This window comes from Nocardia sp. NPDC005746, assembly GCF_040630785.1.
In the GTDB taxonomy this organism is placed as follows: domain Bacteria; phylum Actinomycetota; class Actinomycetes; order Mycobacteriales; family Mycobacteriaceae; genus Nocardia.
Window position 1 is genome coordinate 112978 of the sequence record NZ_JBEXYE010000003.1, and the last position, 57671, is coordinate 170648.

A 57671-nucleotide genomic window follows, 5' to 3' on the forward strand; every position below is an offset into this window, starting at 1 on the left:
GCGGTCCCCAGTCTGCCGCTGCCCCAAGGCCTCCCGACGCCACACAGCCTGATCAGCGCGGCGGCTCGGGGCGCACATCTGACAGCGTCCACCCCGGTCGAGTTCCTGGCCGCCGCGATCATGCTGTCGACGGGCTGCCCGGCCGCCGCGACCATCGACCAGCTCGCCCCCACGCCGGGACCGAGCCGGACCGCGCAACTGCTGAGCCTGTCGATCCTCGCCATGGCCGAGGACGACACCACACTGGCCGTCGATCTCGCGGCCACGGCCATCGCCGTCTCCGGCGGGCGGATCGCGCAGCGGCGTGAGGACTGGATTCCACTCGACGACCAGCTGCCCGTCGAGCACACCGGGGCCCACGGCTCGGTGGCCGGTCCGGCACCCGCCGCCTGATATCGCACGACCCCCGCGCGCCGCGTCAGAGCCCGAAGACGCGGCGCGCGTTGCCGTCCAGGTACAGCTCGCGGGTCTCCTCGTCCAGGCCCAGAGCGTCCAGACCGTCGAGGGCGTGCTGGGGCAGGATCATCGGATAGTTGGTGCCGAACAGCACCTTGCGTCGCCCGCTCGCGGACTTCAGATACGAGACGAGTTCGGGCGGCAGCCTTTTCGTGGTGTAGGCCGAGGTGTCGATCACCACGTTCTCATGTTTGCGAGCCACCGCGATCATCTCCTCGGTCCACGGATAGCCGATGTGACCGCACACAATGGTCAGCTCCGGGAAGTCCAGGGCGACGCGGTCGATATACGGAATCGGGCGGCCCGGCTCCGAGGGCCGCAGCGGACCGGTGTGCCCGACCTGCGTGCAGAACGGGATCCCGAGGTCCACGCAGGCGGCGTAGAGCGGATAGAAGCGGGCATCGGTCGGCGGCACCTCCCACAACCACGGCAGCACGCGGACCGCCACGAAGCCCTCGTCGCGGACCCGATGCCGCAGCTCGCGCACCGATTCCATGGGCCTCCGCAGGTCCACCGAAGCCACGGCGGTCAAGCGGTCCGGGGCCTCGGCCACCCACGCGGCGACCTCGTCATTGGAGATGAGCGTGCCCTCCGGCGCGCACCACGCCGAGATGAGCGCCCGGTCGACGCCCGCCGCGTCCATCGCCGCCAGCGTCGCCTGCAACGGGATCTCCCCGGTGGGGATCGCTCCCCCGGTCCACCGCCGCAGCGAATCGAAGATGTCGCGCGCGAGAAAACGCTCCGTCGGATGCTGAGCCCAAGCGTCGATCGTCACGTTTCCAGTGTGGGGAACAAACGGCCGTCGCGGATCGTTCTCCATGCACCGGGGGCGAAAATAATCAGCCGACAACGCAGCGTCGTTGTGCCACCATGTGATTCATCGAAGATCAGCCGACCGACACGGTCGTGACCAGCAGGAAGGGGGAGACGGCTTTGAATCCGAGTATCGACGAACAGTACCGGGGCTTCGGCCGTCTCCGGGCCCATTCGTAACCGGCCGACTCCCTTTTCCGCTCGATCCCTTTCACGAAACATGGTGACCCCCATGCTGTTCCGTCATGCCGAAGACCCGGAGATAACCACCGACAATTGGATACACGCCGGAGTGCTGCTGCTCAACGCCTCCTACGAGGCGCTGACCACGATCCGCGCCGAGCGCGCGGTGGTGCTACTGCTCGGCGGGGCCGCCGAGACCGTCGCCGAACGGCAGCCGCACTTCCCGATCCGCTCGCGGCACGTGGAGGTGGCGCTGCCGGAGACCATCCGGCTCACCCGCTACGTCTACCTCGAGCACCGGATCCTGACGCACGACGACCACAGCCGCGCCACCCTCCCCGCGGTGCTGCGCCGCGACCGGTACCGCTGCGGGTACTGCTCCGGCTGGGCCCGCACCGTGGACCACATCCGCCCGCGGTCGAGGGGCGGGCCCAATACCTGGGCCAACCTGATCGCCGCGTGCGGTCCCTGCAATACGTACAAGGCGGACCGGACTCCCGCGGAGGCCGGCATGCGCCTGCTGTGGGAGCCCAAGGCCCCCCAAGACAGAGAACGGGCCCAGCGCCAGATCTGGAAGGAACTGGCCGCGTCCTGACTCGACGCACGAAACACACCCATCACGCGTGATCGGACATGAAAGGAGCGAGATCCGATGACGAACACCGCACTGCAGGAGCAGACCCTGGCGGATCTGCTCCCCATCTCCGACTCGAAGGACTACTGGGCGCGCGCGGCCTGCAAGGGTGACCCGAACCACGAGGCGTGGTTCCCGTACCCGTCGCAGGACTTCGACTACGCCCGCGGCATCTGCGCGGGCTGCCCGATCCGCCGCGAATGCGGTGACTTCGCGGCCCGCACCGGCCAGTCCGGTGTCTGGGGCGGGCACGAGTACGACCGCGGCAAGATGATCCGCGACTGACCCGACGCTCGGGACTCGGGCCTCCGCCTCCCCGCGGCCGGGCTTCGCCCCGCACTCTCGGGGACGGCGGGGCGCTGCCCCCGAACCCCCGATGTGGGGGTCGGCAGCTCGGGCGGCCATCTCGGTGATCCGAGGTGGCCGCCCGTTTTCGTGCCGGTCGCGGGATGGGCGTTACCGGCTGGAACAGGTGGGGTGGTGGGCGTCAACATAGGATGGGCGCTCGTGGGTACTCATCGCGCCGCGGGCGGGTCACGAGGTGTCAGCAAAGGACCGGTTATCGCAGTCGTCGCGGTGATTGTGCTAGGGCTGGCCGTCGTCGGCTGGGCATGGTTGTCGGATCGGTCGAAGCAGAACGACAGCCGGGCCGCGTCGTCGTGTGTGGAGGGGACCGCCACGCTGGCGGTGACCGTCGACCCGGACATTCTGACGCCGGTGAAGGCCGCCGCGGATCGGTTCAATGCCACCGCGCCGCATGTGCGCGATCACTGCGCTCAGGTGGCGGTGACCGCGCAGCCGTCGGCGGCGATGGTGGCGGCGTTCGTCGCGAACAAGTGGGACCCGGCGTTGGGGCCGCAGCCCGCGCTCTGGATTCCGCAGTCCTCGCGATCGGTCGAGCAGATGCGGGTGCCGGGCTTGATCGCGGGCACTCCGGCCCCGGTCGCGGTGAGCCCGGTGGTGCTGGCCGTGCCCGAGGAGCTGCGCCACGCCCTCGATACCTCGAAGGCGCACTGGGCGGATCTGGCCAGGTTGCAGACCGGTTCGCTGGCCGATGCCGGGCTGCCCGCGTGGGGCAAGCTGCGCCTGGCCATGCCCGGCGGTGACGCGACGGTCGCTGTCGCGGCCGCGGTCGGTTCGGGTGTCTCCGGCACCGATCCGCTCGACGAGAAGGCGGTCGCCACCGGACAGGTCGTCTCCGCGATCTCCGGTCTGGCCGCGAGCGCGCCCGCCGTGCAGGACGCCGCGAGCGCGCTCGCGGATCTCGCCGGTGCGCCCGATGCCGCCGGGCCGGTGCACGCCGTGCCCGCCACCGAGCAGCAGATTCGCGCGCACGCGGGACTCGTCGCCTTCCGGCCCGACGACGCGGGCCCGGTCGCCGATTTCCCGGCCGCACAGCTCACCGGCCGCTGGGTCGACCAGACCCAGAACCTCATCGCCGGCCTGTTCGCCGACTTCCTGCGCGCCCCCGACCAGTCGAAACTGTTCACCGACAACGGTTTCGGCGCGGCCGCCCCCGCGACCACGAAGGCGCCGTCGAAACCCGTCCTGGACAAGGTGAATCAGATCCTCGCGCACCCGGTGCTCGGCGTGCAGGCGACCGTCCTGCTCGACGTCTCCTCGTCCATGTCCACCGCCGAGGGCTTCGGCACCCGGCTCGGCAATGCCGTGGCCGCGCTGTCGTCCACCATGACCGTGATGCCGCCGGAGTTCGGGCTCGGCGTGTGGGAGTACTCCAAGAACCTCGACGGCGCGAACGCGCACAAGGTGGTGACCCCGACCGCGCCGCTGACCGACGCCCAGCGCAACGCCCTCGCCCAGGGCCTGACCACGGTGACCGCGAGCCAGTCCAAGCAGGACCGCACCTATCCCACCCTGGAGGCGGCCTACAAGAGCGTGCTCGCCAACTACGCCGCCGCCCGCACCAATTCGATCCTGCTCATCACCGACGGCCCCGAGGACGACTCTCCCGTCACCGGTGACCAGCTGCTCGCCGATATCGCGGCCGCGACCGATCCGGCGCATCCGGTGCGCATCGACGTGATCGTGGTCGGCGGAGCGGGCACCCAGACCCTGCAAACGCTCACCCAGCGCACCGGCGGCACCTACACGAAAGTCGGCACCACCGCGGATCTGCCGTTCGGCACGGCGGTCTCGCAGGCGCTGACGACGCCCTGACCCAGCGGGCGGATCCGTGCCGGGCAACAGCACGGCAACACATGGCCGTAATGTCCGGATCCGCCAGCTAACTCGTGGCATATTCGGCGGATGACACACAGTACGGGTCCCGAACCCACATTGAAGCAGGGCCTGGCCGCCGGAACGACCATCGGTGCCGGCATTCTGCTGCTCGTCATCGGCGTGCTCTCGGTCCTGCAGGGCATTTCCGCGGTGGCGTCGGACGACCTGCTGGTCGTCGGCTACGACTACATCTACAAGATGAACACCACCGGCTGGGGCTGGATCCACATCGGCGTCGGCATCATTCAGATCATCGTGTCGATCGGCCTGCTGAAGGGCTCCACCTGGGGCCGCACCGCCGCCCTCGTGCTGGCGGCTCTGTCCATCGTGGAGAACTTCCTCTGGATCCCCTACTACCCGGCCTGGTCGCTGCTCATCATCGCCCTCGACGTCGTGGTGATCTGGGCGATCTCCACCTACAAGCCGGTCCACGCCTGACCCGTTTCACCCCTGCGCCACCACGACGAGCGCCCCATCGGTTCCGTGAACCGATGGGGCGCTTGCCTGTTCAGCTACGGCGAATCACTCGGCGTCGGTGTAGGAGTCCATCGGCGGGCAGGAGCAGACCAGGTTGCGGTCGCCGTAGGCGCCGTCGATGCGGCGGACGGACGGCCAGACCTTGGCGCGGGTGTGCTTGACGCCCATCGGGTAGACGGCGGTTTCGCGGGTGTAGGGGTGGTCCCAGTCGCCGACCAGGCATTCGGCGGTGTGGGGGGCGCCGCGGAGGGGGTTGTCCTCGACGGGCCAGACACCGGCTTCGACCTGGTCGATCTCGCCCTTGATGGCGATCATGGCCGCGATGAAAGCATCGAGTTCTTCGAGGTTCTCGCTCTCGGTGGGCTCCACCATGAGGGTGCCCGCGACCGGGAAGCTCATGGTGGGGGCGTGGAAGCCGTAGTCCGCCAGGCGCTTGGCGACGTCGTCGACGGTGACGCCGGTGCGCTTGGTGATCTCGCGCAGGTCCAGGATGCACTCGTGGGCGACCATGCCGTTGTCGCCGGTGTAGAGGACCGGGAAGTGCGGGTCCAGCTTGCGCGCAATGTAATTGGCGGAGGCGATGGCGGTGAGGGTGGCGCGGCGAAGGCCGTCGGCGCCCATCATGCGGATGTAGGCCCAGGTGATCGGGAGGATCGACGCCGACCCGTACATGGCCGCCGACACCGCGTGCGAGCCCTTCACCAGCGGGTCGCCGGGCAGGTACTGGGCCAGGTGCTCGCGCACCGCGACCGGGCCGACGCCGGGACCGCCGCCGCCGTGCGGGATGCAGAAGGTCTTGTGCAGGTTCAGGTGGCTGACGTCGCCGCCGAACTTGCCCGGACGGGCCAGGCCGACCAGGGCATTGAGGTTCGCGCCGTCGACGTACACCTGGCCGCCCGCCTCGTGCACCAGGCCGCACAGTTCGGCCACCTCGTGCTCGTACACGCCGTGCGTGGACGGGTAGGTGATCATGATGCAGGCCAGCCGCTCGGCGTGATCGGCGATCTTGGCACGCAGGTCGTCGAGGTCGATATCGCCGTTGGGGCTGGTCTTCACGATCTCCACCCGCATGCCGACCATGGCCGCGGACGCGGCGTTGGTGCCGTGCGCGCTGGACGGGATCAGGCACGTATCCCGGTGGGAGTCACCACGATCCAGGTGGTAGCGGCGGATCGCGAGCAGGCCCGCGTACTCACCCTGGCTACCGGCATTGGGCTGCAAGGAAACCCGGTCGTAGCCGGTGACCGCGCACAGCCACCCCTCGAGGTCCTCGATCAGCTTGATCAGGCCGGGCGCGTCCTCGACCGGCGCGTACGGGTGCACCCGGTTGAAGCCGGGCCAGGTGATGGCCTCCATCTCGGCGGCGGCGTTGAGCTTCATGGTGCAGGAGCCGAGCGGAATCATGCTGCGGTCCAACGCGATGTCCTTGTCCGAGAGCGTGCGCAGGTAGCGCAGCATGGCGGTCTCGGTGCGGTACTTGGTGAACGCGGGCGCGGTCAGGTACTCGGAGGTGCGGACCTCGATGTGCGGACGCTGCCTGCCGTGGAAGAGCGCGCCCTCGGGACCGACCGGGACCTCCGCGCCGAAGCAGTCGAGCACGGCGACCACGTGGGTGTCGGTGGTGACCTCGTCGCAGGCGATGGCCACGTGGTCGGCGTCGACGAGACGCAGGTTGATGCCCTCGCCCTTCGCCTTGGCCACGATGGATTCGGCGCCGCCGGGCACGTTCACCAGGACGGTGTCGAAGTAGGTCTGGTGCACGACCGCGTCGCCGAGACCGGCGGCCAGCCACTGCGCGTGTCCGTGCACACGGCGCGCGATCGACCGCAGCCCGTCGGCGCCGTGGTAGGAGGCGTACATGCCGGCCAGGATGGCCAGCAGCACCTGCGCGGTGCAGATGTTGGAGGTCGCCTTCTCGCGACGGATGTGCTGCTCACGGGTCTGCAGCGCGAGCCGGTAGGCCAGATTGCCGTCGGCGTCGACGGACACGCCGACCAGGCGGCCGGGCAGCTGCCGCGCGTGCGCGGTGTGCACGGCGAGGTAGCCCGCGTGCGGCCCGCCGAAGCCCAGCGGCACGCCGAAGCGCTGCGTGGTGCCGAAGCAGGCGTCCGCGCCCTGCTCGCCGGGCGGGGTGATCAGGGTCAGCGCGAGCAGGTCCGCGCCCACCGCGACCAGCGCGCCGCGCTCGTGGGCGGCCTCGATGACCGGGGCCCAGTCCACGACCCGGCCGGACGCGCCCGGCTGCTGCACGATCACGCCGAAGAAGTCGCCCTCGGGCAGCCCGCCGTCGGCCAGGTCGGCCTCCACGATCTCGATGCCCAGCGGCTCGGCGCGGGTGTAGAGCAGGGTGCGGGTCTGCGGGAACAGGTCGGTGTCGATGAGCAGCCGCTCCGACTTGGACTTGCGGTTGGCCCGCTGCAGCAGGGTCATGGCCTCGGCGGCGGCGGTGGCCTCGTCGAGCATGGACGCGTTGGCGACCTCCATGCCGGTGAGATCGCCGACCATGGTCTGGAAGTTGAGCAGCGCTTCGAGGCGGCCCTGGCTGATCTCGGGCTGGTAGGGCGTGTAGGCGGTGTACCAGGCCGGGTTCTCGACGAGGTTGCGCAGCAGCACCGGCGGGGTGAGGGTGTCGTAGTACCCGAGCCCGATCATGGAGGTGGCGACGGTGTTCGAATTGGCCAGTGCCGCAAGCTCGGCCAGCGCCTCGTGTTCGGAGACGGCGTCGGGCAGCACGGTGAGGCCATTGCCCTCGGGGGCGTCCAGGATGCTGGCGGGTACGGCCCTGGTGGCGAGTTCGTCCAGCGACTCGACGCCCACGGTCTCGAGGATGCGGCCGGTTTCGCCGCTGTCGGGGCCGATGTGGCGGTCGGCGAAGGATCGAGTCCAGATCACGGCTGCTCCAAGGGGTGGGCGGGGGTCGACCAGGGGGTCGACGTGTCGTCTGCCCTCCCCCTCTGTCCTCGATGCCTGAGAGATTCGGACCCCGGTCTGGCGACCGGTGACCTTTCACCATGGGCGGACGGCACGCGGCCATCACTTTCCAGAGGCGTCGAAACTCCGCACGGTCCCTTGTGCCTGAGAGATTGACGGGGAGGTGCTGCTCCTTCGGCGTCCGAGACTATCCCCGGAACTCTCCCGCACGGCTGCGACGCACTGTCAGTCTAAGCGGCCGCAGGTTACAAGAATGTTGCCGACCGGACTAACCGGTCTTGCTCATCCGCGCCTTGCGCCGGTACGAGAGCTCGTCCTCGGGGCGATCCGTGGTGGACGCGGTCTCCGCGCGCTCGGCCGGGAAGTTGGCGATGGCGCCGGTGAGCTCGCGCATGGCGCCGCTCACTGCGATGCCGAACACGCCCTGGCCACCCTGCAGTAAATCGACCACCTCTTCGGCGGAGGAGCATTCGTAGACCGTGGTCCCGTCGCTGAACAGGGTGATTCCGGCGAGATCCTCGACACCGCGACTGCGCAGGTGGTCCACGGCGATGCGGATGTTCTGTAGTGAGATGCCCGCGTCGAGCAGCCGCTTGACGATCTTGAGGACCAGGATGTCCTTGAACGAGTACAGCCGCTGGCTGCCGGATCCGGTGGCGCTGCGGATGGAGGGGACGACCAGTCCGGTGCGGGCCCAGTAGTCGAGCTGCCGGTAAGTGATTCCGGCCACCTGGCACGCGCTGGGCACGCGGTAACCGACGAGTTCGTCGGGCACCGTGTCATCGGGGAACAGCCCTGGCTGCACCACATCCCGAGGTTGCGGTTGATCTCCCACTGACTTACTCCCTTACTGCGCGCCTATCAGGGCTGGGCTCTTGATCGACTCTGGAGCGTTGGACTGACAATCGAGGCTACTCCCCTGATTGTGGCCGCAAAATCGGCACCGTAAAAGCATGGCCGAGTGCGTGTTTCTCACCCTAAAGCTGAGGTAGAGACTAGGAAATGTCTCATTTCGGATGCTTTGCCCGGTCAGCAGTTGGTCAGCTGTCCGTGGCCTTGAAATCATCCGGAGATACCGATTCGAGAAACTCCTTGAACTTCTCGACTTCGTCCTCGCGCTCGTCGGGCATGACCAGCCCGGCCTCCTCGAGCACCGGCTCCTCGGCATAGATCGGGCAGCCCACCCGCAACGCGATGGCGACCGAGTCCGAGGGCCGCGCCGAGATGCGCAGATCGTTCTCGAAGACCAGGTCGGCGTAGAAGGTGCCCTCCTGCAGATCCACGATCCGCACCTCTTTGAGGGTGTGACCCAGCTCCTTGATCAGGATCTTGATCAGGTCGTGGGTGAGCGGGCGGATGGGCGTGACGCCCTCCTGTTCCAGCACGATCGCGGTGGCCTCGGCCTGCCCGATCCAGATCGGTAGGTACCGGTCCCCGGACACCTCACGCAGTAGCAGCACGGGCTGATTCTGTGGCTGTTCGACACGGATGCCGATCACACGCATTTCGCTCATCGCACTGCCTCCCAGATCCTCACCAGGCCGCCCAACCCGGCTGTATTACCGAGTCTAGGCGAAGATTTCAGCCTCCGAGGGAAGCGCGCACCGAGGTCTTCACGAGGCAGGTGTGCAGCGTCAGCGACAGTGCGGCCAATTCCCGGACCGTCTCCTCGGCGCGAGCGCGGGCATCGGCGTCGCGGCTCTTGGCGATCGGCGCGGCGATCTGGGCCACCATGGCGGCCTCACGATCCGCGGCCAGCTTGAAGGCACGCAGATGCCTTGCCTCCAAACCGAATTCGCTCAGCGCCTTGGCGGTGCGAGCGAGAGTGACGGCATCGCCGTCGAAGTACCCGGCCCCGCCGGGGGTGATCAGATTGGCCCGGATCAGTTCGGTGAGGAACTTCTCGTCGATGCCGGCCTGATCGAGCAGATCCGCCCGAGTGATCCGGATTTCGTGGTCGAACCGGAGTTCCTCGGCCGACACCTCACCGGGCACGGCGTTCAACCGGCGTAGCCGGCCGCCCCCGTTGGCGGACAAGGCATCCGGGGTTTCCGGAATACCTCGGGATTCGGGCACGATGCCTCCCACGGCGTTCGCCCGGGCCCGTGCTTCCCGGACTCCGAGCGTCGCCGCCCCACTGTCGATCGCTTCGAGCTGTTCCTTGATCACCTTCAACGGCAGGTACTGGTCCCGCTGCGCGGTCAGCACGAAGCGCAGGCGCTCGACATCCGCCACATGGAAGCGGCGGTATCCCGAGGGCGTGCGCTCCGGGCTGATCAGGCCCTCCGATTCCAGGAATCGGATCTTGGAGATGGTGATGTCCGGAAAATCCGGACGCAGGAGATCCAGCACGGAGCCGATCGACATGCCTCCGCGCATCCACTGCGCTGCGCCAGTCATTCCGCTCGGCCCTATAGCGCCGAGTCGCTCGTCGCCGGTCGCGGACCAGTCAGGAAGACCAGACGGAACTTGCCGATCTGGACCTCGTCGCCGTTCTGCAGCTCCGAGGAGTCCACCGGCTCACGGTTGACATAGGTGCCGTTGAGGCTGCCCACGTCGACGACCTGGAAGGTGTCGTCGTCCTGGCGGAATTCCGCGTGGCGACGGCTGACCGTGACATCGTCCAGGAAGATGTCACTGTCGGGATGGCGTCCCGCCGAGGTGGTCGGCTGGTCGAGCAGGAAGCGCGAACCGGCGTTCGGACCACGCTTGACCACCAGCAGGGCCGCGCCCGCGGGCAGACCCTCCACCCCCTGCACCGGCTGCTCGCCGGTCTGCTCGGTGCGCGACGTGTCGACCTCGTTCAGGAAGTCGGCACGGAACACCGAAGTGGTCTCTGCTGCCGTTTCCTGGTAACCCGGGTCCTTGTTCTCGCTCACCCTTGCTCTCCTCCTCGAACCGAATAATCCATGCAAGCAATTGATGCCCTCAGCGATGCGGCGCTCCGGCCGCTCCCCGCTTCGGGTGGGTTCCGGAAATTCCGGGCACCGGCTGCGCGCACTTCTGTTGGCATTGACCGTACCCTGCCAGGGCGTACCCGTGCAGGTAGAACTGTGAAGGCTGCTTCAGCCTCCGATAACTCCTTGATAACCTGCGGCATCGAGCAGCTTGCCCAGGCCGGCTTCGAGCGCCTCGGCGGAGTCGACCTCGAGCTCGAACAGCCACCCGTCGCCGTAGGCGTCGGAGTTGACGGTCTCGGGCTCGGCATCCAGAAGATCGTTCACCGCAACGACTTTCCCGGCCAGCGGGGCGTAGATGTCGGACACGCTCTTGGTGGATTCGATCTCGGCGATGCTCTCACCGGCCGGTGCCTCGGAGTCCACCGCGGGCAGCTGCACGAACACGACGTCACCCAACTGCGACTGCGCGTAGTCGGTGATGCCCACCCGCACCCGGGTCGGACCCACCTTGCTCACCCACTCGTGCTCCTCGGAGTAGCGCAAATCCTCGGGTACTGCGGTCACTGGCAGTGTCCTTTCAACGGGCGGTTCCTCTCGGGATCGTCGTCGATCCGTCCGTCGCACACCCTATCGGGAGTGATCATGGTGTGGCACGGGCGGTATCGCTCGGGCCACGGCGAGGGCTTTGCCGAGGTACAGGATTCCGGTCCAGACGTAGACCGCCGTGCCCCAGATCAAGAATGCCCCACCGAAGGCGCGGCCGAAACCCGCGGCGGCCCAGTCCATCTGCCCGGCCAGCAGCCAGGGCAGCGCCGACATGAGCGCGAAGGTGGCGGCCTTGCCCAGGTAGATGACCTCGGGCGGGGGCAGGTCGCGGCGCTTGTAGATGCCCAGGGTGAGGGTCAGGATGCCGTCGCGGGCGACCAGGATCAGCACCACCCACCAGGGCAGGATGCCGCGAATCAGGAAGCCGCCCAGCGTCGCCAGCAGGTACAGCCGGTCGACCAGCGGATCCAGGATCGCGCCCAATCTGGACGACTGATCCAACAGCCGGGCCAGCTTGCCGTCGAGGAAGTCGGTGAAACCGCTGGCGACCAGCAGCGCGAAGGCCCAGCCGTCGGCCTTCTCGACCAGCAGCAGCCACAGGAACACCGGCACGCCGATCAGCCGCACCAAGCTGAGCACATTGGGCACGGTCAGGATGCGGTCGCTGTACACCGGTTCGGTGTTCCGCTCGGTTGTCACAGTCCCCGTCCTACCCCAATCGGCGCGCCATCACCATCCGGGCACGCCGCCGCGCCGGGCGCGGACCTACTCCGTGAGAGAGTTGTGTGCAATCCTTCTCACATCTGGTTGGGACCGCGAGAGGAATGACCATGCCCGACTTCGACTATGACGTCGTCGTGATCGGCTCCGGGTTCGGGGGGAGCGTGAGCGCGCTGCGCCTGAGCGAGAAGGGCTACCGGGTGGCGGTGCTGGAGTCCGGCCGCCGCTGGAACGCCGAAGACATCCCCAAGACGAACTGGAATGTGCGCAAGGCGATCTGGGCCCCGCGCCTGGGCCTGACCGGCACCCAGCGGATCAGCGTGCTGGGCAAGTGCGCGGTGTTCTCGGCGGCGGGCGTGGGCGGCGGGTCGCTGATCTACGGCAATACCCTCTACGAGCCGCTCCCGGCCTTCTACACCGACCGCCAGTGGGCCCACATCACCGACTGGCGCTCCGAGCTCGCGCCCTACTACGACCAGGCCGAGCGCATGCTCGGCGTGACCGAGAACCCGCGCATGACCCCGGCGGACGACGTGATCCGTTCGGTGGCAGCCGATCTGGGCGTGAGCGAGACCTTCCACCCCACCCGGGTCGGCGTGTTCTTCAACGAGTCCGCCCCCGGCGAGGAGGTCGAGGACCCCTACTTCGGCGGCGCGGGCCCGCGGCGCAACGGCTGCATCCACTGCGCGCGCTGCTTCACCGGCTGCCCGCACAACGCCAAGAACACCACCCCCAAGAACTACCTCTACCTGGCCGAGCAGGCCGGTGCGCACGTGTTCGAACTCACCACGGCCACCAAGGTGCGGCCCATGACCGGCGGCGGCTACGCCATCGAGACGCAGCGGTCGGACCGCTGGGTCCGCAAGGGCCGCAAGGTGTTCACCGCCGAGCAGGTGGTGTTCGCGGCGGCCGCGCTGGGCACCCAGAAGCTGCTGCACAAGATGCGTGACGAGGGCGTGCTGCCGAACCTCTCGCCGCGGCTGGGTGAGCTGACCCGTTCCAACTCCGAGGCGATTCTCAATGTGGTGAGCAAGTCCCGCGACGATTTCGCCGAGGGCATCGCGATCACCTCCTCCATCCACCCCGAGCCCGACACCCACGTCGAGGTCTGTCACTACGGCAAGGGACAGAACGGCCTGTTCCCGCTGTCGGTGCCGATCGTCGACGGCGGCGCGTTCCGGTTCCTGCGCTTCCTGCTGGCCATGGTGCTGCATCCGGTGGTGTTCGCGCGCAGCCTCAACGCACGGCGGGCCTCGGAGCGCTCGGTCATCCTGCTGGTGATGCAGTCGCTGGACAATTCGCTGACCTCGTTCCGCCGCTGGGGGCAGCTGAAGACGAAACAGGGTATGGGCAAGCCGAATCCGACCTGGATCCCACTGGCCCATGAGGTCGGCCGCCGCTTCGGCGAGCGCGTCGACGGCGATGTGCAGATGCTGGCGATGGACGTGTTCAACATCCCCGCCACCGCGCACTACATCGGCGGCTGTGTCATCGGCGAGGGGCCGGAAAGCGGTGTGGTGGACCCGTATCAGCGCGTGTACGGCCATCCGGGTCTGCACGTGGCCGACGGTTCGGCGGTGACGGCGAACCTGGGCGTGAACCCGTCGCTGACCATCACCGCGCAGGCCGAGCGCGCAATGGCGTTCTGGCCCAACCGAAACGAGGTCGATCCGCGGCCGCCGCTGGGCGCCGCGTACCGTCGGATCAGCCCGGTCGCACCGAAGTCGGCGGCGGTGCCGGAGTTCGCTCCGGGCGCACTGCGGCTGCCGATTTTCCCGGCGGACCACCGGAACTGAGCGCGGCGGCGCGCCCGGCGGTAGTTTGGGCTGTTGTGCCCGTACCATTCGCGGTACCGATCCGACGAGGAAGGTGAGAGCCGATGCTCGTCCGAGTGCAGAACGCCGCCGGCACGCACGCCGAGAGAGTGCTGATCGACTGGCTGCGAACCTGGAAGGGCAGCACCGACCCCCAGGGTGTCGCGACCGTCAATTGCACTCTGTTCCACGGCGACAAGCTGCATCCCTTCGACGCGGTGGTGTGGACGCCGACCAGCTGCGTGGTGATCGAGGCCGAGGCGCTGGCCGAGCGTCTCGACGGCGAGCTGCAGGTGCCGGTCAACGGCCCGTGGCGGGTCGGGGACCGGATCGTGACCTTCGAGGGCAGCGACAAGCGCAGCCCCCTGGACAAGTCCCGCGATCACACCTTCGCGTTGCAGACCTGGCTGGCCGAGCGGGGACTCGGGCAGCGGGTCATCCACGGCATCGTGCTGGTGGTGCCGCCGCCGGGGTCGAATCTGAAGGTCACCCAGCTGTGGAACGATCCGAGTTTCCAGGTGCTGCTGGGCGACGAGCGGCGGCTGCGCGACCATTTCACCGGTCTGCTGTCGCGGGGGCGCCCGCAGTGGTCGGCCAATGACGTGGCGTGGGCTTTCCGCGGCCTGGGGATCCTGCCGTACCTGCCCGCACCGCAGGATCTGCTGAACGAGGGCTTCCTGGGCCCGGTGGATCCGACCCTGTGGCACGGTGGCCCCCAGCAGGCGCAGGCCGAGGCGTACGCCTTGGAGCAGGCCCGCTTGGAGCAGGAGCACGCCTCGGCGGGCCGGGGTTTCGTCATGCCCTCGCCGTGGTTCAGCCCGTGGAAGCTCTATCCGCGCCGCAGCGACCGGATCGAGGTGGGGCGCGGGGTCATGCGGGTGATGCTCACCCTGGGCTTCATCATCGCGGCCCTGTGGGTGGTGTGGTTCATTCTGGCGGGGGCGGCGTCGCTGTATTAGCCACCCGCCCCGCCGTGGTTGCCGCGAGGTAGCGGCACGGCAGGTAGAGGGCGGCCACGAGCGCCACGGCGGCCGCGGTGCCGCCGACCACATCGGTCGGATGGTGGTATCCGAGACCGACCATGCCGATCATGACGGCGGGCAGCACCACCACCATGACGATCACCGTGCCCCGGCGCACCCGCGCGGATTCGGTCACGAGCGCGAACGCGGTCACCACGGCGACCAACTGCACGGTGTGCCCACTCGGGTAGGCCAGATAGTGCTCGAGCTTGCGTTCCCAGAACGGTTTGAGCGCATAGGTATTGACCGCCACCACCAGTTCCGGGGCGATCAGCGCGAAACCCGCCTGCCACCACAACCGCCGGTAGGCCAGCAACGCGGCGGACAGGGCCAGCAGGGTCAGCACGACGGGACTGTTGCTGGGGAACACCAGCACTCGGTACACCCAGGTGTGGGCGTCGAGCGCCGAGTGGATGCCGTTCTCCAGGGCCAGGTCCGCGCTCGTCGAGCCGCCACCGGACGGAAAGGTCAACGGCACCAGCACGGTGACGATCACCCCCGCCAGGATCACGGCGGGCAGAGTGGCCGGGTGGGGCCGGGCCGCCGGGAGCTCGGGGACGGGGGTGATCGGTCTGCTCACGTCTGCACGATAGCGGCCGCGCTCAGTCGCGCAGCGCGGCCCGTTCCAGCAGCGGCCGCGACCGGGGCGGGGCCCACCAGTTCGCGGTGCCCATGACCCGCATGAACGCCGGGACCAGCACCATGCGCACCAGGGTGGCGTCCAGCAGTACCGCCAGCGCCAGTCCCACGCCCAGCATCCGGTTCATGGTGACCTGGCTGGCGGCGATCCCCGCGAAGACCACGGCCATGAGCAGGGCCGCCGCGGTCACGATGCGGCCGGAGCGGGCGATGCCCAGCGCGACCGCGGTGTCGTTGTCCGCGCGGGTCTTCGCCGAACGGCGCCACTCCTCGGTGAAGCGGGCCAGCAGGAAGACCTCGTAGTCCATGGACAGTCCGAAGGCCACGCAGAACAACAGCACCGGCATGGTGGCGATGGTGGATCCGACGGCCTCGGTGCCGAGCCCGCCCAGATGGCCGTCCTGGAAGATCCAGACCAGCGCGCCGAAGGTCGCCGAGAGCGAGAGCACATTGAGGACGAGGGCTTTCAGCGGCAGCACCACGCTGCCGGTGAGCAACAGCAGCAGCACGAAGGTGACGATGCCGATCCAGGCCAGCGCCTTCGGGACGCCTTGCGCGACACCGTGGGCCGCGTCCGCGGTCTGCTGGGCCGCGCCGCCGAACAGCGCTGGCCCGGGGGCGTCGATCGCGCGCAAGGCGTCGAGCTGGCGCTGGGCGCGGTCGGAGTACGGGTCCAGGCGGGTGGCGACGGTGAGGTGGACGGAGTCCGGTCCGGTCGCGGCGGCGTCGCCGGGGGCGATCATCCGCTCGTGGGCGTAGGTGCCGGACGGGGCGATGACGGCTTCCACGCCGGGCACCCGCGACAACGCCGACGCGTAGGCGCTCACAGCGTTGCCCGGCGCGCGCACGATGATGTGCACCGCGCCGGTCGCGTTGTCGTCGAACCGATTTCGCAGCAGATCACCGACCCGGTGCGATGACAGCGTCGCGGGCAGCACGCGGTCGTCGGGCAACCCGAGTTTCAGATCCGCGATCGGCGCGCCCAGGATCAGCAGCAGCGCGAGCACCGGCAGCGCGCACAGGGCGGGGCAGCGCTGCACGCCCCGCGCCACCCGGTACAGCACGCTGTCCTCGACGGGTGCGGCCTCGCGCAACGGTTTCCGGTTGATGCGGTCGCCGAGCACCATCAGCAGGGCGGGTACCAGGGTCAGCGCGAGCACGATGGACAGCGCCACCACCGCCAGCCCGGCCGCGGCCATCGACCGCAGGAAGCCCATGGGGAAGAACACCATTCCGACCAGGGCGATGCCCACGGTGAGCCCGGAGAAGGCGACCGCGCGGCCGCCGCGGCGCATGGCGACGGTGAGCGCCGTGGTGCGGTCGCGGCCGGCGGCGATCTCCTCCCGATAGCGTCCGATGATCAGCAGCGAGTAGTCCACGGCCAGCGCCAGTCCGAGGGCGGTGATGATGTTGAGCGCGAACACCGACAGCTCGATCACGAAGGTCAGCAGGTACAGCACCGCGCTGGCCCCGGCGATGGCGACCACGCCGGTGGCGAACGGAATGGCCGCGGCCACCAGGCTTCTGAGGTACCACACCAGCAGCAGGAAGGTCAGCGGCAGCGCGATGGCCTCGGCCAGGCCCAGGTCCTTCTGGGTCTGCTCGCTCGTCTCGTTCCAGATCATGGCCTGTCCCCCGGCCTGGACGGTGATGTCGCCGTGGGCGCCGGTGAATTCGTCGGCCAGGTCGCGGGCCGTGCCGGGCGCGGTGTTCTCGTCGCCGCGCACAGTGGCCACGATCAGCCCGATCGTGCCGTCTCTGCTGAGCAGCGTCTTGGTCAGCGTCGGATCGGTCCAGGGCGAGACGGCCGCGGAGACGCGCGAGTCGCCCCGGAGCCGTTGCGCGATGTTCTCGCCGAGGGCCGCGGCCGCAGGATCCTGTGCGCCGCGGGGTGATTCGACGGTGAGCACCAGCTGCATACCGGACCTGCCGTAGTCGCGTTCCAGTACCCCGGCCACCTGCTCGGACTCGGAGTGGGTGGAGACGAAGCCGCCGTTGGACAGTCGTGCGCCGGCCTGTGTGCCGAGCGCCCCGCACAGCACGAACGCGATGGCGACCAGGGCCAGCACCAATTTCGGCGTGCGCAGTGCCGGTGCGATCAATGTGTCGATCATCGTGTGGCCCGCTCGGCGTGCGGCCGTGGATATCCCAGGATCACGATTTCCCCTCGCAGCGTTGCGATTCGGGTGGACGGTTCCGATCAAATCCTGAAAATGACGACAGTGTGAGGGTCGGTGCGGTGAGAGGATTCAGCCGAGCATGGCGGCGCGCAGCAGGCCTTCCGGGACGCCCAGGCCCTCGATCAGGGTGAGCGCCTGCGGCCGGAGCCGGTCCACGAGTTCGTTCACCCCGCGCCGCACCGACTTGGCCCGCTCCACCGACATGAACCGGTGCATGATGTACCAGGCCTGATGCTGTTCGATGGTCGAATACACGAACAGATCGCAGACCGTGTCGGCCAGCGCCCGCGCCTCCGGATCCTCGATACCGGCGATACCGTCGATGAAGGCCTCCAGCACCAAGCGCTCGATGTGCGCCGACCCCGCGGCCAGGATGTGGTCCTGCGCGTTGTTGAAGGCCTCGAACGGCCCGGTCTCCTTCGCGCGGGCGCGCAGCCGGTGTCCGGCCGTGCGGACCAGGTAGTCCTCGCGATCGGCGAACAGCTGCAACTGGATCGAGCGCCGCGACAGGTCGCCCTCGTCGACGGTGTCGTCGCCGCGGTCGCGCAGGCGCTGAATCATCTGCCGCACACCGGATCGCTCACGCACCACGTCGCGGGCCATGGTGGCGGCGAACTTCACCCAGCCGAGCGCGTCGAGGTCGCGGACCTCGTCGGCGTACGCGGTCAGCAGGTCCTTGGCGACCAGTTGGGTCAAGACCGTGTTGTCGCCTTCGAAGGTGACGAACACATCGGTGTCGGCCTTGAGGGTGACCAGGCGATTCTCGGTGAGATAGCCCGCGCCGCCGCAGGCTTCGCGGCATTCCTGGATGGCGGCGGTGGCGAAACGGGTCTGCGCCACCTTGAGGCCGGCGGCCCGGTTCTCCAGCGCGCGCCGCGCGCGCGGGTCGGTCTCCTGCCCGGTCTGCACCAGGTGCATGCGGTACACGAGGTCGTTCTGCGCGAAAGCCAGTGCGTAGGAGCGGGCTACCAGCGGCAGCAGGCGGCGCTGATGGCTGCGGTAGTCCATCAGCACCGTCTCCTCCCCGGTGTCGGGGTCGGCGAACTGCCGCCGCTGCTCGCCGTAGCGGACCGCGATGCTCAGCGCGACCCGGGCCGCGGCGGCCGCCGCGCCGCCGACGCTGACCCGCCCGCGCACCAGGGTGCCCAGGGTGGTGAAGAAGCGGCGGCTGGGATTCTCGATCTCGGAGCTGTAGGTGCCGTCCTCGGCCACGTCGGCATACCGGTTGAGCAGGTTCTCGCGCGGAATCCGGACCTGGTCGAACAGGATTCGGCCATTGTCGACACCCGGCAGGCCGCCCTTGTAGCCGCAGTCGGAGGTGGTCACGCCGGGCAGGTCACCGCCCGCCTCGTCGCGGATGGGGACCAGGAAGCAGTGCACGCCCTGGCTCTGCCCGCCCGTGATCAGCTGGGCGAAAACCGCTGCCATGCGGGCGTGTTCGGCCGCGCCGCCGATGTAGTCCTTGCGGGCCGAGGGAGTCGGGCTGTGCACCACGAACTCCCGGGTGGCCGGGTCATAGGTGGCGGTGGTCTCCAGGTTGGCGACATCGCTGCCGTGGCCGGTCTCGGTCATGGCGAAGCAGCCGAGCAGGCGCAGCGGGATCAGCTCGTCGAGGTACTCGCGGTGCCGCTCGGTGCCCAGGTTCTCGACCGCGCCGCCGAAAAGTCCCCACTGCACACCGCTTTTCACCCACAGCGACAGGTCGGTGTAGGCGAGCATCTCGAGCGCGGTGACGACCGCGCCCGCGTCACCGGGGGTGCCGTCGGGGTGGCGGAAGCCGGGTTCGACCCAGCCGAAGGAGGAGACCAGCCCCATCTGGTCCAGCACGCGAGCCCGCGCTGCTTTCAGATCGAGGCTCGGATCGCCGAAGAGGCGGTCGTCGTGGAGGACTGCGCGGGCCCGTTGACGAACCTCCCGCCAGGGGCCGTCGAGTGCCGTGCGTAGCTCTTCGGAGATCGAAACGCCGCTCGTCGCCATAGCCAAAACACTACTGCCACGGCTGTGCTCATCCTGGTGATCTCGATCGCCCGTGTACGTTTCTTACTGTGAGCAACGAGGTGGCCGTCGAGTCGCCGGGTCTGCCCGCGGGGCCGCGCACCCGGTGGTGGCGCCGCCTGCTCACCACCGTCTCCGATCACGTCGTCGCTGATCAGCGCGCCACCGTGGACACCGTCGTGGAGGCGCCCGCCCCGGTCCAGCCGATCGATCTCACCGACGACGCGACCGTGACCGAGGTGCTGGATCTGGCCGAGCGGGTCGGGGAAGTCGTGCTGGCATCGGGCACGGCGGTGATGGACACCACCACCCAGATCGAGTTCATCGCCGCCACCTACGGTCTGTCCCACTGTGATATCGACGTCACCTACAACTCGATCCGTATCTCCGCCGACCGCGGCACCCGGCTGCCGCCCGCCACCACCATGCGGGTCGTGCACTACCGGTCGCTGGACTTCACCCGGCTCGCCGCGGTGGACCGGCTGACCCGGCGCATCCGCAGCGAACTGGTGCCGCCGCAGGACGCGCTCTCCGCCCTCGACGAGATCACCTCCGCGCCGCATCCGTACCCGCGCTGGTCGGCGACGCTGGGCTGGGCGCTGATGGCCGCGGCCGTGGCGCTGTTGCTCAACGGCGGCTGGCTGATCGGGCTGCTGAGTTTCGTGACCACCATGCTCATCGACCGCACCAACCGGCTGTTGAACCGGCGCGGGCTGCCGTTCTTCTTCCAGCACATGATGGGCGGCGTCATCGCCGCGGCGCCCGCGGTCTTGGTGTCCACCTTCGCGGCCGGGCTGCGACTGGATCCGGCGCTGATCATCGCGGCCGGAATCGCGGTGTTGCTGGCCGGTTTACAACTGGTGGGCGCGGTGGAGGACGCGATCACCGGGGCGCCGGTGACAGCGTCGGCGCGCATGTTGGAAGTGATCATGATGACCGTCGGGATCATCGCCGGGATCGCGCTCACGCTGCGGGTGGCGGAGGTGTTCGAGGCGACGGTGCCGACGGTCGAGATGGTCTCGACCCGCGATCTGACCAATCTGCCGCTCAAGCTGTTCGCGGGTGCGGTGACGTCCGGGGCGTTCGCGCTGGCCTGTTACGCCGAGCAGCGGGCGCTGGCGGCGGCCGCGTTCAGCGGTGGCGCTGCCACCGTGGTCTATCTGCTGGCCCAGCATTTCGGATTCGGGCCGGTCGTCTCCTCGGGCGTGGCCGCCACCGTGGTGGGTCTGGCCGGTGGCCTGCTCGCCCGGCGCGCGCTGACGCCCCCGCTGGTGGTGGCGGTCGCGGGCATCACTCCCCTGCTGCCGGGTCTGAAGGTCTATCGCGGGCTGTACGCGCTGCTCAATGACGAACTGCTGATCGGGCTGAACCAATTGTTCAGCGCGTTCGCGGTCGGTCTGGCGCTGGCCGCGGGCGTCACCCTGGGTGAATGGATGGCCCGTGACCTGCGGCGTCCGCGCATCATCCGCCGCATGGGCTCGTTGCGCCGCCCCCGGCTCGCGGCCGGTTGATTCGCGACCTCGATAAATACCTTTCATCTATCATGAAATCACGTTTCTCGTAATTCTAATTGTATTGCCAGACAAGGCTTTTAATTAATTCTGATCATGCCTGTTACCGTGCAGTATGACCACGAGCCGCCGCCCGCGCGAACGCGATGTCTTCGCGCTATGGGGACAACTCGTCGCCCGCTATCGCTTTCTCGTTTTGGCTGCGGTCGCGGCCGCCCTCCTGGCCCTCGGCGCGTACTCGCTGGGGTTCGAGGGTCGCCTCAGCGCGGGTGGTCTGGACGACCCGAATTCGGAGTCGGTGCAGGCCGCGGAGCTGGCCGCGGGCGCGTTCGGGCCGAATCACGCCGCGGACATGGTCATCATCTATCACTTTCCGGACGGGACGACCGTCGACGACCCCACCGTGAATCAGCCGGTGGTGGACAGTCTCAACTCCCTCACCACGCGGTTCCCCGACGCCGTGCAGGCGGTCAACGCCACCTACTGGCCCGGGGTGACCACGACCCTGGGCTCGCAGTCGGGCCTCGCCACCAAGGACAAGACGCGCGCGGTCGCCTCCATCGCCCTCAAGGGTGAGACCGGTGACGTGCTGTCGGCGCACTACGTGCAGGTGAAGAACGCGTTCGCGGTGCCGGGCATCGATGTGAAGGTCGGTGGGCTGCAACCCATCGGGACGGCGCTGACCGACACCATCTCGGCCGACACCCATCGCATGGAATTGCTGGCGATCCCGGCCGTCGCGATCCTGCTGTTCTTCATCTTCGGCGGCGTGGTCGCGGCGGCGCTGCCGCTCATGATCGGTGTGCTGACGATTCTGGGCGCGAACGGCATCGTGCGAGGGATCACCAATGTCGCCGAGGTGAATTCGTTCGTCGCTCCGGTCGTTTCGATGATCGGGCTGGGCCTGGCCATCGACTACGCGTTGTTCATCGTGAGCCGTTTCCGGGAGGAAGTGGCCGCCGGGTACGACACCCCGACCGCGGTGCGGCGTTCGGTGACGACGGCGGGCCGCACGGTGGTGTTCTCGGCGACCATGATCGTCGCGAGTCTGGCCGGGATGCTGTTGTTCCCGCAGGGCTTCCTGAAGTCCATCGCCTACGGCGCGATCGCCACGGTCAGCCTGGCCGCGTTCACGGCCGTCACGATTCTGCCCGCGATGCTGGCGATCCTGGGCCCGCGGGTGAACGCCCTGGGGATCGAGCGATTCCGGCGCGCCGACGCGGCCCGCGATGTGGAGCAGAGCTTCTGGGGCCGTTGCACCGCCTGGGTGATGCGGCATCCGCGCAAGATCACCGCACTGCTGATCCTCGGCCTGCTGGTGCTCATCCTGCCGGTGCGCAATATCGCGTTCGGCGGTTTCAGCGAGAAGTATCTGCCGCCGGACAATGCGGTGCGGGTGGCCCAGCACGAGATCGACACCTATTTCCCGCTGCGCAAATCCGACCCGATCGAACTGATCATCGTCACCGGTGACAGCACCGAGGTGGGTCCGCTGGTGGAGCGCGCGAGCTTCGCTCCCGGCCTGCTGCCCTCGGGTTTCGAGATCCCGACCCGGTCCCAGACCGATCCGACGATCTACAAGACCCAGGCGTATCTGGTCGATTCCAGCAAGTACGACAAGACGATCGACTTCCTGCGCAATCTGGAGACCGCCGACGGCACCACCCTCATGGTGACCGGCGTCCCCACGGTCCAGCACGACACCATCGCCGCGCTGCTCGACCGTCTCCCGCTGATGATCGCCCTGGTCCTGGCCGCGACCACGATCCTGATGTTCCTGACCTTCGGCTCCCTGGTGCTGCCCCTCAAGGCCGCCCTGATGAGCGTGCTGGGCCTGGGCTCGACTCTCGGCATCCTCACCTGGATCTTCACCGAGGGCCACGGCGCGACGCTGCTCAACTTCACGCCGCAGCCGATTCAGGCGAACATCCTGTTCCTCATCATCGCCATCATCTACGGCCTCTCCACCGACTATGAGGTCTTCCTCCTGTCGCGGATGGTCGAGGCCCGCGCCCGCGGCGCGAGCACCGAGGAGGCGATCCGCTCCGGCACCGCCCACACCGGCCGCATCATCACCGCGGCGGCGCTGATCCTGTTGGTCGTCACCGGCGCGTTCGCCTTCTCCGACCTGGTCCTCATGCAGTACATCGCCTACGGCATGATCGCGGCCCTCGTCATCGACGCCACCGTGCTGCGCATGATGCTGGTCCCGGCGGTCATGAAACTGCTCGGCGACCGCTGCTGGTGGGCGCCGGCCTGGATGAAGCGCATCCAGCAGCGCATCGGCTTGAGCGAACCGATCCTGGAGGACGAACCGACCCCCGCCGAGCCCCCGGTGGCCGAAATGGTCGGCGCGGCAGGAGGTTCGCGCCTCAGCGTCTGACCTTTTCAGCCACACCCGATATTCGCTAACAAAGTATCCATTCGATAGACATCGTGTCAGCTAGGCTCCCGGCTGTCCTGGCCCGGTGTTGTACGCACCGGCGGGTGCCGGGACGTTCTATCGAAGGGAATACCTCATGATTCGACCTCGCACGCTCGGTGCGACCGCGATTTTGGCCGCCGCCTTGACCTTCGGGGTCTCGCCGGGTCTGGCACTCGCGGTCGATCCGCCGGTGGCGACCGCCAATGTGCTGCTCGATCCGGCCGCGCGCTCGTTGAACCTCTCCGGTGTGCAGAATGCCCGCGACGTGGGCGGTTATCGGACTGCGGACGGTCACACCGTCCGCACCGATCTGGTGTTCCGCACCGCCGCACTGGGTTCGGCGACCACCGCCGATGTGGCCGCGCTGGCCGCGCACAATGTGGTCTCGGTGCACGATCTGCGCACCAACTACGAACAGCTGCTCAACGGCGCGGACAAGGTCCCCGCCGGGGCGGCCGAACACCACGACGACATCATGGGCGGGGCCTCGCCGCTGGCGGGGCTGAGCACGGCGTCGTCGGCCGCGAACGCGTACCCGCAGTTCATCACCTCGCCGGGCGCGAACGCGGGCTTCGCCGACGTCCTCCGCGATATCGCGTACAACAACGGCGGGGTCTTGTTCCACTGCACCGCGGGCAAGGACCGCACCGGCTGGGCGGGCGCGGTGTTGCTGACCCTGCTGGGTGTCGACAAGGACACCGTGTACTACGACTTCATGCTGTCGAGCTACTACCGCGACGCCGCCCCCGGCGACGTGAACAACGGCGTGACCGCCGCCGAGCTCGACTCGGCCTTCGCCCAGGCGAACAAGTCCTACGGCAGCTTCGCCAACTACGTGAGCAACGGCCTCGGGCTGACCGCGGCCGACATCGCCGCGCTGAAGGCCAAGATGCTGGCCTGATCGAGTCGCGATTGCCCCGGTGGCCCGTCACCGGATCGGTTGCGGGCCACCGCGGTTCGCGACACCGGGTCAGCGCGCGACGAGGCCGATGCCGCGGCCGATATCGGCCAGGGTGGAGTCGAAGAGCACGTCGGGGTGCGAGATCTGGATCGGGTAGTTGCCGAAGACCTCGAGGGTGACGTGACCGTAGAGGCGGGCCCAGAACTGGATCATGACGTAGCTGACGCCGAGGTCGAGTTTCTCGGCGGGGAACTTCTGGCCCGAATCCGCCAGCACGCGAAGCAGTTCCGTCTGGAAGGTGATCAGGTCGTCGCGCAGTTCCGGCGGGATCAGCTCGGTGGGAGTGGTCACGACCTGGTAGTCGGTGAGCAGACGGCCCGCGGCCCCGAGGAAGATGCGGCCGACCGGTTCGCCGAATTGCTGCATGGCGCTGGTGATTCCGGCGGCGACCGGGGAGGCGAAGACCAGGGTGAATTCGCGTGAGTGGTTCAGCGCCCAGCGGCGGAAGCCGCGGCAGATCGCGAAGAAGCGGACCCCGGCATCGTCGGGCAGGCCCTCCACCGACGCCTCGAGATCCGTGGCCAGGTCGAGGCAGACGTCGGTGCGGACGGCGGCGACCAGGTCGTCGCGCGATTCGTAATAGCGGTACAGCGCGGGGGCGGTGATGCCCAATTCACGGGCGATGGCCCGGAGCGTGATCGCGTCCGGGCCGTGGTCGACCAGTAGTGACCGCGCGACGCGGCGGATATCGGCGTCGCTGACCGCCGGCGCTCGTCCGCGTCGGCGAGGTTCACTCATGGTTGACTCCAATGTAGAAACGAACAGGGCCCCGGATGGGGTATCAAAAGTTACCGCGTCCGGGGCCTGATCGCTCACTCGTAGGCGACTTCCCAGCTCTTGATGCCGTTGAGCCAGCTGGAGCGCAGGCGGACCGGCTCGGAGATCTGGTGGATGTTCGGCATCACGTCGGCGATCGCGTTGAAGATCAGATCCAGCTGCAGGCGGGCCAGGTTGGCGCCCACGCAGTAGTGGGTGCCGGTGCCGCCGAAGCCGACGTGCGGGTTCGGGTTGCGCAGCACGTTGAACTTGTACGGGTCCTCGAAGTGCTTCTCGTCGAAGTTGGCCGCGCTGTAGAACATTCCGATGCGCTGCCCCTTCTTGATCGAGGCGCCCGACAGCTCCAGATCCTCGGTCGCGGTGCGCTGGAAGGCGATGACCGGGGTGGCCCAGCGGACGATCTCGTCGGGAGCGGTGCGCGGACGCTGCTCCTTGTAGATCTCCCACTGATCCGGGTTGTCCACGAACGCCTTCATGCCGTGCGTGGTGGCGTTGCGGGTGGTCTCGTTGCCGGCCACCGACAGCAGGATCATGAACCAGGCGAACTCGTCGGAGGCCATCGACTCGCCCTCGAGGTCGGCCTGCAGCAGGGTGGAGGCGATGTCGTCCACCGGGCAGCCGCGCTTCTGCTCGGCGAGGTTGTAGGTGTAGCCCATGACCTCGGCGGTGGCGACCTTGTGGTCACCGTTGAACTCGGGGTCCTCGTAGCCGATCATCTGGTTCGACCAGTCGAAGATCTTGCGACGGTCTTCCTGCGGGATGCCGATGAGCTCGGCGATGGCCTGCAGCGGCAGCTCGCAGGCGACCTGCTCGACGAAGTTGCCGGAGCCGTTCTTCTTGGCCTCGTGCACGATTCGCTCGGCGCGCTCGCGCAGGGCGTTGCGCAGCGACTCGACCGCGCGCGGGGTGAAGCCCTTGGAGATGATGCGGCGCAGCTTGGTGTGCTTGGGCGGATCCATGTTCAGCAGCAGGTAGCGCTGCACCTCGATCTCTTCGCGGGCGATGTCGCCGTAGAAGCGGATGACCGCGGTGTTCTCCTCGGAGGAGAACTGCTCGGGGTTCTTGGAGATCTCCTTGATGTCATCCATCTGGGAGATGGCCCAGTAGCCGCCGTCGTCGAAGCCGGTCAGGCCATCGGCCTGCGGCACCCAGAACGGAGCGGCTTGCTTGCGAAGAGCTGCGAACTCCTCGACCGGCAGGCGCTCGGCCAGCAGGTCGGGGTTGGTGAAGTCGAAACCGTTGGGAATGGACGGCGCGGACACGGAACCTCCTTTGGAACACGTTCGACGTCGAGTGAACCACACCACAGGCCGGTTTGTGAACACGTATTACTAAATAGCGTTCATTTGATCTGTCACCAGTTCGGTTCGGTGCCGTAGACCTGGCGATATTCCCGGTCGAACGTGCGGCGGCCGAGCAGCCGCCATGCCAGGCGCGCGGTGCGCGGGAGCTCCGCGAGAACCTTGCGCCGATCGGGCGCCGAGGCGGCGTGCAGGAGGAAGCCGAGAAAGACCAGCTGGCGATCCTTGGGCATGTGCGCGCGCCCGCGTTCGCCGAGCGCCCGCCACTCCGGCACGGTCATGACCTGCTCGACGACCGACAGGATGTGAGTCTCCTCCTCGGCGAGGTGCTCGTCCAACGCGGCCGCGAGCGCGGCGGCGGTAGCGGCGAACCGGTCTCGTACGGCGGGCTCGGCGGCCGTGGCGAACTCGGCGGCGTCGCGCTGCGCGCGGGTCGAGAGTTCGGCGATGCGTTCGTGCTGTTCCTCGAGGCGCAGGATGAGGGCGGCGGCCATCGGGGCGCGTTCGAGCAGCAGCGGCCACATCAGTTCGTCCTCGCCGGTGTGATGACTGTGCAGCCCGGTGCCGAGTTCGGCCAGGAAGTCGGCCAGGACGCGGGCGCGCTCGATATCGCCCGGGGCGACGCCGGCCGCCAGGGCGGGCAGGGCGCGGAAGTGGCGGCGAAAGGCATTGTGCACGACCACCATGTCGTAGGTGTCGGGCCGGGCCTGCGCGATGTCGATGCTCATGGCTGCTCCTGTCGAGGTCGGTGACTGCGCCGAGAATGCTTCGGCGCGCTTGGAATCGACTCGAGGCGTACTAGGGGCGGCCGTCCTAGACTTACGCGATCATGGTTCGGATTCGGGTACTCGGTGCACTGACCGCGACCGGCGAGCGCGGGGAACTCGATCTCGGCGGGCCGCGGCAACGCGGGGTGCTGGCGCGACTGCTGGTCGCCGGGGGCGACGTGGTGCCGGTCGATCGGTTGATCGATGACCTGTGGCGCGGCGAGCCGCCGCCCCGGGCGCTGGGCTCACTCCAGGCGTACGTCTCCAACCTGCGCCGACTGCTGGAACCGGATCGCGCACCGCGGACACCGGCGACGGTGCTGATCAGCCGCGCTCCCGGGTACGCGCTGCGACTCGACACCGCCGAGGTGGACGCCTGGGCGTTCGGCGCCGACCTGGACGCGGCTGCGCGACTGGACGATCCGCGCGAACGCCGACGCGCGCTCGAGCGGGCGCTGGCCGCGTGGCAGGGTCCGGCGTACGGGGCGTTCGCGCAGGAATCCTGGGCGAGCGCGGAGGCCGTGCGACTCGAGGAGCTGCGGTTGAGCGCGCGGGAACAGCTCGCCGTGGCACTGCTCGAACAGGATGAACCCGCGCTGGCGGCGGCCGAGGCCGAGGTGCTGTGCCGGGAGCATCCGTTGCGGGAGGAGGCGTGGCGGCTCACCGCGCTGGCGCGGTATCGCGCGGGCCGCCAAGCCGACGCGCTCGCGGCGCTGCGGCAGGCGCGCGAGGTGCTCGCCGAGGAATTGGGCATCGATCCGGGACCGGCCCTGACCCGGCTCGAAGCCGACATCCTCGCCCAGCGAATCCCCGTGCAGGAGCAGACGATCGCCGTCCCCGCGCCGCCACGCGATCCGGTTCCGGGTCCGGTCGCCCCCGAGTTCCTCGGTCGGGCAACCGAACTCGCGACACTGCACGCGGCCGCCGCGTCTCCCGGTCCGCGGACGGCGACCGTGGTGGGTGAGGCGGGCAGTGGCAAGTCCTCGCTGCTGCGCCGCCTGCGCGAGGACCTCCGCGGCGGGGGCTATCGCGTGGTGCTGGGTCATTGCCCCGAGGACGAGGCCGCGCCTTCGGCGTGGCCGTGGGTCGAGATCCTGCGCGCTCTGGCCGCCGAGCACGACCCCGCCGGGCTCACGCCCGCTCTCGCTCCCCTGCTCACCGACGCCGCGGGCGCACCCGAGGCCGACCGCGCGCACGGCCGGTTCCTCTTGCACCGTGCGGTGTGCGACTACCTGACCACCGTCGCGGCCGGGGGACCGCTGGCGATTCTCTTCGACGACGTCCATCGCTGTGATGCCGAGACCGCGGCCCTGCTCGCCGCGGCGGCCACCCACGCGCCGGTGTTCGTCGTGATCGGCTACCGGCCCGACGAGGCGCCACCCGCGCTGACGCAGGCCCTGGCCGGTGTCGCGACCACGATCCGTGCGCGAATCCAGTTGCGCGGCCTCGACATCGAGGACAGCGCCCGGCTCGTCACCGCGCTGACCGGCAGCGCCCCGGCGGACTCGGTGCTGGCGACGCTGCACGAACGCACCGGCGGCAACCCGTTCTATCTCACCGAGACGGCACGCCTGCTGCGCAGCGAAGGCGAGCTGGTCGCCGCGTCCGAGGTCCCCGAGGGCGTGCGAGATGTGCTGCGCCGCAGACTGTCCCGCCTGCCGGAGACCGACGTGGCGCTGCTGCGCCTGGCCGCGGTGATCGGCCGGGAGTTCGATCTCGCGGTGCTGCTGCGGGCCGCGGAGGTCGGTGAGGAGGACGTGCTCAACGCCGTCGAGGCGGGCAGCGTGGCCGGTCTGCTCGACGAACCCGCCAGTGGCCGCGCCCGTTTCACCCACGTCCTGGTCCGCGACACCCTGCTCGGGGATCTGTCACGGGTGCGCCGCGACCGCTGGCATCGCCGGATCGGGGCCGCCCTCGAGGAGATCGCCCCGGACGATCTGACCGCCCTGGCCCACCACTTCGGCGAATCGGTGACCCCGGAGACGGCGCGGCGAGCCGCCCGCTACGCGGTGGCCGCCGCCGAGCGAGCCGAGCGGCGTTTCGCCTACGACGTCGCCGCGACCGGTTACGAGCGCGCGGTCGCCGCGCTGGAGCGACTCCCCCGCGACGAGACCGTCGACGAGCGAATCGCCTTGCTGGGCAGAGCCGGTCACGATCACCTCTCCGCGGGGTCCGCGCTCGCCGCGCGCGCCGCCCGTGACCACGCGGTGCGCCTGGCCGAGGATGCCGATCGCCCGGACCTGGTGGTGCGGGCCTTCACCGCCTGGGACGCGCCGACGCCGTGGATGAACCGGCAGTACGGCGTGGTCGAGCACCCGATCGTCGCCCGGCTGGAGAACGCGCTGCGCTTGCCCGGCCTGTCCCCGGCCGACCGCTGCCGATTGCTGGTGGCGCTGGTCGACGAGATCGGCGGCGAGGCAGGCGAACAGGCGAGCCCGGCGGCGGCCGAAGCCGAGGCGATCGCCCGTGAGCTGGGCGACGACACCCTGCTCGCACCGGTGCTCCAGGCTCGGGCCTCGTTGTACGACACCCCGGATCGTGGCGGGCTGGGCGCCGAGCTGATCGAGATCGGGCAGCGCACCAGCGATCACACGTATCAGCTGCTGGGCCACACCATCGCGCTGCAAGCCGCCGCCTCCGTCGGAGATCTGGCCGCGGCCCGCGAGCATCTCGAGGCGACCACGGTGACGGCCGACCGCTATCAATGGCGGCAGGCTCAGCTGGCCAACACGATGGCTCGCGGGCTGTTGGCGCTGGCCGCCGGTGACCCGGACGACGCCGAGCGCCAGTATTTCCGCGCCGGTGAATTGCTCACCGGCGCGGGCATTCTCAATGCTGACGGCATCGTGCTGATGGCCATTTTCACGGTCCATCTGGGCCGCGGGCGGCTGGCCGAGCTGGCGCCGGTGTTCACGACCTTCATCGAGCAGGCCGACGCGGTGTCGCTGGACGCCGTCGTCGACTTCCACGTGCTGGTCCTGCTGGCCGCCGGCGATCGTGCGGCCGCCGAATCGGCCTGGCGCCGAGCGCAACCGATCCGGCACGACCGGTTCCGCTCGTTCTTCCTCACCCTGCGCGGCATGGTGGTCGCGGAATTGGGCACGCCCCGGGTGGCGGCGGCGACCTACACCGATCTGCTGGTCTACCGGGGTCGTCTGGGCGGCGCCGACACCGGCGCGTATGTCGTCGGTCCCGTCGATACCGTGCTCGGCGATCTGGCGGCGCGGCGCGGTGAGGCCGCTCTGGCCGCCGAGCACCACCGCGACGCCCTCGCCATCGCGCAGGCGTGCGGAAACCCCGGGTGGATGACCGCCGCCCGGGCGCGCCTCGGCCACTGACCGGTCACTGGTCGTCTACTAGTGGGTGGCTCGATCGTTGTTCCCGACCGTCCCACCGACCCGAGGAGCCCGCCGTGCCCGACCTCCACCGCACCGCCACCGAACTGTTCCTGAAGACCTCGACCACGCTGCACCGCCGCCTGCTCGACCTCAGCGGCGGCCGGTTCGGCACCCGCTTCAAGAACATGCCCACCCTGACCCTCACCACCACCGGCCGGCGCACCGGCCGCTCGCACACCGTCGTGCTGACCGTCCCGATCGTGGACGGACCCCGCTACCTGCTCGTGGCCTCACGCGGCGGCGACGACATCTCGCCGGCCTGGTTCCACAACCTGTCCGCCAACCCGTCGGTGGAAGTGTCGTTCCAGCATGGTCCTTCGCAGTCCATGACGGCTCGTGTCCTGTCCGCCGCCGAACGCGAGGCCCGCTGGCCCCAGATCCTGGAGGCCTACCCCGGGTACGCCACCTACCAGAACCGCACGGCCCGAGTGATTCCCGTCGTCGAACTGACCCCGCGCGCCGGACATTGATCGACGTTCACCGAGTGGTCACGCGTTCCAGGGAGTCCAGTCGCAGGGCCTCGTCGGTGATGCCGACCAGTAGGACCGGATCGAACCGGGCCACGGTGTCCAGCACCGAGGACCAGGGGGCCACGCTCCACGCCTCGGCGAGGAGACGGCGGATACGGCGACGGGCGAAGCCCTGGTCGGCGGGCGGTACGTCGGGGTAGGCGCGGACCAGACCGTCGGCGATCCGGGTGAGGAGTTCCCCGCGCAGGTCGCGGGTGGTGCCGCGGGCCAGTTCGACGGCCTGGTCGAGTTCGCCGATGGCGAGGGCGGCATCGACCAGCCGGGCGGCCGCGCGGTCCCGTACCTCGTCCGGGGGGAGCTGCGCGAGCAGCTGGGTGGCGGCGGCGAGCGCCGTCTTCGAGCGCTCCGATCGGTCACCGTCGGTCAGCGCCGGAATCACCCGTGCCATGGCATGAATGCGTTCTCCGATCACCGGAATCGAATGGCGGCGGGTCAGCACGTTGGGCTCGCGTCCCGCCTTCACCTGCGCGGCCAGGATCTCCCGGTACGCGACGGATCGGGCGAGGTCGTCGGTGAGCTGTTCGGCGACCGCCAGCGCCCGGTCCACCGCCCCTGCGCGGGCGATCGAACTCGCGAGCAGCGACAGCACCCGCTGTTCGCCGAGCGCGGTCATCCACCGGCTCGTCAGCAGCCTGGTCACCGCGTCGGCATCGCCGAGGGCCGCCGAGAACAGGGCGCTCACTACACGATGTGTCAGCAGGTCGGGTGAATCGCGTGCGGCCGCAGCCCGGTCGGCGTCCTCGCGCACCAGCGCGGCGACCAGGGCGGCGAGTTCGCTGCCGCCTTCCTCGACCATGATCCGCAGCGCCACCGCGATTTCCTCGGCATCGTCGATCAGCTCCGCGACGGTGGCGGGTTCGCTCCAGATGCCCGCGCCCGCGCTCATCCGCGAGGTCAACCAGACGGGGAGCTGGGTGATTCCGTCGATCAGCTCGCGGGCCAGAGCGAGCTGACCGGTCTCGGCCAGCAGCACCGCGAGGCGGCCCAGCCCGGGGGCCAGCCCGTCCACCGGATCGAGCGAGCCGTGGTACATCAGGGTGAGGTGATCGGTCAGCTCGCGCACCCGCTCGACCGCCGCCCCGGCGAGCAGCGCGCGAACCACGTCGGCCAGCGGGGTGCTCGACTCCCGCGCCGCCGAGCCGAGCCAGTCGGTGGCGAAGAGCACGGTGAGAAATGACCGGTCGGTCCGCAGATAGCCGCCGTTCGGCAGCGCGGTGCCGACGCGCATAGCGCTCATCGCTCGTTCGAGGAAAACGCCTCCGCGGGGCGCGGATTCGGCGGACCGCGTCCCGAGATAGGTGAAGGCCAGGATCCGGTGGTCGTCGCCGTCGATCCGATCGGCCACCGCGACAGCGCGCGTCCATTCCCCGGCGACCGCCAGCGCTCGCACCATCGCGTACAGGACCAGATCACGCTCGCGCGGGTCGATGCTCTGGTACGCGCGGAGCTCGATCTCCGCGACGAGCCGCCGGGCATCGGCCGTCCGATCCGCCGCGAGCAGGGCGGTCACCGCTCGGACCGCCACCTCGAGTCCGCCTGTCCCCCGGGTGAATCGGCGCGCCAGCGCGACCACGCGGTCGGCGTTCCCGAGCGCGACGAGGCACTCGGCCAGCTGCACGACCGCGGCCTCGATATGACCCCAGGGATAGTCGGCGATCCCGCTGATCGCGTCGTTGAACGCGGCGTCGAAGCCGGTGTCCGACGCCTCCAGCTGGGCCTGCCAGGCCTCGACGTCGACCAGCACGGCATCGGCCTCCGCACGCAGCACTTCGGCGAACCCGGCCGCGACGAGATCGTCGGCGATGGCGGCCAGCGCGTGCGACCGGACCACTTTGCTGCTGATCGGCGCGAGCTCGGACCGGATCGACCGCATATGGCGGGCAGCGGATTCGGTGTCGCCCTGCGAGACGAGGGAACGCGTAACCGCCGCGAGGGCGACCACCCGCACCCCGACGGATTCGGCGGCTCCGCTCAGCTCCTCGACGCGGTCGTGCTCGTCCAGCGCCGCGAAGGCGCGCACCGCGGACCGCAGCACCTCGTCGCGTTCCGCGGCGCGCGCCCACACCACGTGGCGGTCGATCTCGGTCTTCGCCGCCGAGATCGCGTCCGCACGACCCAGTGAGCGCCAGGCCGGAATCAGTTGCGCGAGTACCCGAACCCGTTCCACGGGAGTGGTGATCTCGTCGGCCAGCAGTTCGGCGCTCTCGATATCGGGGACGGCGATCAGGGCGTCGACGAGGCGAGCGAGATCCGCGTCGCGCACCACGGAGGTCTCCGACTCCCGCAGCGAGTCGATCACGGCCCGATTGTGTGGCGGATCGTCCCGGAGAAACTGAGTCGAGGCGACGCCGATCCGGGCGCGCAGGCGGCGGAGCGGGTCCAGCAGGCCGTCCGCCAGGCTCCGCGCGCGCACGACCTCACCCATGTCGGCCAGTGCCGCGGGCAATTTCGCGGGAATATCGCGCCCGCGCCGAGTCAGCCGGTGCCGCCGCAGGGCGAGTTCGCCGACCGCGACCAGGTCCGGATCCCGCTGTTCGAGCCAGACACCCGACACGGTAGCGATCTCGGTCCGCGCGATCTGGTCGCTGCCGGACAGCAGCAGTAGCCGATCGTGGCGCGCGGTGTCCAGGGCGAGTTCGGTCATCCGCACCATGTCGCCGTGCCTGCGCAGCATCGAGAAGTATCGCGTCAGCAGATACGTCGGCGTCTCCACCGGCCACCCGCGGTCGCGGAAGCGGTCGGCCCAGGCGTGGAACCGGTTTCGATATTCCGCGAGGAGCGCACGGCCCAGCGTCGCTTCGGCCTCGCGTTGCAGGGTCTCGTGCGCGAGCAGGTACACGTGGTCGGACCCGAACCGGCTGGACCGGACCCGGAAGGTGCGCCCGGTGACGCCCGACAGGATGGTCTCGATGCGGAACGGCGGCCACCCGGTCAGATCCTCGAGCTCGGCGCGGGTCAGTCCGCGCGCCGCGGTCACCAGTCCTAGAATCTGCTGGTCCGCGTCGGAGCGTTCGAGAATCCCCCGCAGTTCCAGCTGCGCGGCATCGCGGATGTCGAAGGCTTTGGCCGACGGTCCGAGTTCGCGGCGGCGGCAGTGCCGGAGCGGATGTGTGGTGGGAACATCCAGCGGGAGTGCGGGATTGGGACGCCCGGAGACGAGGACCCGGAGTCCGGGTCCGGGGTTCTTCGGTAGCAGCGAGGCGATACTGGTCCGGCCGCGATCCTCGTCGAGCCCGTCCACCAGCAGCACGATCCGGTGCCCGACCTCCGCTGCCCGTTCGCCGGCCAGCGCGAGCATGTGGCGGCGCAGCCCGTCCCGGCTCCCGGTCGCGCTGGCCACGGTGGCGGCCTGATCCGGCAGCAGCGCCGAGAGCTGTTCCAGCACGGCGTCGGTGAACGCCCGATGATCGTCCTGATCAGCCATGCGGGAGGTGATGAAGAAGGCCACCACCCGCACCCGCGGCGGCGGATTCAGGGCGAACCAGGACATCAGGGCCGTCTTGCCCGCCCACGGTCCGGCCCGCCACCACAGGTACGCCTCGTCGCCGGTGCAGAAGTCGGCGAGTTCGGCCAACTCCGCGTCGCGATCGGACAGGCCCTCCGCGGGCGCGATGTCGCGGATCGTGGCCCGATACGGGGTATCGCCGATGCCGGGCAGCGTGGCGGGTTCGGTGCGGCCGGTCCATCCGGCATTGGCGGCCAGCGCGATTCGTCCCGCCGTGCCTCGTTCCAGCGCCTTCGGTTTCGGCATGCTCGCGGCCGGCAGCCGCGTGCGAAGTTCGCGAAACAGGACGGTCATGGTGAGGTACCGGTCGGCCGTCGGCACCCCGGCGCGCAGGGTGTCGAGCATCATGCCGGTGAAGGCGGTGCGGCCGCCACCCCCGGTCGCCCGCGCGAACGTGGTCTTCTCGTCGGTCGCGGTGAGGACGAACGCGCCGTCGATATCGGTAGCCTCCCGCAACGGCTCGCCCTCCCCGGCGAGAACGTCACGGCCGAAGGCTCTTCCGCTGTGGCAGCAGTCGAGAATCACGACGACGGGGCCGCGCGCGTTGGACTTGATCCGCGACCGCAGCACCGGATACGGCAGCGCGGTGACATCGGCGTCGGCCGAGCGCGAACCCGTGTGGGTCAGATGCAACTGGTTGTCGACCGCGACCCCGTGGCCGACGTAATAGACGAGCAGCAGCCCGGTCGCGGCGCGAGCGGCGGCGGTGACCCGGGCCGCAATGGTCGTGCTGTCGCCGGGATCGAGAACCACATCGATGTGATCCGCCGGCAGTCCCGTTTCGCCACGCAGGAATTCGGCGAAGTCGAGCAGACTGCGCTCTACTTCGGGGAAGGACTCGAAGCCGGAATCCGAGGCGTAGCGCGCGGTTCCGATGAGGATCGCGCGCGAGGCTTCCGGATCTGGAAGCGTCATCCTCCCGTGTCCTTCCCCCATACGTCACTGTTCCAGAGAGTCTGCCATGGGATGAATCGAAAAGGCGCGCACCGCTGGATACGATGCGCGCCTTACGTATTGGTCGCTTGCCTCAGTACGCGCCCTCGCCGCGGGTCACCGCGCCGATCGTCTTCGCGATCAGCAGGAGGTCCAACACCATGGACCAGTTCTCGACATAGGACAGGTCCAGGCGCATGGCGTCCTCGGGCGCGAGGTCGGAGCGCCCGCTCACCTGCCACAACCCGGTGACGCCCGGCTTCACCAGCAGACGCCGTCGCATGACGCCGTCATAGGAGTCGACCTCCCGCCGCACCTGCGGCCGGGGGCCGACGATGCTCATCTCACCGCGCAGCACATTGAAGAACTGTGGTAGTTCGTCGAGGGAGTACTTGCGGATCACCTTGCCGACGGACGTGACGCGCGGATCGTCGCGGACCTTGAAGAACAGCGGGTTGCCGCCATTGCTGTCGATGAGGGCGTTGATGTGCGATTCGGCGTCGGCGTACATGCTGCGGAACTTGATCATCCGGAACGGTTGCCCGTCGCGGCCGATCCGCTCGGACAGGTAGAAGACCGGGCCGCGGCTGGACAGCTTCACCGCGAGCGCGATCATGGCCAGCGCGGGCGCGATGGCCAGCAGGGCGGCGACGGCGAAGCAGAAGTCGAACACGCCCTTGCGAATCGACTTCGCCCGGTCGTATTGCGGCTTCTCCACGTGCAGCATCGGCATGGACGCGACCACCCGGTGGGTGAGCCGGGTGCCCGCGATGTCGACCAGGCCGGGCGTCACGATCAACTCGGCACCGAGTTCGTCGAGCTCCCATGCCATGCGGCGGAAGTCGGCGGGCCCGAGATTGTCCGTAGCGGTCACCGCGACGGTGTCCGCCCCGGTGCGCCGAACGGCGTCGATGACATCGTGATCGCCTGCCACCACCGGTATTTCCCGTCCGCCGACCTCGAGCACCGATTCCGCCAGCGCTGCCTCGGTGCGGGTGCAGACCCCGATCACCTGATAGCCGGAGTCGCGGTCCAGCGAGAAGGCCGACACCATCGCTCGCGCCGCCTCGGGACTGCCGACCACCAGCATGGCGGTGCGGTAGGCGCCGCGAGCGCGCCGGCCCGCGACCCAGCGCCGCCAGATCCGCCGTTCCACCATGAGCAACACCATGCCGAGCGGCAGGGCGATGGCGAGGTACCCGCGAGCGATATCCACGCGCAGCAGTAGCGATGCAATAGCTATTCCACCGAAGAGCTTGAGTGAGGCGGACACCACGCGCCGGTATTCCTCTGTGCCACTTCCGATCACGCGCGGCGAGCGGGTGCCGCTGAGCGTCAGCGTCACCGACCAGGCCAGCGCCAGCACGGCGGACACCATCGTGTAACGAACCTCGAGCGGCAGTTGGGACGCCAACGGGGGCTCGGCACCGGATCCGCCGAAACGAATCCACTGAGCGAAACCGACGGATAGGATCACTACGCATAGGTCGCTGATAAATAGCCGACTGGCGTAATCCGCTTGCCAGCGTTCACGATCCGAGCGCGGCTCGGTACGTGGTGGCCGGTACACGCGCACGGCGCGACCGGCAGAGATTTCATATGACATGAAAACGAACGCACCTCCCCCACGGGAGAACTCGGTTCCGATCCCCGCTGATCAGTTCCACGACCAGGCTGACGCCGGTTTCCCAAGGGCTTTCAGACCATGACAACCGATGATGCCGCCGAGTCTTTCGGCGGCCAGAAGGCGAATGTTACACACCCCGGATGTCATACACCCCCAATCACGTACGGCCTCAACGTTTCCGGAAAGTAACGGATAGGAACCTGACCGGTTCCCCCACCCATCCCCCTATTTCCCCTATTCGCAAAATCGCAGGTTGAACTACGCAAGCCACACCGTGTGAGCTGGTCGAAACCCTTGCGGCGCAAGGCCTGACGGTTTGCCGAGCGGACGCCTGGTTCTGCGGGTCGCAAATTTTCAGTTGTTTTGGCATTATCGGTCCATCGTCAGGGCCCCTGAGCACCACGCAATCCTGTTGTAACGTAAGGCCGGACCGAGCCGACCCACAGGTCATCCGGCGCTGCGCGGGCGGCCCGGACTCGGTGAAAGATGGGGAAACTTCGTGCAATGCCGTCTTTGCGATTCGGATCGATTGCTCAGCGTTCTTGACCTGGGCGCCACGCCGCCCTGCGAGAAATTTCTCACCGCCGACGAGCTGGACCTGCCGGAAGCGACATATCCGCTGCATCTGCGGCTCTGCGAAAACTGTCTGCTGCTGCAGATTCCGGCTCTGATCACCCCGGAAGAGACATTCACCGAATATGCCTACTTCTCATCATTCTCGGACAGCTGGGTCCGGCACGCAAAACTCTTCGTCGACCAAGCAATCGAACAGCTAAAACTGAACGACAATTGTTTCATAATTGAGGTGGCGAGCAACGACGGCTATCTCCTGCAGCACGCGGTGGCCGAAGGCATCCCATGTCTGGGCATCGAGCCGTCGGTGAATGTCGGTGCGGCAGCGCGGAACAAAGGCGTACCAACCGAAACGGGCTTCCTCGACGAGGAGCTGGCGGCCCGGGTGGTGGCCGACCACGGACCGGCAAATCTGGTGGTGGCCAATAATGTCTATGCCCATATCCCGGATCTGCTCGGCTTCACCCGCTCGCTGCGCGCGCTCATGGCCGACGACGGCTGGCTGTCGATCGAGGTGCACCACGCCCTGAACCTGGTGGCGCTGGCCCAGTTCGACACCATCTATCACGAGCACTTCCAGTACTACACACTGCTGTCCGCCCAGCGCGCCCTGGCCACCGCCGGGCTCGAGGTGGTCGACTGCGAGCTGATCGGCACACACGGTGGCTCCCTGCGCGTCTGGGCTCGACCGCAGGGCGTGGGCACCCCCACCGATCGAGTCGCCGAGGTCCTGCGCCTCGAGGCCGACGCCGGGCTGCACGAGGTCGCCGGCTACCTGGAGCTGCGCCCCGATACCGAACTGGTGCGCCAGGATCTGCTGCGATTCCTGTTGGACGCCAAGGCCTCCGGCAAGCGGGTCGTCGGCTACGGCGCCCCCGGCAAGGGCAACACCCTCCTCAACTACTGCGGCATCCGGACCGACCTGCTGGAGTACACGGTCGACCGCAACCCCTACAAGCACGGGCGGTTCACGCCCGGCACCCGCATCCCAATACACGAACCGGAGCGGATCGACGCCGATCGCCCCGATGTGGTGCTGGTGCTGCCGTGGAATCTCGAGCGCGAGATCACCGCGCAACTGCGTCACGTCCTCGAGCGGGGCGGCGAGATCGTCTACCCGCTCCCCCATCTTCATCATGCGACGCTCGACGACGCCGCCGCATCCACACCTGCCGAAAGGTAAAGCTCGTGAAGGTCGTACTGTTCTGCGGCGGTTACGGCATGCGCATGCGCAACGGAACCGAGGACGTCATCCCCAAGCCCATGCAGATGGTGGGCCCGCGCCCGCTGATCTGGCACGTGATGCGCTACTACGCGCACTTCGGGCACAAGGACTTCGTACTGTGCCTGGGCTACGGCGCCACCCACATCAAGAACTTCTTCCTCACCTATCAGGAGTCGGTGTCCAACGACTTCGTCATCCGCGGCGGCAGGGTGGAACTGCTGCAGTCCGACATCAGCGACTGGACCATCACTTTCGTCGACACCGGGGTGGAGTCGCCGATCGGTGAGCGGCTGCGCCGGGTGCGCGGCCACCTCGAGGGCGAGCGGTACTTCCTGGCCAACTACGCCGACGTGCTGACCGACGCCCCGCTGGACGAGATGATCGGGCAGTTCCAGGATTCCGGGGCGGCGGCGTCGATGATGATCGTGCCGCCGCAGTCCTCCTTCCACTGTGTGGACGTGAACTCCGCGGGCGAGGTCAAGAACATCACCCCGGTCTCGCAGCTGCCGATCTGGGAGAACGGCGGCTACTTCGTGCTGACCCAGGAGATCTTCGACCACCTGCCGCCCGGCGGGGACCTGGTGGAGGACGCCTGCGGCGCGCTGGCCGGGCAGGGCCGGCTGTTCGGGTATCAGCATCACGGCTTCTGGAAGCCCGCCGACACCTTCAAGGAACGCGCCGAACTCGACACCGGTTATCAGCAGGGCGATCGCCCGTGGATGGTGTGGGAGCGTCCCGGCGCATGATCGATTTCGACACCGGCGCGATCACCGAGATCGCGCTACTGGCCGCCCATTGCGATGATCTGGCCATCGGGATGGGTGGCACCCTGCTGACGCTGGCGCAGGCGCGCCCCGGTCTGCGGGTGCGGGCGCTGGTGCTGACCGGCGCGGGCACCGAGCGGGCCGAGGAGGAACGCGGCGCGCTCGAATCCTTCTGTCCCGCAGCGGAACTCGACCTCACCATTCTCGACATCCCCGACGGCTACGCCCCCGCGCATTGGGCGCGGGCCAAGCAGGCGGTCGCCGCGCTGGCCCGCGACGGCGCGGCGCAGGTGGTCTTCGCCCCGCATCGCGGCGACGCCCACCAGGACCACCGGCTGCTGGCCGAATTGGCTCCGGGCGAGTTTCGCGACCATCTGGTACTCGGCTACGAAATTCTCAAGTGGGAGACCGACACTCCGCAGCCCGCGGTGTTCCATCCGCTGGCCGCGGGGCTGGCCGAGACCAAGGCCGCGTTGTTGATGAAACACTATCCCTCGCAACGTAATCGGGATTGGTTCGATGAGGAGTCCTTCCTGGCCCTGTCGCGGTTGCGCGGGGTGCAGTGCCGCGCCCGGCACGCCGAGGCGTTTCTGATCGAGAAGGCCACCATCACTTTCGGAGGTGCATAGTCATGCGGGTGCTCGTCACCGGACATCAGGGGTATCTGGGGACGGTCATGGTGCCGTTCCTGCAGCAGGCCGGGCACGATGTGACCGGTTTGGACACCGGCTATTTCGCTGACTGCGTACTGGGCGACGCTCCGCCCCCGCCGCCCGCCATCGACGTGGATCTGCGCGAGGTGACCGTCGATCAGTTCGCCGGGTTCGACGCGGTGGTGCATCTGGCGGCGCTGTCGAACGATCCGCTGGGCGCGCTGGCGCCCCGGATCACCTACGACATCAACCATCACGCCTCGGTGCGGCTGGCCCGGCTGGCCAAGGAGGCCGGAGTGCGCCGATTCCTCTACGCCTCCACGTGTTCGGTGTACGGCGCGGCCGGTGACGGCCTGGTGACCGAGGACGCGCCGCTGCGTCCGCTCACCCCGTACGCCGAGTCCAAGGTGCGGGTCGAGGACGATGTGGCCGCCATCGCCGACTCCGGCTTCTCCCCGGTGTTCCTGCGCAATGCCACCGCCTTCGGCTTCTCACCGCGCCTGCGCGCCGACATCGTGCTCAACAACCTGGTCGGGTACGCGGTGCTGACCGGCGAGGTCAAGGTCCTCTCCGACGGCACGCCGTGGCGGCCACTGGTGCACGCGCAGGACATCGCGCTCGCCTTCGCCACCTGCCTGGACGCCCCGATCGAGGCCGTGCACTGCCGTGCCTACAACGTGGGCGCCGAGGCGAACAATCTGACGGTCGCGCAGATCGCGCGGGCGGTGGTCGACGTGGTCCCGGAGTCCACGCTGGCCATCACCGGCGAGAGCGGCGCGGATCCGCGGTCCTACCGCGTCGATTTCGGCTACGCCCGCGAGGAATTGGGTTTCGAGGCGCGCTGGAGCATTCCCGATGGCGCGGCCGAGCTGTATCGCGAGTACATCGCGCGCGGGCTCACCTCGGAGGCCTTCTTCCAGCGCTTCACGCGCCTGGCGCACCTGACCTCGCTCAAGGAGGCCGGGGCGCTCGACGATGAATTGCGCCGGATCAGGACCGGGGTGTGAGGTGATGGGCGGCGAGCAGCTCGCGCCACGATCCCGCACCCGCGTCCCGCTCCGAGACCACCGTGACCGGCTGCGGCCAGGCGATGGCCAGGTCGGGATCGTCGTAGGCGACACCCAGGTCCTCGGCCAGGTCGTGCGGGCGGTCGATGCGGTAGCAGACGTCGGCGACCTCGGTGAGGGCCTGGAAGCCGTGCAGGAAGCCCGGCGGCACGTAGAGGTGCCGGAAGTCGTCGTCGTCGAGCAGGAACCCCTGCTGCGCGCCGAAGGTAGGCGACTCGGGCCGGATGTCGACGAGCACGTCGTGCACGGCGCCGTGCGCACACCGCACCAGCTTGGCCTCGCCGCGGCCGGAGCGCCCGTGCATTCCGCGCACCACGCCGCGGCGCGAGCGCGACTGCGAGTCCTGCACGAAGCTCGCGGCCGAGCCCGGCCGGCCCAGGTGCTCGTCGAATTCCTCGGCGTCGAAGGTGCGGGTGAACAGCCCGCGATCGTCGCGGAAGGGTTGCGGGATCAACAGCAGGACGTCGGCGAGGTCGGTCGCTTCGATACGCACCAGGCCATGCTGCCATGAGCGGGGCGGAGGAGCAGGCCACGTGGACGGAACCGGCCCGGGGATGCCGCGGCTGCGGGCACGGCCCGCTGCTCCGGGTGCTCGATCTCGGGAAAATGCCTGCGGCGGACGACTTTCCGAGTCTGGAATCGATATCCGGCGGCGACGAGGCGACGCATCCGCTGGCCATGGACCTGTGCGCCGGCTGCGGGCTGGCACAGCTGGCCGAGGACGACACGGTCACCGCCGAACCGCGCGGCGTGGAACCCCGGGCGCTGCGGGATCAGGCCGCGGACGCGGTGTCCCGGGTGGCCGCCGGGGGCTGGCTGCCCGGCGGCGGCACCGTGCGCGAGTTCGGCAGCCCGCACGGCGGCAGCTGGCTGCCGCTGCTGACCGACCGCGGCTACTCCATCACCCAGGACCCCGCCGACGTGGTGGTCGACTGCTTCGGCATCATGCACGAACCCGATCAGCGCGCGGCCTTCGCGCGGCGGGCGGCGGCCACGGCGCCGGGCGGGGTGCTGCTGGTGCAGTTCCACTCGCTGCGCGCGATCGTCGAGCAGGGGCAGTGGAACGCGTTGCGGCACGGACATTTCGCCTACTACTCGATGGACTCGCTGCGTGCCCTGCTGCGGTCCGTGGGCCTGGCCGCGGTGACCGCGTGGGAATTCGAGCTCTACGGCGGCACCGTCCTGGTGGCCGCGGTCCACGCCCCCGCCGACGCCGACCCGGCCATCGCCCGAATTCGCGTCGCGGAGGCGGCTGTCGCGGACCCGGCCGTGGTGCGCGGGCTCCAGTCGGCCGCCGATCACCAGGCGCACGCCCTGCGTGCCTGGCTGGATGCGGAGAATGCCTCCGGCAGAACCGTTTACGCCTACGGTGCGGCCTCCCGCGCGGTCGCCCTGCTCCATCTCGCCGGCGCGCGCCGCGGGCTGCTGGCGGGGGTGGCCGACGCCTCCCCGGATAAGCAGGGCCGCCGCATGCCCGGAACCGACATCCCGATCATCTCGCCCGCGGAACTCGTTGCGGCGCAGCCGGATCGGATTCTGCTGACGCTGCCGGACCTACTCCCCGAGGTTTCCTCCCGGTGGCCCGAACTCGACGGGAAGTGGGTGATCGACGTGCGGGAATCGCTATGAAACCCACCGACTCTCGTCCGGCGGCGGCATGAGGGCGCCGGGCACGCGACTCGTCGGTCCGTGAGCGCGATCATGCGATCGCGGCCGCACGCAGGGTAAACGAGTGGGATGGTCTCGGCGTGGGGTAGATCACCGGTCGAGGGGGACGGGTGGACATCCATCCGTGCCCTGAATACACAGGGGAATCATCAAGCGAGCGTACGCAATTACGCGGCAACACCTGATGAGGGAATGGGAACAATCATGCGCAACACCAAGACCGTGCTTTCGCGCACGGCCGCCGTCGCGATCGCGGGCACCATCGGCGTCGTCCTGAGCGGCGGCGCGTCCGACGCCGCCATCGACGGCGACAACTTCGTCGTCGATCAGCAGGGCCGGACCGTCGAGGCCCTGTCGGCGGACACCCGTATCGACTTCGTGCCGCCGCTCGACGGCAATCCGCTCACCCGTGAGTGGTTCCACAGCGGCAAGGCCTGTTTCAACGTGGCACTGCCCGCCGGCGATCGGTGGAGCGGTCACCTCACCATGGGCTACCAGGTGGGTTATCCGGCCACCCTGTCGGGCAAGATCTCGTTCCAGTACCAGACCCCGGGCCTCGAGCTCGAGATCGGCGGGGACGGCCCCAAGGTCGACGTCTACAACCTGATCCCGACCCTGGGCGTGCAGCTCGACGTCGGTTTCGGGCCCGGCATCCAGTCGGTCGACGTGGCGGGCGGCGATGTCTCCGGCACCGACGGCTGCATCATGATGTCCGGCTTCCACGGCACCGTGACCGGTGTGCTGGGCACCACCACCATCCGCCCGTTCGTGCGCCTGGTGAGCAGTTCCGGTGACACCGTGGTGGCCTACGGCCCGCTGGCCCGCATCTGATGCCCCCGGGTCCGGGCGGTCTCGCGCCTCGCGACCGCCCGGACCCGTGGATCGGATCACGGTGCGACGCACATCGGATCATCGTGCGACGCAACGTTGTCCGCGCGCCTCGTCCCCGCTCAGTGCAGGAGATCGGGGCGGCGCAGCGCGGTGGCGACGGTGCGCACACGGACGCGTTCGGCGGCGGCGCGGGCCAGCCGCCAGTCCCCACCGAGCACCGCGCCGCGGCCCACGTATTCGGGGTACTCCGACCCCAGCCGGTGATGGAAGCGCAGCATCTCGGTGAGCTTGCTGACCGTCGAGGTCCGGCTGCACAGGTTGAAGCTCGAATTGCGCCAGGCCGCCAGGATTTCCGGCGTTCCGAAGAAGTCGCCGAAGGCGCAGACGCGGGCGAACAGGTCCACGTCCATGGGGAAGACCAGGTCGCCGCGGAAGCCGCCCACCCGGTCGAAGTCCTGGCGGCGGAAGACGGCCGCGGCGGTGGGCCCGAAGTCGGCGGGGCCGCGGTGCACGATGGTGCGCATGAGGGCGCGGGCGTCGCGGCGGCCCAGCAGGTCGGGCAGGCCCAGGTCACTCTCCTCGACGACGCCGTTCTCGTCGATGACCTGGAATTTCGAGGAGCAGATGGCGATGCCGTTGTCGCCCATGATGTCCAGTTGCCGGTCCAGCGCGCCGGGCAGCAGGATGTCGTCGGCGCAGACGACCTTGACGAAGCGGCCCGAGGTCAACGAGACGGCCTTGTTCCAGTTCTCGCCGATGGGCAGGGTTTCCTGATTGCGGTGGATGACCACCCGCGGGTCGTCGAAGGATTTCGCGATGGCGCCGGTGTCGTCGGTGCTGGCATTGTCCAGGACGACGACCTCGATGTCGGTGTCCTGGTCCAGGATCGAGCGCAGCGTGGTCTCGAGGGTGCGGCCGGAATTGTAGGCCGGGACGCACACCGAAAGGTTCTTCATCATTCCCCCTGAATTGGTTCGGCCCGTTCGCCGGGTGAGCCCTCACCTCCCGCCACGAGCCGGAACACCCGATCCAGGCCCGCACGGCCGGCGTCGATCTGCTCAACTGCTTTCTGCTGCAGGGTATCCCGCAGCTCGGGCGCGGACTCCCACAACTGTCGAATCGCACGCGTCAATTCGGCGTCGAGATTGTCCACGTCCAGGTGCACGATGCGCAGTCCGGCGGCGGTGTCGGCGTCGAACATGTCGGCCAACCCATAGAATTTGTCGTCGTAGTACTGCGAGGCCGTTACAGCCACGGCCGGAATACCTTGGGACAGCGCGAAAACCGCGAGGTGGTAGGCGCTGGTCACCAGGACCCGGCAGCGCGAGACCTGTCGCGCCACGTCCTGGGCGGTGCCCGCGCGACCGATGACGGGGCGGGTCCGGGCGGCGCCCTCGAGCAGCGGCAGCGTGTGGCGGCGGTCCTCGTCGTCGTATTCGGAGATGATGAGCGGGGCCAGCGCGGTGTTCAGGGCGGCGGCCTCGCGGCGCAACACCTCGCCGAGGGTGTCGCGGGCCGAGTCGGTCACCTTGGAGTAGTCCGAGATCCGCAGGCACAGGCCCAGATCGGTGCCGATGCCCGGGCGGCGCAGCCGGTAGGAGAACTCCACCGCGTCGTCGCCGGTGACCAGGATCTTGTCCTCGGGCACGCCGAGCTCGGCCAGCAGTTCGGGCCCGCGCCGACCCTCGCGCAGGGCGATGAGGTCCGCCCCCGGCAGCACTTCGGCCGCGCGGCGCAGCAGGTCGGCATCGCGCATGGGGCCCAGCCCCTGCCCGATCATGACGTTCGGAATGCCGTGGCGCTGAGCGGCTTCGAGCAGGTTGAGGGTGCGATGCGCCTGATACAGGTCGACATCGGTCATGTACCCGCCACCCTGAGCGATGACCAGGTCCGCCCCGGCGAGCGCCGCCGGCACCGGCGGAAGTTCCGGAAGGCCGGCCGGTTCGGGCTCGGGCGCTCCGGTGGCGAGCGCGTGCACTTCCTTGCGCGCCCAGTTCTTCACGCCGCGTAGATAGTGTTTGGGCACCTCGGTGGCCGATCGCCAGCGCAGCGCGGCCGGGCCGAGCACGTGCACCCCGGCGGTCTCCTCGAGCCGTCCCGCGAGCCCGTCGCGCCCCCATGGCCCGCCCGCGTGCGCCACCACCGGCTCGGCCTGCGGCAGCACCCCGCGCAGGATGTGCGGCTCGTCGGTCAGCATGCCGATGCGCGCGTGCGGCCACTGTTCCCGCAGTCGTTCCACGGTCATCACCATCATGGCGATGTCACCGCGATTGCGGAGCCAGTACTCGCCGTTGTCGACGAGCACCTTCAACGTCCCGGCACCATCCCCCGCGCCAGAGTTCCCCACGCGATTCCTTCCGACGCCCGTTCCGAGCACGAATCCGGTGCGAATCTATCGCACGGCCGGTCCTTCGCGCTACAGGAGCGAAGGGCCCGAGCAGCGCCAAATCGATTCGCCCGCAAGATCATAACTGGGCGCACGACCATTTCGGTCAGCTCGGAAACAAGGGGCTGACCCACTTGCTGCACAGCCACTTTCCGTCCACGTAATCCATCGACATGGTGATGTTCTGATGCTTGGCCTTGTCGGGGGTGTTCTTGGTGGCGGCGGTCAGCTCGGTGATGTCCGCCGCCAGCTCGTAGTGGGTGCCGCCGCCGGAGGTCACCGTGCACGCCGCGGTGTCGGACCAGGTGTGTTCGGCGTCGTTCTCGAGCAGCAGCCGGATGGTCGGCAACAGCGTCTGGGCCTGCGACTTCCACTGGCCGGTCGCCCCCGCGATCACCTTGGCCTGCCAGCCGTCGCCATCGCCGTAGTCGTAGGAGCTCATGAGCTTGCCGTAGTCACAGGCGGTTTGGACCGCGGCCTCCTGCGACGCGGCCGCGGGGACCGGCGTCCGACCGTCCGAGCTGCCACCGCCGGTGGCCACGGAACGGAACGCGCCGGTGCCGAATCCGAGGCCGACACCGCCGGCCACCACCAGCGCGACGGCGAAGGCCGCGATCAGCCGCTTGCGACCGCGACCCGAGGCGGGCGCGGCGGGCGCACCTGTCGCGAACCGATGTGCGGCGCGATCCATTTCGCGCGGCCCACTGCCACCCACGATCGGATAGCGCGGTCCCGACCGCGCATCGAGCCGGGTCGGCATCTGCTCGAACCGCTCCCGCGTGGAGCCGGGCTGCCCGACCGGGCCGGGCTGGGTCGTCGCCCCGGTGAAGGTGACGGGGACCTCCTGCCGCATCCACGGCCCGTGCGCCCTATTGGTGGCGGTGAGCGCCGCTTCGGCGGCGGCGGCCAGTTCGCCGCAGGTGCCGAAGCGGTGGTCGCGGTTTTTCGCCAGCGCGCGTTCGATGACCGCGTCGAAGGCCGGGGGCACGGCGCCGTGCACCTGGCTCGGCCGCGGAATCGGCGCGCCCAGGTGGGCCGCGACCAGCTGCGCCGTGCTCTCCCCCGGATACGGCAGCTGCCCGGTGAGCATGTGGAACAGCGTGCAGCCCAACGCGTACACGTCCGCGCGGTGGTCGGTGTCGCCACGCAGCTCGAACTGTTCGGGGGCGGCGTACTGGAAGCTGGCGTACATCTCACCGGTGCGGGTGAGCGTGCTGGTGTGGTCGACCGCTTTCGCGATCCCGAAATCGGCCAGGAAGACCTGCTGTTCGGTCCCCCAGGCCAGCAGGATGTTGGCCGGTTTCACATCGCGGTGCAGCACACCGGACCGGTGCGCGTGGTCCAGCGCCCGCGCGGTCTCGCGGATGATCCGCACCGCGTGGTCGGGGCGCACCGGGCCGTCGCGCAGGATGGCCGCCGCGTCGGTGCCCTCGACGTACTGCATGGCCATCCAGAGCCGGTGGTCGTCGTTGCCCCTCGCGTACACCGCGACGATATTCGGATGCGACAGCCGCGCGGCGGTATCGGCTTCCCGCAGGAAGCGGGCCCGCACCTCGGGATCGTCGGCCTTGCCCGCGGCCAGCAGTTTCAGTGCGACCGATCGGGGCAGGTCGCGGTCCTTGGCGAGGTACACCTCGCCCATTCCGCCGACGCCGAGCAGCCGTTCGATGGTGTACCCCGCGAATACCTGCCCTTGCGCGAGTGTGCGCCCCACAGCCTGCCTGCCCTCTCCGACCACATCATTCCCGTCGATCACCGTAACCCAGATCCTGTTCGGCGACGCGGGCGTTAATCACCCGACATACTTTTCCGGATAGAAGTGAATTACTTATTGTGTGTCACAAAATAATTCGGGATTCGTTCCGGCCCGCCCCGGCAGGATTTGAATCTTCTCACCATGCGGACTGGTCAGTTGATTGATTGCCGTCCGTTAACCCTCCTCCACCCCCGGATTGGCATACACTTGCGCTGCAAGGGCGTTCGGATCGGGATGTCGGTCCGAATGTGGGTGACGGACCCGGGGGTGAGGGTTTTGACACGGCCCATTCGGGTGTTCATGACGGGGTCGGAGTGGTTCACGGCCGCTCACGGGGGACTGAATCGGTACTTCACCGATCTCTATCAGGCGCTCGCCCGCGACAGCGGAATAGCGCTCAGCGCACGAGCTTTCGGCGACGCACCCGCCGGGGCGCACTCCTGGGGACCGACGGGCGGCTCCACTCTCGATCGCGCCCGCACCGCGTTCGTGGATCGGGACGCGCTCACCCGCGACACCGTGATCGACCGGCACTTCTGCCTGTACGGTCCGGCCGCGGTGCGGAACCCACTGGTGGTCCATTTCCACGGACCGTGGGCCGCCGAGAGTCGCATGGCGGGCGAGGGTCCGCGCGCGGTCCGGGCCAAGTACCTCGTCGAGCGTTCGCGCTACGCCCGCGCCGACCGATTCATCGTGCTGTCCGACCATTTCCGGCGTTTGCTCGTCAGCGACTACGGCATCCGCGCGGACAAGGTCCGGGTGATTCCGCCGGGCGTCGATCTGGACCGCTTCACCGCCACCGAGCCGGAGGCGAACTCCGGGATCGTGCTGTGTGTGCGGCGGCTGGAGAAGCGCATGGGCATCGACGTCCTGCTCCGCGCCTGGTCCGCGGTCGCCGCCCGGCATCCGGACGCGCGGCTGGTGATCGTCGGAACCGGAACCGCCGAGACCGAATTGCGAGCACTGGCGAGGAGCCTGTTCGGCGAGGACGCGCACTCCCCCGTCCGGTTCACCGGCACGGTGCCGGACGCGGAGCTCACCGACCTCTACACCCGGGCCGATCTCACCGTGGTGCCGTCGCTGGCTCTGGAGGGCTTCGGCCTGATCGCCCTCGAATCCCTCGCCGCCGGACGCCCGCCCGTCGTCTCCGACTGTGGCGGCTTGCCGGATTCGGTCCGGGACCTCGACCCCTCGCTCATCGTCCCGCCGGGCGATGCCGAAGCGCTCGCGGCCCGGCTGGTAGCGGCGCTGGAGGGTGTGCGGCCGGATCCGAAACAGTGCCGCGCCCATGCCGAGACGTTCTCGTGGGCCGCCGCGGCCCGGCGGCACCGTGACCTGTACGCGGAGCTCACCGCTCGATGAACGCGTTCGAGGCCGTCTTCCTGGCACACACCGCGGCGCCTTCCGGGGCCGAACTGGCGACCCTGCGCCTGGTCTCGGCCATGCCGGCCGGTTCCACCGCCGTGGTGTACACCGAGGACGGCCCGATGCTGCGGCTGATGGCCGAGCGCGGTATCGAAACCCGCGTCGTGCGCAATGGTTTCGACTCCCGCGCCATGACCATCGACAAGGCCGGTGTCCGCAGCCTGCTGGTCGGCGCGACGGGCCTGCTGCGCCTGGGCTGGACCCTGGGCGCGACCGTGCGCGAACTGGAGGCCACGGTCCTGGTCGCGGGCAGCACCAAGGCGATGCTCATGGGCGCGGTGGCCGCGCGCCGGGCGGGGGTGCCGCTGGTGTGGCATGTGCACGACCGGGTCTCCCGCGACTACTTCGGCCGCGCGCTGGCACTGATCATCCGGGTGCTGGGCTGGGTGGTTGCCCGCGGCGTCATCGCCAACAGCCGCGGCACCCTGGCCTCGCTCTACACCTGGGGCCGCCGGGCCGTGGTCGCCTACCCGGGCGTCGAGTTTCCCGCCGGTGACGAATCCGTGGAATTCGCCGGCGATTCCGGGATCTTCGGCGACGCGCGCCCGCAGGGTCAGCGTCCCGCCACCGAGACCGTCATCGCCGTGGTCGGCCGCCTCGCCCCGTGGAAGGGCCAGGATCTGTTCCTGCGCGCCCTCGCCGATGTGAAAACCCTGCCGCGCGAGGTGTTCCTGGTCGGCGGCACGTTCTTCGACGAGCAGTCCTACCGCGCCGAACTCGAGATGCACGCCACCGCCCTCGGCCTGCCGGTGACCTTCACCGGCCACGTGGACGACCCGGAATCCTATCTGCGCCACGCCGATATCCTCGTGCACTGCTCGGTGCTGCCCGAGCCATTCGGGCAGGTCGTGGTCGAGGGCATGCGGGCGGGCTGCGCCGTCATCGCGACCCGGCCGGGCGGCCCCGAGGAGATCATCGACCCGGGCGTGAACGGCCTGCTGGTGACCGCCGGAAACCGCGCCGAACTGACCCGCGCCCTGGACCGCCTGATCGCCGATCGGGAACTGCGCGCCAAGCTGGCCGACGCCGCGCGACTGCGGTCACGGGACTTCGACGTGGCCGCCTCGGCCCGGACTGTCACCGACTTCCTCACCGGCCTGCCCGGAAAGCGGTGGCGTCGTGGATGATCCGACCGACCCGTTCCCCTACGACCCGCCCACCGTTCAGATCGAGAGTCTCGGCACGCTGGGCCGGTTGCGGCAGCGCCGCCACCTGCGGCACCGCATCCCCGAGGTCGACCACCAGGCCACCGCCTTCGAACATGACGAATCACGCCGCGACCACGGCCCGGCCGCACACCGGCCCGCCCGCGCCGGCGCGCCCGGGTACGAGAGCGGAACCGGTCGCGGCCCGGGCGGATTCGACCGCGGGCCCGCGTTCGGCCGGGCGTCGTTCGAGGAGACCCGCGCCGCCCGCTACGCGGCCCCCTCGCGGGGACCGGTGCTCCCCACCTTCTACGGCGACCCGGTCGAACCACCGACCGTCCGGCTGCCCGTCATCGTCCCGCAGCGCGACGCGTCGGGCGCGTACCGCCCCGCCGACGGCGAATCCGATTCCGCCGCGGATCATTCCACCGACACCGGTAAACACCGTAGACAACCGTCCTCGGGCCTGGGCGGCATCGGCGGCATCATCCGCGACATCGGCCTGGTGACCTTCGGCAAGTACGGCCAATACGTCATCACCCTGGTCACGGTCCCGCTGCTGGCCCGCATGCTCGGCCCGCACGGCACCGGCCTGCTGGCCATCGGCATGTCCTCGTACTTCATCGGCTCGCTGGTGGTCGACCTCGGCGTCACCTCGTTCCTGGCCGCCAAGGTCCCCGAGGATGATCCGGGCCACCGCGAGGTGAACCGCCTGCGCGGCACCTATCTCGCCATCCGCGCCACCACCCTGACCATCATCGGCGCGGCCCTGCTGGCCACCATGACCGTCGGGGTCTCCCCCAAACTGCACATGGTGCTGCTGGGGCTGTTCGCCGGCGGCTTCTGGTCGGTGTCGGAGGACTGGCTCCTGATCGGCCAGGGCAGGTTCGGGACCTCCACCATGTATCAGGGCGTGGGGCGGATCGCCTATCTGGCGCTGCTGGTCGGGCTGCTACCCCGTTTCCCGAGCGCGTCCATGGCCGTGCTGTGCCTGCTCATCTCCTCGATCGCCACGGTCTCGCTGACCTGGTGGGATTCCTTCCGCCGGTTCGGCCCGCCCGCCCGGCCCTACGGCGTGACGGCCGTACTGCGGATGGCCGCACCGATTTTCACCTCCCGGCTGCTGGTCACCGGTTACGGTCAGGGTTCGGCCGCGGTCTACGGCGCGGTGCTCGAGGCGGCGTCGCTGGGCCTGTACTCCGCGGGCGACCGCCTGGTCCGCGCCATCCAGTCCACCCTGGACCCGATCGGTTTCGCCCTGCTGCCGCGCATGGCCCGGCGCAGCGGCGACGATCAGTTCTGGCGCAATCAGATTCAGATGATCGTCGGCTGCGTGACCCTGGCCTGCCTGGCGGTGGTGGCGGTCTGGATCCTGGCGCCGACCCTGATCCACCTGATCTACACCGACGACTTCACCGGCGCGATCTCGCTGCTGCGCGTGGAGATCCTCATTCTGCCCGCCACCACCATCACCTCGTATGTGACCACCGCCGTCCTGCCGGTCAAGCAGGACACCATGGGCGTGCTGATCGGCGCGATCATCGGCACCTGCGTCGCGGCGACGGCCTTGGTGGTGGCCATGCGCACCGGCTCGGTGTGGAGCCTGGTCTATGGCACCGTTTCCGCGGAATTCGGTGTCGCGCTGTGGTACATCATCCGGGTGCGCTGGCTCATGGTCCGGGAACGGGCCCGGCGGGACGGGCCGATCGAACCGGCCACCGCACTGCTGACCAAAGGGGATGTGGCGTGAAGGTTCTCTTCGTCGGGGATGACTGGGTGGGCAGCAACGCGCGCTCCCTCGCCGACGGATTCCGGCAGGCCGGACACGAGGTGGTCGTCATCGACACCACCGCGGTGACGCTGCCCGCCCGCCTGTCGCCGCCGTGGGTGTACTCGAAGTTCGCCCACCGCCGCGCACCCTGGGATGTCGAGGCCCTGCACCGCGAGATCGACAGCGCCGCACAGACATTCGCGCCGGATGTGCTGTTCGCGTTCAAGTCCGTGCACCTGGATCAGCAGCGGCTGCTCGGCGCCCGCGCCGGTCTGCATGCGCACTACAGCCCCGATGACGTCTCCAATCCGTACAACACCAGCCCGGAATACCTGGCACACGAGTCCGAATGGGACCTCATCGTCACCACCAAGTGGCACAACGTGCCCGAGCTCACCGCCCGTGGCGCGCGGCACGTGAAATTCGTTCGTAGTGCTTATGATCCGGCGCTGCACCACATCACCGCCCGCCGCACGGTGCGCCGATTCCTGCTCGGCTTCATCGGCGCGGTCCGGCCCGATCGTGAAGACCTCCTGGTCTCGCTGGCCCGTGAACATCACGGGGACATGCTGCTGCGCGGCCCCGGCTGGCGGCGGGTGCGCGCGCTGTGGCAGACCGGCGCGGACGTCGGCGGCGCGGTCTACGGCGAGCACTTCTCCGCGGCCGTCGCCGCGGTCACCGCCAACCTGGTGCTGCTGAACTCCGACAACCGCGACACCCACACCTGTCGCACCTTCGAAGTCCCCGCCGCGGGTGGGCTTTTCGTCGGCGAACGCACCGACGAGCACGCCGAACTGCTCCAGGACGACGCCGAGTGCTACCTGTTCTCCGGCCCCGCCGAACTGCGCGAGATCCTGCGGCGCTGCACCAAGTATCCCGAGCAGGCCGCCAAGGTCGCCGAGGCCGGGCACCACCGCATCGTCACGGGCGCGCACAGCTACGCCGACCGCGCCCGCGAGATCGTCGACGCCCTGGCATGAACCGCGCGGTCCGGGCGAAAAAGACCTTCCCGCAAGCGGGTAACGCCGCGACCCGCCCGGCGGACATAAGGGGGTGATGGGAGAGTGATGACCTCCGCTCAGTTCGCCGTATTCCTGGTCGCCGCCGCGCTGGCGACAATCGTCGTGGCCGCGATGTTCCTGCCCGGGGTCGCCCGGGTGTTCCTCATCGCGCAGACCGCGCACTGGTCGCTGTCGTTCATCGCGCGGCCGGTGGTGCTGCTGTGGGTCGAACCCGTTCCCGGGTTCGGCGACAATGTGCCCGATCCGCGGCTGTACGAGTACGGCTACGACGACGGCATCGCGGCGGTGCTGCAGCCGGTGATCTTCGGCCTGTGGTTCTACGCGGGCCTGATCATCGCCTACGTCCTGTGGGTTCGGTCGCGGCCGCCGCGGATTCCGCCGCGCACAGCGCCTTTCGCGGGGGACCCGGTCTTCACCCAGACCCTGTTCCTGCTCTACGGCGTCGGCACCCTGGGCCGGCTGGCCGCCTACGCGACCGGCTCCACCGGCAAGGCCGGTGAACTGGAGAGCCCTAATCCGCTGATCAACCTGGTCACCATCCTGGCCACCCTGGGCGCGGTCGGCCTGATCGTGTTCTTCCGCAGCGACTCCGGCCGCACCACGCTGCTGGTGGTCGGCGCGCTCGTCGGCGGTGAACTGCTGTGGACCGCGACCGTGCAGTCCAAGACGCCGATCATGGGCGCCGCCCTGGCCATCGCCGTGCGCTTCGCCATGACCGGCTGGACCAGGCGCACTGTGGTCGGCGTGCTGAGCATCATCGCGCTGGCGCTGGGCGGCTTCGGCTGGCTGCAGTCGCTCAAGACCGATTCCGCCGCCAAAGCCGAAGCGGCGCAGGTGGATGCGCAGTATCCGGCGGTGGTGCACCCGTTCCTGAGCATGCTGCGTCGCTTCGATCTGCTCGAGGCCGCCACCGACGCCTGGTTCGCGGGCCCCCACTCGTGGCTCACGCCGCAGCAGGTGGCGGTGCACGCCTTCCAGAGTCTGATTCCCACCCAGCTGCTGGGCGCGGAGAAGTTCCGCTCCGGCGCGGCCTGGGCCGAGCAGGTGCGCGGCGGGTCGGTGGACATGTCGACGGTGGAGGTGTCGCTGGCCGAGGGCAATATCAACGAGGGCTATGTGCTGGGCGGCTACCTCGGGGTGGCGGTCGGGGTCACGATCACGTTCGTGCTGCTGCTGATCTGGATCCGGGCCCTCTACAGCAAGTACCTGGCCATGGCCATTCTCGGCTTGTCGGTGATCGAGGTGCCCGTGCTGTTCGAGCGCGGCATCCTCGGCACCGTCGAGATGCTCGGCAAATACCTGCAGGCCGTGGTGCTGGCCTGGACGGCGTATCTGGTTGTTGGTGAATTCCGAAGACGAGTGGAGCAGCCGCCGGGGGTCGGTGTTCCATCCGGGAAAACGAGGACAGCGCAATGGGTTTGATCGACTACTGGCGACTGCTGCGGCGGCGCTGGCCGATAATCGTTGCCGCGGTGGTGATCTGCACGGGGGCGGCCTACGGGTACGCGAGCACCCTGCCGACCGAGTACACGGCGACGAGTTCGGTGTATGTGTCCATGGCGACCGGAACCTCGGTCAACGACTCCTATCAGGGCGGGCTGGCCGCACAGCAGCGGGTGCGCTCGTACGTCGACCTGGCCAATTCCGTCACCGTCGCCACCTACGTCCACGACCAGCTGGGCCTGAAGGCCTCGGTGAACGATCTGCGCGGCCGCATCTCCGCGGTCTCACCCCCGGCCACCACGATCATCGTCATCACGGTGAAGGACTCCACCGCGGCCGGAGCGCGCGCCCTGACCGACGAGGTGGTCTCCCAGTTCCGGGCGCTGGTCTCGCGGCTCGAGGTCACCCAGACCGACGCGGCGCCCGCGGCCCGCGCCGAGGTGATCGACAAGGCGCAGACCCCGACCCAGCCCAGCGCCCCGCAGAAGAAGCGCTTCTACATCCTCGGCGTGCTGGCCGGGCTGATGCTGGGCGTGGGCGCGGCGGTGGTGCGCGACAAGCTCGACAGGCGGGTGCGCACCTCCACCGAGCTGGAAGCCTTTCTCCCGGTGCCGATCCTGGGCATCGTGGACGACGGACGGCCCGGCGCGGCCGGGGAGCTCCGGCGGCTGCGGACCCGGCTCACCGAGGATCCCGAACTGGTAAGCCTGCTACTGACCTCGCTGTCCCCGCATTCGGAACCGGACGTGGCGATCGGGCTGGCGCGCACCTTCGCCGACACCGGCGCGCGGGTGGTGCTCGTCGACGCCGACACCACCGGGCACGGGTCCACCCGGCGCACGCCCGCGGCCGCGGCGGCCGGGCTCTCGGAACTGCTGCGCAGCAACGGGAATCCATCGGTCGCGGTCATGCCCTGGCCCGAGGTGGGGATCAATGTACTGCCGCTGGGCGGCGTGGATTTCCGCACCCCCGACCTGCTCGACTCGGAGCGGTTCGCCGACATCATGTCCAAGCTGCGCAGCGAGTTCGACCACATCATCGTGGAGTGCGCGCCGGTGACCGCGGCGGCCGACGCCATCGCGCTGGCGCGGCGCTGTGACGGCACCATCGGCGTGATCGAACTCGGCCAGACCACCTCCAATCAGGTGCGCGGCGCGGTGGCGACCTTCGGCCACGACAACAAACGGATGATCGGGACCGTGGTGTTCTCGCGGCCGCACAAGAGCGTCGGAGAGTTGGTCCGCCATCCCCTCGATCTGGTGAAGCGGTGATCGAGGGCGGCGGGGGGTCCGACCAGGCGGGACCGGACGGCGAGGCGAACACCAGCAGCGGCGTGCGGCGACGGCGCATGCTCATGGCCGGGCTGGGGGCCGCGGTCGTCCTGCCGGTGGCGGCAGCGTGCTCGAGCGGGGATTCCGGGGACGGCACCGAGTTCCGGTCCCCGCACGTCACCGATCAGCCCTCGGCCCGCAATGTGAAGGACTTCGGCGCGGTCGGGGACGGGAAGGCCGACGACACCGAAGCTTTCGAGAAGGCCGCGGCGGTGAGCGGGCGTCCGCTGGTGCTCTACATTCCGGCCGGTCAGTATGTGCTCACCCGCTTCCCGGCGCTGTCGGACTACGCGACAGTGCTGGGCGACGGCGCGGATGTGACCACCATCAGCTACGACGGCGACGACACCTTCATCGCATTGCAGCGCAAACAGCGGGTCCGCTTCTCCCGCCTGGGTTTCTACTTCTCGGGTCCGAAGGCCACCGCCGTGCGGCTGTCGGAGTGCTTCCGCTGCACCTTCGATTCGGTGGTGCTGCGCGGCAATCACCTCAGCGACAACGCGCCCCGGTTCCAGGAGCAGCGCGGACTGGTGCTGGACCGCAATACCGGCGGCACCACCGTCATCAATTCCGACATCAACAATTTCGGCTACGGGATCGTCACCTCCTGCATCCAGAACTACGTGACCTCGTCGAAGCTCACCAATAATCGCATCGGCGTCCTGGGCACCGGCGGCGATCACAATGCCGGATTGGCCATGGCCAATGTGGAATTCGTCTCCGACAACGACCCCCGCACCACCGACAAGCACGTCTTCGTCGACGGCCCGGCCAATGACTGGTGGCTGACCAATGTGTGGTTCGAGGGGGCCGACACCGCGCTCGCCATCGGCGGCCCGGCCGGCGGACCCGCCCAGTTCGGTCTGGTCAACTGCAAGGTGGCCGCGCGCAAGGTGTGCCTGGACCTGATCCGCTGCCGCCAGCCGTATCTGGCCAATGTGCAGTTCGATCCGGATCTGGACGCACCGCCCATCGAAGTGCGGGTCGATCCCAAGGGCGTGTCCGAGGGCACCGCCATCAACCTGATCTCCGGGTCGTTCGAGGACGTGGACCCCAAGTCCTTCCCCGACGGCTGGCACGTGATCGGGCGCGGGGCGATCCACGGGGCCCGCTTCGCCGGAACCACGGTGGCACAGGCCTTCCAGCCCGGCACCGACATCTTCCAGGTCCAGGACCGCGACGGCACCGTGCTGTCGGCCGTATTGAACAGTGGGGCTTATCTTTCCGATCGCAGCGAAGGGGGAATCGTGTTGAAGGACTCGGCCGGGGTGTACTGGCGGATGTCGGTGGGGACCGACGGCGCGGTCAAGACCACGTCGCTGGGA

General features: G+C 69.0%; 45 protein-coding genes and 1 riboswitch (2 of these 46 only partly in view). Of the genes, 25 read left to right on the forward strand and 20 right to left on the reverse strand.

Annotated features, from left to right (window positions below):
- Positions 1-393 carry the 3' portion of a hypothetical protein gene (locus ABZ412_RS07170; RefSeq protein ID WP_357277411.1) on the forward strand. It extends 189 nt beyond the left edge of the window, so 393 of the gene's 582 nt are visible here — the last part of the coding sequence; its start codon lies beyond the left edge, outside the window; the stop codon is at positions 391-393.
- Between the two features lie 25 nt (positions 394-418).
- Here ABZ412_RS07170 and ABZ412_RS07175 read toward each other — a convergent pair whose 3' ends face one another.
- Positions 419-1231: an amidohydrolase family protein gene (locus ABZ412_RS07175; protein WP_357277414.1), complete on the reverse strand. Its 813-nt coding sequence runs from the start codon at positions 1229-1231 to the stop codon at positions 419-421.
- A 270-nt stretch (positions 1232-1501) separates the two neighbouring features.
- Here ABZ412_RS07175 and ABZ412_RS07180 point away from each other — a divergent pair, with 270 nt between their 5' ends.
- The 4 genes from ABZ412_RS07180 (at position 1502) to ABZ412_RS07195 (ending at position 4765) form a co-directional block, all read left to right on the forward strand.
- The gene (locus tag ABZ412_RS07180) at positions 1502-2047 is read left to right on the forward strand and encodes an HNH endonuclease (RefSeq protein WP_357277417.1); all 546 of its coding nucleotides are present in this window, start codon (positions 1502-1504) and stop codon (positions 2045-2047) included.
- 57 nt (positions 2048-2104) lie between these two features.
- A complete protein-coding gene (locus ABZ412_RS07185; RefSeq protein ID WP_357277419.1) occupies positions 2105-2371 on the forward strand; it encodes a WhiB family transcriptional regulator in 267 nt (88 codons plus the stop codon).
- Between the two features lie 291 nt (positions 2372-2662).
- Positions 2663-4264: a substrate-binding domain-containing protein gene (locus ABZ412_RS07190; protein ID WP_357277422.1), complete on the forward strand. Its 1602-nt coding sequence runs from the start codon at positions 2663-2665 to the stop codon at positions 4262-4264.
- 90 nt (positions 4265-4354) lie between these two features.
- The gene (locus tag ABZ412_RS07195) at positions 4355-4765 is read left to right on the forward strand and encodes a hypothetical protein (protein ID WP_357277424.1); all 411 of its coding nucleotides are present in this window, start codon (positions 4355-4357) and stop codon (positions 4763-4765) included.
- Positions 4766-4849: 84 nt separating this feature from the next.
- Here the strand turns inward: ABZ412_RS07195 and gcvP are convergent, their stop codons facing one another.
- From gcvP to ABZ412_RS07230, 7 genes are all read right to left on the reverse strand, one after another.
- Positions 4850-7696 (reverse strand): aminomethyl-transferring glycine dehydrogenase, encoded by a 2847-nt coding sequence (gcvP, locus tag ABZ412_RS07200; protein ID WP_357277427.1) that lies wholly within the window; start codon positions 7694-7696, stop codon positions 4850-4852.
- A gap of 160 nt (positions 7697-7856) precedes the next feature.
- A riboswitch (glycine riboswitch) is annotated at positions 7857-7952 on the reverse strand.
- A gap of 51 nt (positions 7953-8003) precedes the next feature.
- The gene (locus tag ABZ412_RS07205; RefSeq protein WP_357277429.1) at positions 8004-8543 is read right to left on the reverse strand and encodes a MerR family transcriptional regulator; all 540 of its coding nucleotides are present in this window, start codon (positions 8541-8543) and stop codon (positions 8004-8006) included.
- Positions 8544-8775: 232 nt separating this feature from the next.
- Complete coding sequence (locus ABZ412_RS07210; protein WP_040807814.1) at positions 8776-9249, reverse strand: bifunctional nuclease family protein; 474 nt, start codon at positions 9247-9249, stop codon at positions 8776-8778.
- 67 nt (positions 9250-9316) lie between these two features.
- The gene (locus ABZ412_RS07215) at positions 9317-10102 is read right to left on the reverse strand and encodes a MerR family transcriptional regulator (RefSeq protein ID WP_357277432.1); all 786 of its coding nucleotides are present in this window, start codon (positions 10100-10102) and stop codon (positions 9317-9319) included.
- Positions 10103-10146: 44 nt separating this feature from the next.
- Positions 10147-10614, reverse strand: a complete 468-nt coding sequence (gene garA / locus ABZ412_RS07220; protein WP_213555026.1) for a glycogen accumulation regulator GarA — start codon at positions 10612-10614, stop codon at positions 10147-10149.
- A 186-nt stretch (positions 10615-10800) separates the two neighbouring features.
- Positions 10801-11205, reverse strand: a complete 405-nt coding sequence (gene gcvH / locus ABZ412_RS07225) for a glycine cleavage system protein GcvH (RefSeq protein ID WP_357278132.1) — start codon at positions 11203-11205, stop codon at positions 10801-10803.
- A gap of 57 nt (positions 11206-11262) precedes the next feature.
- On the reverse strand, positions 11263-11880 hold the full coding sequence (locus ABZ412_RS07230; protein ID WP_357277434.1) for a CDP-alcohol phosphatidyltransferase family protein: 618 nt from the start codon (positions 11878-11880) through the stop codon (positions 11263-11265).
- A gap of 131 nt (positions 11881-12011) precedes the next feature.
- On the opposite strand from ABZ412_RS07230, the gene ABZ412_RS07235 reads away from it, so the two are divergent.
- Together ABZ412_RS07235 and ABZ412_RS07240 are read left to right on the forward strand one after the other, a co-directional pair.
- A complete protein-coding gene (locus tag ABZ412_RS07235; RefSeq protein ID WP_357277437.1) occupies positions 12012-13697 on the forward strand; it encodes a GMC family oxidoreductase in 1686 nt (561 codons plus the stop codon).
- Between the two features lie 83 nt (positions 13698-13780).
- Positions 13781-14674, forward strand: coding sequence for a nuclease-related domain-containing protein (locus ABZ412_RS07240; RefSeq protein WP_357277439.1), 894 nt, complete (start codon positions 13781-13783; stop codon positions 14672-14674).
- Here the strand turns inward: ABZ412_RS07240 and ABZ412_RS07245 are convergent.
- The 3 genes from ABZ412_RS07245 to ABZ412_RS07255 all read right to left on the reverse strand — a co-directional run bounded on the left by ABZ412_RS07245 (position 14643) and on the right by ABZ412_RS07255 (position 19533).
- Complete coding sequence (locus tag ABZ412_RS07245) at positions 14643-15317, reverse strand: phosphatase PAP2 family protein (RefSeq protein WP_357277442.1); 675 nt, start codon at positions 15315-15317, stop codon at positions 14643-14645. The two genes, ABZ412_RS07240 and ABZ412_RS07245, sit on opposite strands and share 32 nt — an antisense overlap.
- A 22-nt stretch (positions 15318-15339) precedes the next feature.
- Positions 15340-17490: an MMPL family transporter gene (locus ABZ412_RS07250; RefSeq protein WP_357277444.1), complete on the reverse strand. Its 2151-nt coding sequence runs from the start codon at positions 17488-17490 to the stop codon at positions 15340-15342.
- 135 nt (positions 17491-17625) lie between these two features.
- Positions 17626-19533, reverse strand: coding sequence for an acyl-CoA dehydrogenase (locus tag ABZ412_RS07255; RefSeq protein ID WP_357277447.1), 1908 nt, complete (start codon positions 19531-19533; stop codon positions 17626-17628).
- A 137-nt stretch (positions 19534-19670) separates the two neighbouring features.
- On the opposite strand from ABZ412_RS07255, the gene ABZ412_RS07260 reads away from it, so the two are divergent.
- The 3 genes from ABZ412_RS07260 (at position 19671) to ABZ412_RS07270 (ending at position 24388) form a co-directional block, all read left to right on the forward strand.
- On the forward strand, positions 19671-21062 hold the full coding sequence (locus ABZ412_RS07260; protein ID WP_357278135.1) for a threonine/serine exporter family protein: 1392 nt from the start codon (positions 19671-19673) through the stop codon (positions 21060-21062).
- Positions 21063-21177: 115 nt separating this feature from the next.
- The gene (locus ABZ412_RS07265) at positions 21178-23445 is read left to right on the forward strand and encodes an MMPL family transporter (protein WP_357277449.1); all 2268 of its coding nucleotides are present in this window, start codon (positions 21178-21180) and stop codon (positions 23443-23445) included.
- 136 nt (positions 23446-23581) lie between these two features.
- Entirely contained in the window at positions 23582-24388 is an 807-nt protein-coding gene (locus ABZ412_RS07270) for a tyrosine-protein phosphatase (RefSeq protein ID WP_357277452.1), read from the forward strand.
- A 69-nt stretch (positions 24389-24457) separates the two neighbouring features.
- Here ABZ412_RS07270 and ABZ412_RS07275 read toward each other — a convergent pair whose 3' ends face one another.
- The 3 genes from ABZ412_RS07275 to ABZ412_RS07285 all read right to left on the reverse strand — a co-directional run bounded on the left by ABZ412_RS07275 (position 24458) and on the right by ABZ412_RS07285 (position 27254).
- The gene (locus tag ABZ412_RS07275; RefSeq protein ID WP_357277454.1) at positions 24458-25186 is read right to left on the reverse strand and encodes a TetR/AcrR family transcriptional regulator; all 729 of its coding nucleotides are present in this window, start codon (positions 25184-25186) and stop codon (positions 24458-24460) included.
- Between the two features lie 74 nt (positions 25187-25260).
- Positions 25261-26487 (reverse strand): cytochrome P450, encoded by a 1227-nt coding sequence (locus tag ABZ412_RS07280; RefSeq protein WP_357277456.1) that lies wholly within the window; start codon positions 26485-26487, stop codon positions 25261-25263.
- Between the two features lie 92 nt (positions 26488-26579).
- The gene (locus ABZ412_RS07285) at positions 26580-27254 is read right to left on the reverse strand and encodes a hemerythrin domain-containing protein (protein WP_357277459.1); all 675 of its coding nucleotides are present in this window, start codon (positions 27252-27254) and stop codon (positions 26580-26582) included.
- A 101-nt stretch (positions 27255-27355) separates the two neighbouring features.
- Here ABZ412_RS07285 and ABZ412_RS07290 point away from each other — a divergent pair, with 101 nt between their 5' ends.
- Both ABZ412_RS07290 and ABZ412_RS07295 read left to right on the forward strand, forming a co-directional pair.
- The gene (locus ABZ412_RS07290; protein WP_357277461.1) at positions 27356-30631 is read left to right on the forward strand and encodes a BTAD domain-containing putative transcriptional regulator; all 3276 of its coding nucleotides are present in this window, start codon (positions 27356-27358) and stop codon (positions 30629-30631) included.
- A gap of 74 nt (positions 30632-30705) precedes the next feature.
- Positions 30706-31161, forward strand: coding sequence for a nitroreductase/quinone reductase family protein (locus tag ABZ412_RS07295; RefSeq protein ID WP_357277463.1), 456 nt, complete (start codon positions 30706-30708; stop codon positions 31159-31161).
- 7 nt (positions 31162-31168) lie between these two features.
- Here the strand turns inward: ABZ412_RS07295 and ABZ412_RS07300 are convergent, their stop codons facing one another.
- Together ABZ412_RS07300 and ABZ412_RS07305 are read right to left on the reverse strand one after the other, a co-directional pair.
- Positions 31169-35641: a caspase family protein gene (locus ABZ412_RS07300; protein WP_357277465.1), complete on the reverse strand. Its 4473-nt coding sequence runs from the start codon at positions 35639-35641 to the stop codon at positions 31169-31171.
- 112 nt (positions 35642-35753) lie between these two features.
- Complete coding sequence (locus tag ABZ412_RS07305; protein WP_357277467.1) at positions 35754-37265, reverse strand: sugar transferase; 1512 nt, start codon at positions 37263-37265, stop codon at positions 35754-35756.
- Between the two features lie 520 nt (positions 37266-37785).
- On the opposite strand from ABZ412_RS07305, the gene ABZ412_RS07310 reads away from it, so the two are divergent.
- The 4 genes from ABZ412_RS07310 to ABZ412_RS07325 are packed head-to-tail and all read left to right on the forward strand — an operon-like array spanning position 37786 to position 41508.
- Complete coding sequence (locus ABZ412_RS07310; RefSeq protein WP_357277469.1) at positions 37786-39042, forward strand: class I SAM-dependent methyltransferase; 1257 nt, start codon at positions 37786-37788, stop codon at positions 39040-39042.
- Between the two features lie 5 nt (positions 39043-39047).
- A complete protein-coding gene (locus ABZ412_RS07315) occupies positions 39048-39830 on the forward strand; it encodes a glucose-1-phosphate cytidylyltransferase (protein ID WP_357277470.1) in 783 nt (260 codons plus the stop codon).
- A complete protein-coding gene (locus tag ABZ412_RS07320) occupies positions 39827-40477 on the forward strand; it encodes a PIG-L family deacetylase (RefSeq protein ID WP_357277472.1) in 651 nt (216 codons plus the stop codon). The genes ABZ412_RS07315 and ABZ412_RS07320 overlap by 4 nt, the downstream gene beginning before the upstream one ends.
- 2 nt (positions 40478-40479) lie before the next feature.
- Complete coding sequence (locus ABZ412_RS07325) at positions 40480-41508, forward strand: SDR family oxidoreductase (RefSeq protein ID WP_357277474.1); 1029 nt, start codon at positions 40480-40482, stop codon at positions 41506-41508.
- On the opposite strand, the gene rfbC is transcribed toward ABZ412_RS07325, so the two are convergent.
- Positions 41492-42061 (reverse strand): dTDP-4-dehydrorhamnose 3,5-epimerase, encoded by a 570-nt coding sequence (rfbC, locus tag ABZ412_RS07330; RefSeq protein ID WP_357277477.1) that lies wholly within the window; start codon positions 42059-42061, stop codon positions 41492-41494. The genes ABZ412_RS07325 and rfbC overlap by 17 nt on opposite strands.
- 14 nt (positions 42062-42075) lie before the next feature.
- Between rfbC and ABZ412_RS07335 the strand changes: the two genes are divergently transcribed.
- On the forward strand, positions 42076-43197 hold the full coding sequence (locus ABZ412_RS07335) for a class I SAM-dependent methyltransferase (protein ID WP_357277479.1): 1122 nt from the start codon (positions 42076-42078) through the stop codon (positions 43195-43197).
- A gap of 243 nt (positions 43198-43440) precedes the next feature.
- Positions 43441-44067 carry an MspA family porin gene (locus tag ABZ412_RS07340; protein ID WP_357277481.1) on the forward strand — a complete coding sequence of 209 codons (627 nt, stop codon included), beginning with the start codon at positions 43441-43443 and terminating at the stop codon, positions 44065-44067.
- Positions 44068-44186: 119 nt separating this feature from the next.
- On the opposite strand, the gene ABZ412_RS07345 is transcribed toward ABZ412_RS07340, so the two are convergent.
- The 3 genes from ABZ412_RS07345 to ABZ412_RS07355 all read right to left on the reverse strand — a co-directional run bounded on the left by ABZ412_RS07345 (position 44187) and on the right by ABZ412_RS07355 (position 48167).
- Positions 44187-45026: a glycosyltransferase family A protein gene (locus tag ABZ412_RS07345; RefSeq protein ID WP_357277482.1), complete on the reverse strand. Its 840-nt coding sequence runs from the start codon at positions 45024-45026 to the stop codon at positions 44187-44189.
- Positions 45023-46414: a polysaccharide pyruvyl transferase family protein gene (locus ABZ412_RS07350; RefSeq protein WP_357277484.1), complete on the reverse strand. Its 1392-nt coding sequence runs from the start codon at positions 46412-46414 to the stop codon at positions 45023-45025. Before ABZ412_RS07350 ends, ABZ412_RS07345 begins: the two co-directional genes overlap by 4 nt.
- Before the next feature lie 145 nt (positions 46415-46559).
- On the reverse strand, positions 46560-48167 hold the full coding sequence (locus ABZ412_RS07355; RefSeq protein WP_357277486.1) for a serine/threonine-protein kinase: 1608 nt from the start codon (positions 48165-48167) through the stop codon (positions 46560-46562).
- Positions 48168-48509: 342 nt separating this feature from the next.
- On the opposite strand from ABZ412_RS07355, the gene ABZ412_RS07360 reads away from it, so the two are divergent.
- The 7 genes from ABZ412_RS07360 to ABZ412_RS07390 all read left to right on the forward strand — a co-directional run.
- Positions 48510-49571: a glycosyltransferase family 4 protein gene (locus tag ABZ412_RS07360; RefSeq protein ID WP_357278137.1), complete on the forward strand. Its 1062-nt coding sequence runs from the start codon at positions 48510-48512 to the stop codon at positions 49569-49571.
- A complete protein-coding gene (locus ABZ412_RS07365) occupies positions 49568-50761 on the forward strand; it encodes a glycosyltransferase family 4 protein (RefSeq protein WP_357277489.1) in 1194 nt (397 codons plus the stop codon). The genes ABZ412_RS07360 and ABZ412_RS07365 overlap by 4 nt, the downstream gene beginning before the upstream one ends.
- A 484-nt stretch (positions 50762-51245) precedes the next feature.
- On the forward strand, positions 51246-52529 hold the full coding sequence (locus ABZ412_RS07370; RefSeq protein ID WP_357278140.1) for an oligosaccharide flippase family protein: 1284 nt from the start codon (positions 51246-51248) through the stop codon (positions 52527-52529).
- Positions 52526-53530: a glycosyltransferase gene (locus ABZ412_RS07375; RefSeq protein ID WP_357277491.1), complete on the forward strand. Its 1005-nt coding sequence runs from the start codon at positions 52526-52528 to the stop codon at positions 53528-53530. The genes ABZ412_RS07370 and ABZ412_RS07375 overlap by 4 nt, the downstream gene beginning before the upstream one ends.
- Before the next feature lie 87 nt (positions 53531-53617).
- Entirely contained in the window at positions 53618-54994 is a 1377-nt protein-coding gene (locus ABZ412_RS07380; RefSeq protein ID WP_357277493.1) for a hypothetical protein, read from the forward strand.
- A complete protein-coding gene (locus ABZ412_RS07385) occupies positions 54985-56286 on the forward strand; it encodes a Wzz/FepE/Etk N-terminal domain-containing protein (protein ID WP_357277495.1) in 1302 nt (433 codons plus the stop codon). Before ABZ412_RS07380 ends, ABZ412_RS07385 begins: the two co-directional genes overlap by 10 nt.
- A gap of 77 nt (positions 56287-56363) precedes the next feature.
- A protein-coding gene (locus tag ABZ412_RS07390; protein ID WP_357278142.1) for a glycosyl hydrolase family 28-related protein crosses the window boundary here: on the forward strand, positions 56364-57671 show its 5' portion. It continues 21 nt past the right edge of the window; the window shows 1308 of its 1329 coding nt (coding positions 1-1308); the start codon lies at positions 56364-56366; its stop codon lies off the right edge, out of view.

Bases quoted from the DNA above. Each gene is read 5' to 3' on its own strand.
- ABZ412_RS07180 (WP_357277417.1), top strand. From the start codon at position 1,502: ATGCTGTTCCGTCATGCCGAAGACCCGGAGATAACCACCGACAATTGG.
- ABZ412_RS07185 (WP_357277419.1), top strand. From the start codon at position 2,105: ATGACGAACACCGCACTGCAGGAGCAGACCCTGGCGGATCTGCTCCCC.
- ABZ412_RS07195 (WP_357277424.1), top strand. From the start codon at position 4,355: ATGACACACAGTACGGGTCCCGAACCCACATTGAAGCAGGGCCTGGCC.
- ABZ412_RS07210 (WP_040807814.1), bottom strand. From the start codon at position 9,249: ATGAGCGAAATGCGTGTGATCGGCATCCGTGTCGAACAGCCACAGAAT.
- ABZ412_RS07215 (WP_357277432.1), bottom strand. From the start codon at position 10,102: ATGTCGATCGGCTCCGTGCTGGATCTCCTGCGTCCGGATTTTCCGGAC.
- ABZ412_RS07235 (WP_357277437.1), top strand. From the start codon at position 12,012: ATGCCCGACTTCGACTATGACGTCGTCGTGATCGGCTCCGGGTTCGGG.
- ABZ412_RS07240 (WP_357277439.1), top strand. From the start codon at position 13,781: ATGCTCGTCCGAGTGCAGAACGCCGCCGGCACGCACGCCGAGAGAGTG.
- ABZ412_RS07250 (WP_357277444.1), bottom strand. From the start codon at position 17,490: ATGATCGACACATTGATCGCACCGGCACTGCGCACGCCGAAATTGGTG.
- ABZ412_RS07255 (WP_357277447.1), bottom strand. From the start codon at position 19,533: ATGGCGACGAGCGGCGTTTCGATCTCCGAAGAGCTACGCACGGCACTC.
- ABZ412_RS07265 (WP_357277449.1), top strand. From the start codon at position 21,178: ATGACCACGAGCCGCCGCCCGCGCGAACGCGATGTCTTCGCGCTATGG.
- ABZ412_RS07270 (WP_357277452.1), top strand. From the start codon at position 23,582: ATGATTCGACCTCGCACGCTCGGTGCGACCGCGATTTTGGCCGCCGCC.
- ABZ412_RS07275 (WP_357277454.1), bottom strand. From the start codon at position 25,186: ATGAGTGAACCTCGCCGACGCGGACGAGCGCCGGCGGTCAGCGACGCC.
- ABZ412_RS07285 (WP_357277459.1), bottom strand. From the start codon at position 27,254: ATGAGCATCGACATCGCGCAGGCCCGGCCCGACACCTACGACATGGTG.
- ABZ412_RS07290 (WP_357277461.1), top strand. From the start codon at position 27,356: ATGGTTCGGATTCGGGTACTCGGTGCACTGACCGCGACCGGCGAGCGC.
- ABZ412_RS07300 (WP_357277465.1), bottom strand. From the start codon at position 35,641: ATGACGCTTCCAGATCCGGAAGCCTCGCGCGCGATCCTCATCGGAACC.
- ABZ412_RS07305 (WP_357277467.1), bottom strand. From the start codon at position 37,265: ATGTCATATGAAATCTCTGCCGGTCGCGCCGTGCGCGTGTACCGGCCA.
- ABZ412_RS07320 (WP_357277472.1), top strand. From the start codon at position 39,827: ATGATCGATTTCGACACCGGCGCGATCACCGAGATCGCGCTACTGGCC.
- ABZ412_RS07325 (WP_357277474.1), top strand. From the start codon at position 40,480: ATGCGGGTGCTCGTCACCGGACATCAGGGGTATCTGGGGACGGTCATG.
- ABZ412_RS07335 (WP_357277479.1), top strand. From the start codon at position 42,076: ATGAGCGGGGCGGAGGAGCAGGCCACGTGGACGGAACCGGCCCGGGGA.
- ABZ412_RS07340 (WP_357277481.1), top strand. From the start codon at position 43,441: ATGCGCAACACCAAGACCGTGCTTTCGCGCACGGCCGCCGTCGCGATC.
- ABZ412_RS07345 (WP_357277482.1), bottom strand. From the start codon at position 45,026: ATGATGAAGAACCTTTCGGTGTGCGTCCCGGCCTACAATTCCGGCCGC.
- ABZ412_RS07360 (WP_357278137.1), top strand. From the start codon at position 48,510: ATGACGGGGTCGGAGTGGTTCACGGCCGCTCACGGGGGACTGAATCGG.
- ABZ412_RS07365 (WP_357277489.1), top strand. From the start codon at position 49,568: ATGAACGCGTTCGAGGCCGTCTTCCTGGCACACACCGCGGCGCCTTCC.
- ABZ412_RS07380 (WP_357277493.1), top strand. From the start codon at position 53,618: ATGACCTCCGCTCAGTTCGCCGTATTCCTGGTCGCCGCCGCGCTGGCG.
- ABZ412_RS07385 (WP_357277495.1), top strand. From the start codon at position 54,985: ATGGGTTTGATCGACTACTGGCGACTGCTGCGGCGGCGCTGGCCGATA.